This is a genomic window from Nocardiopsis sp. NPDC055824 (genome assembly GCF_053616335.1).
In genome coordinates, this window is the sequence record NZ_JBSHDN010000015.1 from 6,608 (window position 1) to 61,491 (window position 54,884).

Sequence of the window (54,884 nt, forward strand, 5' to 3'; positions counted from 1 at the left end):
CCGCCACACGGGCGGCCGGGGCCGTTCGGCGGAGCCGGCGCGCGCCTACCGCTCGGGCTCGAACCAGACCGCTCCCAGGGGCGGGAGGGTGATCGGCGCCGAGTGCGGCTGGCCGTGCCACGGGGTCGGCTCGGCGTCGACGTGCGCCGGGGCGGCGTGCCCGGAGCCGCCGAACCTCGTCTCGTCGGTGTTGAGGACCGCGTTCCAGCGGCCACCGGACGGCAGGCCGATCCGCCGGTCCCCACGGGGCACGGGCGAGAAGTTGACCGCGCAGGCCAGCACCGAGCCGTCGTCCCCGTGGCGCAGGTACGAGAGCGTGTTGCCCTCGTGGTCGCCGCCGTCCAGCCACCGGAACCCCGCGGGGTCGGTGTCCCGGGACCACAGCGCCGCCCTGGGCCGGTAGAGGTCGTTCAGGGTCTTGACCAGGCGCTGGACGCCCGCGTGGTGCTCGAACTGGAGGAGCCACCACGGCACGCCCTCCTCGTGCGACCACTCGTCCCCCTGGGCGATCTCCCCGCCCATGAACAGGAGCTGCTTGCCGGGGTGCGACCACATGAAGGCGAGGAGCGCCCTCAGGGTCGCCGAGCGCTGCCACTCGTCGCCGGGCGGCTTGTTGAACAGCGAACGCTTGCCGTGCACCACCTCGTCGTGGGACAGGGGCAGCACGTAGTTCTCGCTGTACGCGTAGACCATCGCGAACGTGACGTCGCCGTGGTGGTACTTGCGGTGGACCGGTTCCTTCTTGACGTACTCCAGGGTGTCGTGCATCCACCCCATGTTCCACTTGAACCCGAAGCCGAGCCCTCCGCGGTCCACCGGGGTCGTCACGCCCGTGTACGCCGTGGACTCCTCGGCGATCATCGCGACGTGCGGGTTGCGCCGGTACACCGTGGTGTTGAGCTCCTTGAGGAACCCGATCGCCTCCAGGTTCTCCCGCCCGCCGAACACGTTGGGCTCCCAGGCGCCGGAGTCGCGGGAGTAGTCCAGGTAGATCATCGAGGCCACCGCGTCCACGCGGAGGCCGTCGACGTGGAACTCCTCCAGCCAGTACAGGGCGTTGGCGACGAGGAAGTTGCGCACCTCGGTCCGCCCGTAGTTGAAGATCAGCGTGCCCCAGTCGGGGTGCTCGCCCCGCCGCGGGTCCGGGTGCTCGTACAGCGCGGTCCCGTCGAACCGGGCGAGAGCCCAGTCGTCCTTGGGGAAGTGCGCGGGCACCCAGTCCAGGAGCACGCCCACCCCGGCCCGGTGCAGGGAGTCCACCAGGTACCGGAACTCGTCCGGCGACCCGAAGCGCGGAGTGGGCGCGTAGTACGACGTCACCTGGTAGCCCCAGGAGCCGTCGAACGGGTGCGCCGTGACCGGTAGGAACTCCACGTGCGTGAACCCCAGGTCGGTCACGTACGCGACCAGCTGCTCGGCCAGCTCGACGTAGCCCAGGCCCGGGCGCCAGGAGCCCAGGTGCACCTCGTACACGCTCATCGGGGCCCGGTGCTGCTCCACCCCCTTGCGCTCGGCCGTCCACGCCTGGTCCCCCCAGGAGTACGACGACGTGGTGACCACCGACGCGGTGGCCGGCGGCACCTGCGTGCGGCGCGCCATCGGGTCGGCCTTGTCCCGCCAGTGCCCGTCCGAGCCGAGGACCTGGAACTTGTACAGGGCTCCGTCGCCCACCCCGGGCAGGAACAGCTCCCACACACCGGAGGAGCCCAGGCTGCGCATCGGGGATCCGACGCCGTCCCAGTGGTTGAAGTCGCCGATCACGCGGACGCCGCGCGCGTCCGGCGCCCACACGGCGAACTCCGTGCCGGGCACCTCGCCGATGGGGGTGTCCTCGACCCGGGTGTGCGCGCCGAGGGCGTTCCACAGCTCCTCGTGGCGGCCCTCGCCGATCAGGTGCAGGTCGAGCTCGCCCAGGGTCGGGGCGAACCGGTACGGGTCGGCGGCCACGTGCTCGGCGGCCCCCTCGGCGTAGCGGGCCGCGATCCGGTAGTCGGGCGGGGACCCGAGCCCCTTCCCGGACACCTCGCCGGAGAAGACCCCGCGGTGCAGGTGTTCGAGGCGCACCCGGGAGCCGTCCCGGAGCACGGCGTGCACGTCCAGCGCGCCGGGTCGCAGGGCCCGCAGCACGGTCCCGCGGCCCTCGGCGTGCGGGCCGAGCAGGGAGTGCGGGTCGTGGTGGCGGCCCTCGACCAGCCGGTCCAGGGCCGACAGGAGTGCGGGGTCCGGCACGGCGGCCCTCCGCCGGGCGGCGGGAGCCCCGGTCCCGGACCCGCGGGCCGCCTTCGCGGGGACCCTCCCCGTGCCCTTCCCGGCGGCCTTCGTCCCCCGGTTCCCCGGTGCGGGCTTCCCGCCGGAGGGCTCCGGCCCCGCGGAGGAGGGGGCCCCGGCCGCGGGGACGCGCGCGGCGGCCTTCGCCGCCCCCGCGGTCCTCCCCGTCCCGGACGCGGCCTTTCCGGTCTTCCCTGTGGTGGTCCTCGCCGCCGCGGTCCCCTTCGGGGCGGCGGTCCCCGCGGTCTTCGCGGAGGTCCCCGTCTTCGCGGCGGCGGGTGTGCTGTCGGCCGAGGTCATACGGCTCCGTAGTGCTCGTTGCGGTCGGTCGTCACGGGTCGTGGTCGTGTGTGCGGGCGGTCCCCCCCCCGAACGGGAGGGGCCGCCCCGGGCTATCCGGGCACGGGCGGCGCCGCGGCCGCGGCGGCGATGGACTCCAGCGGCACCCGCAGCCAGTTCGGCCGGTTCCGGGCCTCGTACAGGACCTCGTACACGGCCTTGTCGAACTCGAACGCCCGCAGCACCGCCAGGTGCTTGTCCGGGTCAGGTCCGCCCCCGTCCGCGTAGCCGCGGCAGAAGGCCTCCCGGTTGTTCCGGGCCCAGGCGCGGGCGGCCCACTCCAGTTCGGGGTCGTCCGGGTGCCCCACCAGCAGGAACCCGGCCGCGTAGTCGAAGGAGCGGAGCATCCCCGCCACGTCCCTCAGGGGGCTGGACAGGCGCCGGCGGTCCCGGACCGGCATGGTGGGCTCGCCCTCGAAGTCGAGGAGCACCCACCCCTCCCCGGTGCGGACGACCTGGCCGAGGTGGTAGTCGCCGTGGATGCGCTGGATCGGCAGGGGCTCGTCCACCTCGGCGAAGTCGGCGTAGGCCGCCATCACACGGGGAGCGTGCTCGGCCAGCTCCGGTACCTCGGCGCCGGCCGTCGCCAGCCGCTCCACCATGGCCTGCGCCAGCTCCCCGGCCCCCGCCGGGGAGAGCACGTCCGTGGGCAGGGCCCCCGCGAGCGACCGGTGGACCCGGGCGGTGGTGCGTCCCAGCCGCGCCGCCTCCCCCGCGAAGGCGCTCTCGCGGTCGATCCCCGCCCCCTCCAGCAGGGCGCGCGCGCCGGCGGTGGCGAGCACCCACCCGTCCGCGGCCTGCGGGATGAACGTCTGCAGCATGGCCAGGGTCGTGGGCGTCGCGTACCCGGGCAGGTCGGCCTCGATCCACCCGCACGGCCGGGCCGCGTACGGGGACCCGGACAGCGCCATGTTGAGCTCCAGGTCCGGGTTGGGGCCCGGCCAGAGTCTGCGGAAGGTCTTCAGGACGTAGTCCTGTCCGAAGACCAGCGACGTGTTGGACTGCTCCCCCGTGAGCATCCGCCCGGGCGAACCGGTGCGGATCCGCTCCCCGGGCAGGGTCCGGAAACGGACCTGCCCGGAGAGGCCGGGGGCCGCGGGCAGCGCGAACCGCTCCAGGAGGAGACCGGTCAGCTGTGCGTCGTGGGCCGCGTCGTAGACCGCCTTCGGCCTCCCGCAGGCGGCCCGGCACACGCCGATGGCGGCACGGGCCAGGTCCGGCGGCAGGGAGCCCGGCGGACGCGAGCCCAGGAGCACCTGGTAGCGGGAGCTGCGCCCGCGCTGGCCGGTCCGCACGACGAGGACGTCGAGGCCGGGGCCGTCCGGTCCCGTGGTCACCAGGGTGTGTCTGCTCTCGATCCGGATCTGCTGGATGGGGATCCCCTTGCCGGAGAACCAGCGCTGCCGGGGCAGCCAGGCTGCCAGGAGCTCTTCGAGTTGGGACATGTCAGAGAGGACCGTTTCCCTTCCCGCCACCGCCCCGGTCCGTCGGCTCCGGTACCGGGCCGGGGGCGGCCGGTTCGGCGGCGGGCCGGGCGGGGGTCCCGGGCGCGCCGTCGCGGAGCGCGGGCACGGTACCGGCCGGGGCGCTGGACGTCGTGGTGGCTGTGGCGCGGCGCTCCGCGCCGGGCGGGTCCGCCGGGCGTCCGGCGGCGTCGAAGGCGGTGCGCACGCTGACCCCGGCGGCCGGAAGGCCGTAGGAGGGCAGCCCGTCCCGTTCACCGTCCGTTCCCGCCGGCTCGTGGTCCGCGGGGAGCTGGAACCAGTAGAAGCCGTGGCCGGGCAGGGTGAGCAGGTACGGCAGTTCCCCGATCTCGGGGAAGCGCACGCCCCCCACGCACTCCACCGGGCTGACCCCGGCGTAGCGGGACAGGTCCAGCTCGACGGGCTGCGGGAACCTCGACAGGTTGTTCACACAGAGCATGCGGTCGTCGCCGTGCTCGCGGATGAACGCCAGGACGCCGGGGTTGGTGGCGTTCAGCTCGGTGAACTCCCCGGTGCCGAACACGGGGTGGCGCTTGCGGATCTGGATCATCCGGCGGGTCCAGTGGAGCAGCGAGCCGGGGTTGTCGCGCTGGGCCTCCACGTTGAGCGCCTGGTAGCCGTAGACCGGGTCCATGATCAGCGGCAGGTACAGGCGGGCCGGGTCGCCCTTGGAGAACCCGGCGTTGCGGTCCGAGCTCCACTGCATGGGCGTGCGCACGGCGTCGCGGTCGCCCAGCCAGATGTTGTCGCCCATGCCGATCTCGTCGCCGTAGTAGAGGACGGGCGAGCCCGGCAGGGACAGCAGCAGCGCGGTGAACAGCTCGATCTGGTTGCGGTCGTTGTCCAGGAGGGGCGCGAGCCGCCGCCGGATCCCCACGTTGGCGCGCATGCGGGGTTCCCTGGCGTATTCGGCGTACATGTAGTCGCGTTCCTCGTCGGTGACCATCTCCAGGGTCAGCTCGTCGTGGTTGCGCAGGAAGATCGCCCACTGGCAGTTCCGCGGGATGGGCGGGGTCTGGGCGAGGATCTCCGAGATCGGGAACCGCTGCTCCTGCCTGACCGCCATGAACATGCGCGGCATCAGCGGGAAGTGGAAGTTCATGTGGCACTCGTCGCCGCCGGACCCGAAGTCGCCGAAGTAGTCGACGACCTCGGAGGGCCACTGGTTGGCCTCGCTCAGCAGCACGCGGTCGGGGTAGAGCCGGTCCACCTCGGCGCGCACGCGCTTGAGGAACTCGTGCGTCTCCTTGAGGTTCTCGCAGTTGGTGCCCTCGCGCTCGTACAGGTAGGGCACGGCGTCCAGGCGGAACCCGTCGATGCCCAGGTCCAGCCAGTAGCGCAGAACCTCCAGGATGGCCTCCTGGACGGCGGGGTTCTCGAAGTTGAGGTCCGGCTGGTGGGAGAAGAAGCGGTGCCAGTAGTACTGGCCCCGCACCTCGTCGTAGGACCAGTTGGAGGTCTCGGTGTCGACGAAGATGACGCGGGCCCCGTCGTAGCGGTCGTCGGTGTCCGACCACACGTAGAAGTCCCCGTACGGACCGTCGGGGTCCTCCCGGGAGGCCTTGAACCACGGGTGCTGGTCGCTGGTGTGGTTCATGACGAGGTCGGTGATGACGCGGATGCCGCGGCGGTGCGCCTCGTCGAGGAGCTCCACGAAGTCGGCGGTGCGGCCGAACTCGGGGAGGATCTTGAAGTAGTCCGAGATGTCGTATCCGCCGTCGCGCAGAGGGGACTCGTACATCGGCAGGAGCCAGAGGCAGTCGATGCCGAGCCATTGGAGGTAGTCCAGTTTCTGCACCAGCCCCGCGAGGTCGCCGGTGCCGTCGCCGTTGGAGTCGAAGAACCCCCGGGCGAGTACCTCGTAGAAGACGGCGTGCTTGTACCAGTAGGGGTCACCGGTGCCGCCGGAGGACATGAGCGGGCCGGTGGCGGCCCCGGTGGCCGGGGCGAGCGGACCGTGTTCGGCGTGTACGCGTCCGCCGGGGCCGTGCTCGTCTTTGCTCATCTGCTGCTCCCCACCAAGAATGTTCGACATCGGGTCAACGGGCGTTCCGGGCACGGGCGGGGGCCGGCGGGGGTGGCCCGCCGGCCCCGGTCCGTGGTCCGGGGCCGCTATCTGCCGTTGACGGTGAACACGTGCGCCGGCCCGGTCGCGGGGTCGAGGCGGACGTAGTTGTCCGCGCCCCAGGTGTAGGAACGACCGGTCAGTTCGTCGGTCACCTCGAGCTCCTCCTCCCACGTGTGGCCGATGGACGGCAGATCCAGGTGCACGGTCGCCTCGTGGGCGTGGTGCGGGTCGAGGTTGACGACGGCGATGACGGCGTCGTCGGGGTCGTCGGGCCCCGCTCCGGGCCGGTGCTTGGAGAAACAGATCAGCTCGGGCCGGTCGACGTGGTGGAAGCGCAGGTTGCGCAGCTCCCGCAGGGCCGGATGCGAGCGGCGCAGCTCGTTGAGCCGCGTGATGAGCCCGCTGATGGACTCCCCGGCGGCCTCGGCCGCGGCCCAGTCGCGGGGCCGGTACTGGAACTTCTCCGAGTCCAGGTACTCCTCGCTGCCCGGGGCCGCCGGGGTGTTCTCGCACAGCTCGAAGCCGGAGTAGACGCCCCAGGAGGGGGAGAGCAGCGCCGCCAGCACCGCGCGGACCTCGAAGGCGGGCCGTCCGCCGTGCTGGAGGTAGGCGTTGAGGATGTCCGGGGTGCAGGGGAAGAGGTTGGGGCGCAGGTAGTGGGCGGTCTCCCCGGTGAGCTCGGTGAGGTAGTCGGTGATCTCTTCCTTGCCGTTGCGCCAGGTGAAGTAGGTGTAGGACTGGTGGAACCCGACCTTGGCCAGGGTGCGCATCATGGCGGGGCGGGTGAAGGCCTCGGCGAGGAAGAGCACGTCGGGGTGCTCCCGGGCCACGTCGGCGAGCAGCCGCTCCCAGAAGGCGACCGGTTTGGTGTGGGGGTTGTCGACCCGGAAGATCCGGACCCCGTGGTCGATCCAGTGCTGGACGACGCGCCGGATCTCCGTGTACAGGCCCTCGAAGTCGTTGTCGAAGTCGAGGGGGTAGATGTCCTGGTACTTCTTGGGCGGGTTCTCCGCGTAGGCGATGGAGCCGTCGGCCCGGGTGGTGAACCACTCGGGGTGCTCGGTGACCCACGGGTGGTCGGGGGAGCACTGGAGGGCCAGGTCGAGGGCGATCTCCAGGCCGTGCTCGGCGGCCTCGCCGACGAACGCGTCGAAGTCGGCGAGCGTGCCCAGGTCCGGGTGGACGGCGTCGTGGCCCCCCGCGGCGGACCCGACCGCCCACACCGAGCCGGGCTCGCCGGGGCCGGCGGACAGGGCGTTGTTGGCGCCCTTGCGGTGGCTCGTGCCGATCGGGTGGACGGGGGGCAGGTAGACGACGTCGAAGCCCATGCCGGCGATGGCGGGCAGGCGTTTGGCGGCGGAGGCGAAGGTCCCCGAGCGCTCCTGCCCGGGGGCCGTGTCGACCTGGGCTCCCTCGGACCTGGGGAAGAACTCGTACCAGGAGCCGAAGAGCGCCCGCTCGCGGTGGACGACGACCCCGGTGCGCCCGGACCTGGTGACCAGCTCGCGGATCGGGTGGCGTTCCATCCCGTCCAGGACCTCGGGGGTGATCGCCGCGGCGAAGCGGTCCAGCGGATCCGCCGAGGCGTCCCTCAGGACCTCGGCCGCCCTGGTGAGGGCGGGGTTGCGGGGCACGCGCCGGCCGGCGCGTGCGAGCAGCCGGGCCCCCTCCTCCAGTACGGGCCCGGTGTCCTGGCCCAGGGGGAGTTTGACCCGGGCGACGCGGTGCCAGGTGGTGAAGGGATCGGTCCACGCCTCGACCGAGAAGGACCACGTCCCCTCGGAGGGGAGGCTGATCTCGGCCTCGTAGCGGTCGGTGCCGGGCGCGTGCTCGCGCATGGGCACGAGGCGTTCGCGGCGGCCCCGGGGGGAGTACACGACGACCCCTGCGGCGAGGGAGTCGTGGCCCTCCCGGATGACCGTCGCCCCCACGGTGAAGCGTTCCCGGGGAACTGCTTTCACCGGACCGAGGTCGTTGTCTGGAGAGATGTCGAGGATGGGCAGGCGTCCGATCACTGGCTACACCGTAATTGTCGTGGTTCGGGCGTTTCTGGGCACGAGCGGTTTATGGCAGGTAAAAATAACCTGTTGTTAATCCGACGCAAGGCGGAGTTAACGAAGATCCGGAACGGAAACTGTCCGGATTACGGCTTCGGTTCCCTCTGCTGTCTATCGTCTGCCCTCTTGTGGTGTTTGGCGGAGTGTCGGGGCCGGATAATTTGTGTGTTCCTCATCACACTGGCCGGAAGGCTTGGGGCCTGTTATTTGTCGGGTTTCACCTGGGTAAACCGTACATATCAGTCATAAGAAACCGGGGGATTCAGGTGCCTCTGTGGTTGTTTTCTGATGGTCTGTGGTGAAAGGACGGAAAATTCGTCGGTCGTGTTGGGTGGCGGGCCGTCCTGGGTAGGGATCACCGAATGCACCCGGGGTTCGCCGGGCTGTATTCCGGACATCCGGGTGTGTCGGAATGATCGCCCAGGGCCCTTTTGTCGCGAATTCGGGCATGCTCGCCTCGGGCGCCGTCCGCCGAGGTTGTTTCGCCCGGATGACGAGTGGACCGCGCACCCGTTTCGCGGCCTCCCGCGGGTGCGTCGGGGCCGGGCGCTTTGCCGCGGATTGGGCAAGCTTTTCGATGACACGCCCGATTCGGCCTCCCGGGCTTTGCGGTACCCCTGCGAGCGTGGAGGTCGCAGTGCCCTGTCTCCGCGCGCGCGACGCGGACGGGGCGTCACACGGCCGAGGGGGGCGACGTGACGGAGCCGAACCAGGACGGTCCTCCGCAGGGGGAGCGGGGCCAGGACGGGGGCCGGGCCCCGCGGCACGCGCGGGAGGCGGGAAGCCCCGGCCGCCGGGGCCGGGGGGCCGGCGGGCCCGGCGCGGCCGCCGGAGGCGCCTTCGGGGCGCCGCGCTGGAGGAGGTGGGCCGACCGGGCCGTCCTCCCCCTGGTGGACCGGCTCCGGGAGCGCGTGACCGCACTCGGCGACGCGGTGGAGCACGGGAGGGGCGCCGGTGACGGCGACCGCTCGGACGGAGGCCGCAAGGACGCCGTCCTGCGCCTCACGGGCACGGGAGCGGTCGCCGGTCTCCTGACCGCCGCGCTGGTCATGCCGTGGGTGGGCGGGTTGGGGCTGATCGGAAGGGACACGGCCGCCGCCTTCATGGCCCTCCCCAGCGACCTGGAGATCTCCCCGCTGGCGGAGCGCGTGCTCCTCACCGACGTCGACCACAACCCGATCGCGGAGGTCGCCGACCGCGAGCGCGAGGTGGTGCCCCTGGACGCGGTCAGCCCGTGGGTGCCCGCCGCTCTCATGGCGATCGAGGACGACCGGTTCTACGAACACTCCGGACTGGACCTGCGCGGCGTGATCAGGGCCGCCATGCGCACCGCGCAGGGGGACACCCAGGGCGGGTCCACCATCACCCAGCAGTACGTCAAGAACCTGCTCATCGAGCAGGCCTCCACCGAGGAGGAGGTGGAGCGCGCCAGTGAGCAGACCCTGGGCCGCAAGCTGCTGGAGCTGCGCCACGCCATCGACATCGAGGACCGCCTCACTAAGGACGAGATCATGGAGGGCTACCTCAACCTCGCCTACTTCGGGGCGGGGGCGTACGGCATCGAGGTGGCGGCCCAGCGGTACTTCTCCGTCTCCGCCGCCGACCTGGACCCGGCGCAGGCCGCCACCATCGTCGGGCTCGTGCGCAGCCCCTCGTTCTACGACCCGCTCAACAACCGCGAGGCCGCGCGCGAGCGCCGCGACCTGGTGCTGGAGCGGATGGGGGCGACCGGGCACCTGGACGCGGCGCAGGTCGAGGAGCACGCGAGCCGGGGGCTCGCACTGGACCCGACCCCGCGCGGAGGCAGCTGCTACCACTCGGAGCAGCCGTTCTTCTGCGACTTCGTCATGCGCTGGCTGCGCGGCTCCGACATCCTCGGGGAGCTCCAGGGGGAGCGCGACGAGGCGCTCACCAAGGGCGGCATCACCGTGCGGACCACGCTCGACGGGGAGACGCAGCGGGCCGCGGAGGAGGCCATCGAGCGGTACGTCCCGGCGGAGGAGTCCACCAAGTTCTCCGCCCAGGCCGTCGTCGAGCCCGGCACCGGCCGGATCCGGGGCATGGCGCAGAACCTGCGCTACGGGTTCGACGACGAGGCGCTCGGCACGACCTCCATCAACCTGGCGGTGGACAGCGAGGCCGGCGGTTCGCTCGGCTACCAGGCGGGGTCGACGTTCAAGACGTTCACCCTGGCCGCCGCCCTGCACTCCGGACTGGGCTACGGCACCAGCTTCTCCTCGCCCGAGAGCGTCTCGGTCGGAGGGCTCGAGAACTGCGACGGCGGCGTGATGTCCGGGTGGAGCGTGAGCAACGCCGGGGAGAGCGACGGCGGCCGGCACAACATGATCAGCGCGACCAAGGGGTCCGTGAACACCTACTTCGCGCAGCTCCAGAAGCGCGTCGGCCTCTGCGAGACCTCGGAGATGGCCGAGCGGGTCGGCATCCACCGCGCCGACGGCCAACCGCTGGGGGTCTGGAGCTCCTTCACCCTGGGGGACCAGGAGGTGTCCCCGCTGACCGTCGCCAACGCGTACGCCACGTTCGCCGCCCGCGGCACCTACTGCGAGCCCGTCCCGGTGGTCTCCGTGCGGATCGGCCGCGAGGGCGCCGAGGGCACCCGGGAGGTCGAGGCGCGCACCGACTGCGAGGAGGGCAGGGTCGAGCGCGACGTCGCGGACGGGGTCAACCACCTGCTCCAGCAGACGTTCAAGGGCGGCACCGCCAACGGCCTCGGCCTCGACCGCCCCGCCGCGGGCAAGACCGGCACCACCGACAACGCCGCCTACGCCTGGTTCGCCGGCTACACCCCGAACCTCGCGTCGGCCGTGGTCGTCGGCGACATGCGCGGAGGCGAGGAGAACCCGCTCCAGGGCGTGACGATCGGCGGGCGCTACTACGGCATCGTCTACGGCGGCACGCTGCCGGGCCCCATCTGGCAGGCCACCATGCGCGGGGCCACGGCCGACCTGCCGGCCGAGGGCTTCGCCCCCTCGCCGAAGGCTTTCGGCAACCCGTCGGCGACGCCTCCCAAGGGCGGGGACGACGAGGGCGACGCCTGACCGCGCCCGCCGGCGGGCGCGGTCGGACGGGGCGGGAACGGGGGCCGTGGGGAGGGAACACCCCGCGGCCCCCGTTGTTGACGCATAATGGAGGGAAACCGACAGGGGAGCGCGTGAGCGCTGAGAGTGCGGCACCCGGCCGCAGACCCTTACACACCTGATCTGGGTCATGCCAGCGAAGGAAGTCGTAGGAACCCGTCTCCGGCGGCGTGCTCCCGCGCACCCGGGACGGACCCGGCGCGCGGCACGTCCTCCGGCGTCGCTCTTGGCCACATGGGCCCTCGTCCACCCCGACGAAGGGACACCACCTGATGAGCACCGAGACCGGGCGTACCGGATTCTGGCGCGACGTCCTCGGACGGCTGCGCGGCTGGCGCACCGTCGACATCGTCGTTGCGGCCGTGATCGGCGTCGCCGTCGGCGTCGTCTTCTGGCTCTGGAACATCGTCTGGTCGGTCACGACCCCGCTCTTCGTGGGCTTTCCCCCCGCGCAGGCGGCGGTCTACGGAATGTGGCTGATCTCCGGCGTCCTCGGCGGACTGGTCGTCCGCAAGCCCGGCGCGGCACTGCTCACCTCGATCGCGGCCTCCCTGGTGTCGGCGGTGCTGGGGACGCAGTGGGGGGTCATGGTGATCATCGACGGGACGCTCCAGGGCCTCCTCCCCGAGCTGGTCTTCCTCGCCTTCGGCTACCGGCGCTGGGGCATGGGCGCGGCCGTGCTCGCGGCGGCCGCCGCCGGCCTCTCCCCGGCCGTCCGCGACAACCTCGTCTACAACGTGACCTGGCCCCTGCACTTCCAGCTCGTCTACGGCGTCATCGTCGTGATCAGCTCGGCGGTCATCGCGGGCGTCGGCGCCCGCCTCCTCACCACCGCGCTCGCCAGGTCGGGCGCGCTGGCCCCCTTCCCGTCGGCCAGGGGCTGACCCGTGGCCGACCACGACCGCCGCGGCCCCTCGGGGGCGACCGCGGAGCACCCCGCGGCACCGTCCCCCCTCCGGCCCCCCGGAGGGGGCGGCGCACGCGTCGAGCTGTCCGGCTGGGGGTGGCGCCACGCGGGCCGCGAGTCGTACGCCCTGCGCGGGGTGGACCTCACGGTCGAGCCCGGTGAGCGCGTGCTGCTGCTCGGCGCCTCCGGGGCGGGCAAGTCCACCCTGCTGCACTCCCTCGCCGGACTCACCGGCCCCGACGGCGCCCTCAACGGCGACCAGGAGGGGACGCTGCTGGTCGACGGCCTCCCCGCCGACCGGGGCCGCGGAGGCGTCGGCCTGGTCGGCCAGGACCCGGAGACGCAGCTGGTGATGGCCCGCGCGGGCGACGACGTCGCCTTCGGACCGGAGAACCTGGGGGTGGACCCCGCCCTGATCTGGCCGAGGGTGGACGACGCGCTCGACGCGGTCGGCTTCCCGTACGGGCGGCGCCACCCCACCGGCGCGCTGTCGGGCGGTGAGAAGCAGCGCCTGGTCATCGCCGGCGCGCTCGCCATGCGCCCGCGCCTGCTCCTCCTGGACGAGCCCACCGCCAACCTCGACCCAGCCGGGGCCGCACTGGTGCGCGGTGTCCTGGAACGCCTGCTCGCCGAGACCGAGGCGACCCTGCTCCTGGTCGAGCACCGGGTCGCCGACGTGGTCGGGCTGGTGGACAGGGTCGTGGTCGTCGAGCCGGGCGGCGGGGTGGTCGCCGACGGCGATCCGGCGGCCGTGTTCGCCGCGCACGGGAGCTCCCTCGCGGAGCAGGGAGTGTGGGTCCCCGGTGACGAGCCCTCCCCCGGCCCGGCCCCCGCGCCGGGCGGCGGCCCCCGCGTCGAGGCGGTGGGCGTCGCCGCGCGCACCCCCTTCCAGCTGGGGGCGGGCGCCCCGCCCCGGAGGACCGTGCTGGAGGGGGTGGACCTCTCCGTCGCGGCCGGTACGGCGACCGCCCTGACCGGCCCCAACGGTGCGGGCAAGTCCACGCTGCTGACCCTGCTGGCGGGGCTCTCCCGACCCCACAGGGGCGCGGTCCTGCCGCGCGGCCCCCTGGCGGAGGCCGACCGGCGGCCGCTGGCGCGATGGCCCGCCCGGCTCCTGTCCCGCCACGTGGGCACCGTGTTCCAGCACGCGGAGGACCAGTTCGTCACCGGCACCGTGCGGGACGAGCTGCGGTTCGCCCCGCGGCGGGCCGGGGCGGACGGGGCCGGGACCGAGCGGCGGGTGGACGAGCTGCTGGAGCGGCTGCGCCTGACCGGCCTGGCCGACGCCCACCCCTACACGCTCTCGGGCGGCGAGAAGCGGCGGCTGTCGGTGGCCACGGCGCTCAGCTCCGGCCCCTCGCACGCGCCCGGAGTCCTCGTCCTGGACGAGCCGACCTTCGGCCAGGACACCCGGACGTGGACGGAGCTGGTCGAGCTGCTGGGCGGGCTGAGGGCCGAGGGGTGCGCCGTCGTCGTGGCGACCCACGACGAACTTCTCCTGCGGCACTTCGCGGACGTGCGGGTGCGTGTGGCGGGGGGCCGCGCGGTCCCGGGCACGGCGGGAAAGGCGGAGCTGTGAGCGTCTCGGAGGACCGGGGCCGCAGGGGCGGCGTCCCCGCCCCGGACGCGCCGGGCGCCGGGGGAGCGCGCCACTGGCTCGCCCGGCTCAACCCGGCGGCCAAGCTGCTGGCCGCGCTGCTGCTGGGGCTCGGACTGGTCCCCGCCGTGGACGCGGTCACCGGCGGGGTGGTGCTGGCCGGCGTTCTGCTGGTCCTGCCCTTCAGCGGGATCGACCGGCGCACCCTGCTCGTCCTCGGCGGCCCCTTCCTGCTCATGGGGCTCTCCAGCGGGCTGGTCAACTACCTGTACGGCGAGCACGGCGCGGAGGGGGCGCTGGGCGCCGCGGTGCGCCTGCTCGCCATCGCCCTCCCCGGCCTCCTCGCGGCCGTCAGCAGCGATCCGACGGAGATGGCCGACGGGCTCGTGCAGAGGTTGAGGGTGCCCGAGCGCCCCGCCATGGGCGTGCTGGCGGCGCTGCGGCTCATCCCCCTGCTGGCCGACCAGTGGCGGACCGTGACCCTGGCGAGGCGGGCCCGCGGACTGGAGGCCGGGCGCAACCCGGTGCGGATGGTCACGCTGTTCTTCGGCAGGCTGTTCGCGCTGCTGGTGCGGTCGATCCGGACGGGGACCCTGCTGGCGACGGCGATGGACGCCAGGGCGTTCGGCACCGGGCCCCGCACATGGGCCAGGGAGAGCCGCTGGCGGGTCGGGGACACGCTCCTGCTCGCGGGTGCGGCCCTGCTGCTGGCGGGGGCGTACGCGCTGTCCGCGCGGCTCGGCACCCTGGTGCTGCTGTTCTCCTGACCCGGGTGATTAGGTGGCCCGGACAGTGACGTCGAAGTGGAAGAGGTGGAGTTCGTGGGCGAGTTCGTGCGCGTGGAGACCGATCCGGACCACCCGGCGGTGGCCGTCATCCGGTTGGACCGGCCGAAGGTCAACGCGCTCAACGCCGTGCTGACGGCGGAGATCGCCGAGGCCGCCACGAGGGTCTCCGCGGACCCCGCCGTGCGCGCGGTGGTGCTCTACGGCGGCGAGCGCGTGTTCGTGGCGGGCGCCGACATCAAGGAGATGGCGGACCGCACCCACGCGGAGATGCTGGAGTACGGGCGCAACCTCCAGAACGCCCTCACCCTGGTGTCCCGCATCCCCAAGCCCGTCGTGGCCGCCGTCACCGGGTACGCCCTCGGCGGCGGGCTGGAGCTGGCGCTGGCCGCCGACTTCCGGGTGGTGGGGGAGGGGGCCCGGCTGGGCGTGCCCGAGATCCAGCTCGGCGTCATCCCCGGGGCGGGCGGCACCCAGCGCCTGCCGCGCCTGATCGGCCCCGCCCGGGCCAAGGAGATGATCTTCAGCGGCAGGCACGTGCGGGCGGAGGAGGCCGGGCGCATCGGGCTGGCCGACGAGGTCGTCCCGGACGGGGACGTCTACCGGGCGGCCGTGGCCCTGGTGGCCCGGTACGCGGAGGGGCCCGCCGTGGCGCTGGCCGCGGCCAAGGAGGCCGTCGACCGGGGCCTGGAGACGGACCTGGACTCGGGGCTGGAGATCGAGCGCCTGCACTTCGCCGGGCTGTTCGCGACCGAGGACCAGAAGAACGGGATGCGGAGCTTCGTCGAGCAGGGGCCGGGCAAGGCGGTGTTCAACGGGCGCTGACGCGGGCCTCCGCGCAGTTCGGGGCGGGGGTCCCGGCCGCTCGGGCCGGTGCGCCCGCCCCTCCCTTCCCCAAAGCTTTGTTGTTTTTTGGCATGGTTTTAGTCATTTGTCAGGTTAAGTAGCGATACAGGACCTGCTCCGGTCGTCCGGATCCGGCCAGTCGAGACGAGCGGGGCGGAACCGCCCACGCCAGTTTTCCGTCATACTCGGTGGTGGTCGTCCGAGGGCGGACGGGCCGCCGGCCCCCCATGACCCTCCGGCGGTCCCGAACAGACCACACAGGTCCGAGACGGGCCACACAAGCCAATGTTGACCCATCCCCCGGCCGATAAGCTGGACGTGGTGGTATGCGGTCTTTTGAGGGGATGAGTTCTCGATGGCAATGTCGGCAGGTTTCCCCACGGGTGAGGAGCTGCCGGAGCGCATCGGCCACTACGTGATCCGCCGCCGTATCGGGCAGGGCGGAATGGGCGTGGTGTACCAGGCCGAGGATCCCCGGACCGACCAGTTCGTCGCGCTGAAGGTCCTCAAGCCGGAGGTCGCGGGCGACCACATCGCACGGGCCCGGCTGGCCCGCGAGGTCGAGACCATGCGGCGGGTGCAGAGCCCCAACGTGGCAGAGGTCATCGACGCCGACACCCAGGCCGAGCTCCCGTGGGTGGTCACCGAGTACATCCCCGGGCCCACGCTGGACGCGACCGTCACCGACCACGGCCCGCTCCGGGGCCGCGCGCTCACGCGCTTCATCACCGGGCTCGCCCGGGCGATCCAGGACATCCACGCGGTGGAGGTGATCCACCGCGACCTCAAGCCGGGCAACGTGATCATCTCCAACGGCGAGCCGATCGTCATCGACTTCGGCATCGCGCACGCCGTGGACGGCGCCAAGCTGACGCAGACCGGCACGTTCGTCGGCACCCCCAGCTACCTGTCCCCGGAGGTCATCGAGGGCACCGACCTCGGCCCGGCCACGGACATCCACGCCTGGGGCGGCACCGTCGCCTTCGCCTCCACGGGACGCCCGCCCTACGGCGCGGGCTCCTTCGAGGTCATCTTCTTCCGCATCCTCAACGGCGAGATCGACATGGACGGGATGCACGAGGCGCTGCGCCCGCTGGTCAACCGCGCCGTCTCCCGCGACATGCGCAACCGCCCCACGGCCGCGGAGCTGGTCGCCGAGGCGGGCCGCCTCAACCTGGACCTGCCCTGGACCGAGGACCAGGAGGTCCGGTCCACCGGGCTCACCGGCGGCCACACCGTCCACAACCCCTCCACGGGCGTGGGACCGGAGGACTCCGGCACGGGCGGCGGACGGGGAGCGGGCGGGGCCGCGGCCGCGGGCGCGGCCGGCGCCGTGCTCGGCGGAGCCGCCGGATACCTGGCGGGACGCGGAGCCGGCGACGAGGGCTGGGGGCCCGCGCACACCGCCGGCGGCGCGAACCCCGCCTCCAGCGCGTGGTCCGGTCCCGGCGGGTCCCCCCGCTCCACCCACGCCGCCGAGGCGGGCGGGTGGCGCTCCGACGAGGAGGCCACGGACGACCTCTCCGGCGCGCGGGGCGCCCAGCGGTCCTGGGACGCAGACGAGGACCCGACGGACGACCTGTCGGGCGCGCAGCGGGGCTGGAGCGACCCGGAGTCGACCGACGACCTGGGCGGGCTCCGGGGGACCGACCGGATCACCCCGGGCGGCCGAGAAGACCTCGACGACCCGCAGGGCACCATGCGGATCAGCCCCGTGGGGGACGACCCGGACGACCCGGGGAGCACCCGGCGCATCCGTCCCGGCGAGCCCCCGCGGGACGACCCGCAGGGGACGATGATGATGGACCCCGTGGAGCCCGGCCGGGGGCGCCCCCAGACGGCCGATCCGGAGGACGGGTACCAGGCGCCGCACACGCAGTTCTTCAACACGCCCCTGCACAAGGGCGATTTCGCGGACATCCTCACGCCGGTCGAGGAGGGGCGCAACAGCCGCAACACGCAGGAGTTCGGCGAGGACGACTACGAGGAGCGCGGCGGCTGGCTCAGCCGCTTCAAGCGGGGCAGCAACGACCGGGTGGGGGACTACTTCCGCGGTGACGAGGAGGGCGTCGACGCCGACGGCGACGGTTACATCGACGAGGAGTACGAGGCCGAGGCGTGGCGGATGCACCCGCTGGTGCTCATCCCCGTCATGGTCGCCCTCGCCGGCGTGTCCCTGTGGTTCCCCTGGTTCGGCGCACTCCTGGGCGTCGTGATCATCGCGGGCCTGGGCGCGCTGGACGTGGTCAAGGCGGAGCACGCGCGCCGCCTCCAGACCCGGGGGCCGCGCAACTCCGACAGCATGGTGGTGGCGCTCAGCTTCCCCTGGGCGTTCGGGCGCATGGCGGTCCGCACCGCCGGGTTCGGCCTGATCTACCTGCTGGCCGGGATCCTGGTCGGCATGGTCTACGCGACGATCGTGGACGCGACCCCGGGCCAGGGCGCCAACTACACCGGCGCCTTCGCCATCTTCGTGATGGTCCTGCTCAGCTACATCATGCCGAGCGGCCGCGAGGCGCGGCACCAGGCGGTGTGGCTGGTGGAGCGGGCGCGGTTCCGGAGCCTGTACCTCTACATCGGCGTGATCGTCGGCATCGTCCTGCTGACCATGCTGATCCTGTCGATCGGGTTGTCCTCCACCCCCGACTGGGCGCCGTTCGGCGGGCCGTCCGACTGGTTCGACGGCGGATCGTCGTGACGAGCGGCCCCCTCCCGGCACGGGAGGGGGCCCTCGCGGTTCTCCGGTGGTTCCACCGGTGGTGCGACCGGTTCCGGACCGCCGTGCGCGACCTAGGGTGGTGGGCAGGCCGGCACCCCGGCCGCGCGGGCCGGCCCCGGCCGGGCCGCGCTCGGCGGGGCCGCCGAATCCGGTGGCAGGGTGTTGGTTAGGGTTTCCTAAGTCACACTTGGGGTCGAGGGTTGGCCTTCAAGCTACTAGCCAGTAACATCTGGTGTACGGGCACATCGCGGGACCGTCCTTGACGTGAAAGGCGGACCCGCCGTCGAATGACCGAACGGCATTCGGCATTGTTGGCAGAACGGGGCGCACCGGCGTCCGCCCGCCACACGGCGGATCAGAGTGCAGGGAGGTCGGCCACCGGCCATGAATATTGTCGTTTTGGTCAAGCAGGTCCCGGACACGGCGACCGAACGGAAGCTCAACCCCGACGACAGGACGCTCGACCGCGCAGCGTCCGACGGCGTCATCAACGAGCTCGACGAGTACGCGATCGAGGAGGCCCTGCTCCTCAAGGAGAAGCACGGCGGCGAGGTCACCGTCCTGACGATGGGACCGGACCAGGCCACCGACTCCATCCGCAAGGCCCTCTCGATGGGCGCGGACAAGGCCGTCTTCGTCAACGACGACGCGCTCCACGGATCGGACGCCCTCCAGAGCGCCTACGCGCTCGCGCAGGCCCTGGGCACCGTCGAGTTCGACCTGGTCGTCCTCGGCTCCGAGTCCACCGACGCGCGCACCGGCGTCATGGGCGCCGCGCTCGCCGAGTACCTCGGCCTGCCGCAGCTCACGCTCGCCGGCAAGGTCGACATCGACGGCGGCGCCATCAGGATCCAGCGCCAGACCGACTACGGCTACGACGTGGTCGAGGCTCAGCTCCCGGCGGTCGTCTCCGTCGTCGAGAAGATCAACGAGCCCCGCTACCCGTCCTTCAAGCTCATCATGCAGGCGAAGAAGAAGCCGGTCGACAAGAAGTCCGCGGCCGACGCGGGCATCGACACCGGCCGGGTCGGCCTGGCCAACGCCACCACCGAGACCGTCGACTTCGCCGCGGCGCCGCCGCGCGCCGCGGGCACGATCGTCAAGGACGAGGGTGACGGCGGTGTGAAGATCGCCGACTTCCTCGCCCAGAAGAAGTTCGTGTAGGCCAGGCGAGAGACTCAGGAAGGTTCAAGGATTATGGCTGAGGTCCTCGTCCTCGTCGACCACGTCGACGGACAGGTCAAGAAGGTCACGACCGAGCTGCTGACCGCGGCCCGCCGCATCGGCGAGCCCGCGGCCGTGTGGATCGGTGACGGCGCGGAGTCGGGCAAGGCCGCGCTGGCCGAGTTCGGCGCCGAGAAGGTCTACGTCGCCCCGGCCGAGCTCAACGACTACGTCGTCGCTCCCAAGGCCGAGCTGCTCGCGAAGCTGGCCCAGGACAAGGGCGCCGCCGCGATCCTCGTCTCGGCGACCGCCGAGAACAAGGAGATCGCCGGGCGCACCGCCGTCAAGCTCGGCTCCGGTGTGCTCACCGACGTCGTCGACGTCGACGCCGACGTGGTCACCGAGCACAGCATCTTCGGCGGCGGCACCGTCACCCACGCCCGTGTGCGGACCGGCGTGCCGGTCGTCGCCGTGCGCCCGAACTCCGTCCCGGCCGAGGCCGCCGCCGGAGCGGCCGTCGAGGAGGCCGTCTCGGTGGACGTCTCCGACGCCGCCAAGGCCGCCAAGGTCGTGGAGCGCGTGGTCCAGGAGCAGGGCGAGCGCCCGGAGCTCACCGAGGCCGCGATCGTGGTCTCCGGCGGCCGCGGCGTCGGCTCCGACGACTTCTCCGTCGTCGAGGGCCTGGCGGACTCGCTGGGCGCCGCCGTCGGCGCCTCCCGTGCCGCCGTCGACTCCGGCTGGTACCCGAACCAGTTCCAGGTCGGCCAGACCGGTAAGACGGTCAGCCCGAACCTGTACCTGGCCCTGGGCATCTCCGGCGCGATCCAGCACCGTGCGGGCATGCAGACCGCGAAGAACATCGTCGCGGTCAACAAGGACCCCGAGGCGCCGATCTTCGAGCTCGTCGACTTCGGTGTCGTGGGCGACCTGCACTCGGTCGCTCCGCAGCTCACCGAGGAGATCAACAAGCGCAAGTAGGCGCACGCGCCGAACACGCCCAACGCCCGGCCGGGGTCACCCGGCCGGGCGTTCTCGCTGTGTCCGCAGAACCACCGGAAACCCTGTTACGGCCAGGCCGGTACTCCGTCCGGAGCCGCTGCGGGCCGCCGGGTTTTCCGCCGGGGAGGCCCGGGTAGGCGGGGCCCACGGAGCCGACCGGGGCGGGCGCCCCGGGGCGGCGGGACCTGGGAGGGGCGATGGCGGAACACGGGGGCGCGGTCCGGGTGCGCGCGGGCCGACGCGTCGTGGAGGTGCGCAAGCCGGACAAACCGCTGTTCGGCGAGGGCGGGCCGACCAAGGAGGACCTGGCCCGGTACCACGAGCGGATCGCACCGCTGATGCTGCCGCAGCTGAAGGGCCGCCCGATCGCCCTGGACCGGTACCCCGACGGGGTCGGTGCCGGCGGGTTCTTCGTGAAGCACCCCTCCACACCGGAGTGGGTGCGGACCGTGGAGACCAGCGGCGGCACGATGATGGAGTGCCGGGACGCGGCGACCCTGGTGTGGTGCGCCGACCAGGCGGCGATCACCCTGCACGCCTGGCAGTCGCGGGAACCGGACCTCGGCCTCCCCGACCGGATGGTGCTCGACCTCGACCCGGCGGGGGACGGGGAGGAGGCCTTCGCGGAGTGCAGGGCCGCCGCCAGGGACGTGCGCGAGGCGCTGGACGAGGTGGGGCTGGCCGCGTACGTGATGACGACCGGTTCGCGCGGTCTGCACGTGCGGTCGCCGCTGCGGCCCGAGGCCGACGACCAGGAGGTGCGGCGGCTGGCGGAGGGCGTCGCCGACCGCGTGGCGGCGCGGAGACCGGACGAGCTGACCACCGAGGTGCGAAAGGAGGCCCGGAAGGGGAGGCTGTTCGTGGACTTCCTGCGCAACGGCCGCGAGCAGCTCGCGGTCGCCCCGTACTCGGTGCGGGCCAGGCCCGGCGCCCCGGTGGCGGCCCCGGTGACCTGGGAGGAGCTGGACGGCCTGGAGTCGTCGCGGGCGTTCGGCACGGACCTGGAGCGCGAGGCGTGCCCGTTCGCGGGCATGGGGCGCCACGCCCGGTCGCCGCGCAGGGCACTGGAGCGGTTGGAGCGGCTCGGCTGACCCCTCAGGACCCGGGGGCGCCCTCCGGCCACACGCAGGGCGAGGAGGCCCCGATGGACAGGCTGCCCTGGGCGCTCGACTGGACGGACATCCGGAAGGAGTCCTCCTCGTTCTCGACGAAGACCGCCAGGTCTTCGGGGCGTCCGTCGTCTGTCACCTGGTAGCCGTTGGCCGTCCAGTACTCGTGCAGGAGTTCGACGCTGGCCTCGTTGTCCTCAGCGGGAAGGCCGCGCAGCCAGTAGGTGCGGCCGACCGACGCGCGTCCGCTCTCACCTCCGTCGACCGTGTCATCACAGGGGTTGGCGATGTCGCCTCCCAGGGCTTCGAGCTCCGGGGCTTCGGGGAACACCGCCACAGCCGCGGCGATGTGCTCCTCCACCCTGGTGTAGGCCTCGTCGTGGGTCATTGCTGCTTCCTCCTCCGAGGTATCCGAGTCCACACCGGAACCGCAGGCGGTCAGAGCCACCACGACGGCGATGCCGCTGCATGCGCGTCCGAGAGCGTTGATATCCACTGTTCCCCTACTTCTGTCCGGCGATGACCTCACCCATGTACCGCAGGGACCTGGTGTCGGGATCGAAATATTCCGAGTGTGCGTCGTTGAGCGGCCACTGGCCCCCGTCGGTGCCCGGGTTCGATCTGAACTCCGTCGCTCCGAAGCCCGGATCCGTCGGGTCCATTCCGTGGGTGAAGCCGGTGAGGTGCGTGATGTTGTCGTTCTCGGCTGTGGAGACGTGGACGTTCTCAGGGGGGAGTCCCAGGTCGCTCACGTGGTCGGCATTGGCGCCGGGGCTGCCCACCAGCACGATGTTGTCCGCGTTGAGTCCTTCGTCGCCCTGTGCGGTGTGACCCACCACGGTGGAACCGTAGCTGTGGCCGATCACTGTGTTGTTCGACGGGGACGGATTCACGTGGGTCGCCCGCAAACCGTCCTGGAAACTGCTCAGCTCGTCGACCGCGTCCTCGGCCCGGCCCGCGCCGGCGGCTTCGACGGCGTTGGGGGCGTCGTATCCGATCCAGCTGATGACGGAGTGGTTGCTCTCCTCGTCCGCGATGGTGGCCGACTGCACGAGGGCGTCGGCCCGGTCCATCTGGGAGTCGACGCTCTGCCAGGTGGTCGTCGTGCCCGGGACGAGGGTGGCCACGTTGTCGGCGGTGTCGGGGTTGCCGTTCGCCACGATCGCGCGTCCCCCGCCCTCGGCGTCGAGGGCGAGCAGGTACCTGTCCGCGCTCTCGTCGTTGAGGCTGTCGCGCAGGGTGGTCAGAGTGGAGAGCTCTCCTTCGAGGTCCGTCAGGTCGGTCTGGGCGTTGTAGGCGCCCATGCCGCCGTCGGAGTCCGTCAGGGAGTCGAAGGCCTCGTCGCGTTCCTCCTGCGCGTTCGCGATCTCCTCCTCCAACCGCTCGATCTCGTCGTCCAGGTGTTCCCGGTTGAGCTCGTCGCGCACGGTTGAGGGGATGCCGTCGAGTTCGCGGAGCAGGTCGGGGTGGTCCCGCACGGCCTGCGCCTGCTCCTCCTCCGTCATGGAGGTCCACCACAGGTTGACGATGGACGGGTGCTCGTCGCCGGTCAGCTCGTCCGGGACCATGCCGGGAACGGCGTCGCCCAGGTACAGCAGCTGACTGCCGGACAGGAGGGCGGACTCGACCAGGCGCTCCAGGGTCTCCTGGCCGGGTCCGTCGCGCAGGTCCTTCTCCGCCTGTTCGGCCCGGTCCATCAGGGTTTCCCAGTGCCCGGCGTGCTCGGTGAGCAGCTCCTCGCGCAGCTCCTCCATGCGCGCGGCGGGCCTTCCGGTCGCCTCCTGGCCCGCGCTGCCGAGAATGGAGTCGTTGCCCGCATCCCTGATCGCGGACTTCTCCTCCTCCCACCGGGTCTCCAGCTTGGCCCGCTCGACCCGGTAGGCCTCGATGTCCAGGCCCCACTGGCGCAGGACGGCCGCCCCGTAGGTGAGGGCGGCGGCGGCCTCCTGCCAGGCGGCCAGCTCCTCCGACGAGCCGGAGACGATGTTCCAGGCGATGAGGTCGGTGAACTCACCGGCGGACGACTGGAACTGGCTGTGGGCGCCCTCGGACTGGCCGGTCATCTTCCGGCACACGGCGTCGAGGTCGTCGGCGCCCGACTCGATGGCGCCGACGTCGGCGTCGATGTCGGCGGGCAGGCCGAGGGACATGGAGGCGACGTCGCTCACAGGTGTCTCCGGGGGGTGGGTGGCGGGCGCGGGGTCAGAAGTTGATCTGGATGTCGAGGGCCTCCAGGCCCTCCTGGTACTCCTCGGCGCTCTCATGGTCCGAGTCGGTGATCGCCAGGTCGGCGCCCTGGACGTTCTGGGCCAGGTTGATGCCGTTCTGCGCGACCCGCCGGATGTGCTCCATGGCGTCCAGTTCGTAGTCGGCCAGACCGGACGAGACGTGTTCGGAGACCGCCGCGGCCAGCCCTTCGACGGCGGCCTCGAAATCGGTTCCGAGGAAGACCATGGCCTCGGCCAGCGCTTCGGCCTCCTCGGCCTCGGACATGGCCTCGACGGGGTTGACTCCGGTACCGCTGGACACGGGGACTCCCAGGGAGTGGGGAAGGGGGCAGGAGAAGCCTACAGACAGTGCCGGAACGGTGTCAGATCAGGACATGCGGGTCGCATGGCGGTCCGTGCGGCCCTGAACTGGGGATTCGGCCGGAGGCGGCGAACCGGCGCGAGGTTCTGGCCGTTTGTGGACACGTGGGGCGCGTGCGGTCGGAGGGGACCGGTGCAGCTGGTGCGACAGGTGTGGTGGCGGGGATTCCGGGAACGATGCCATCACCTCGGCCCGGTCCGGCCGCGGCACCGCTTCCGACAGAACCGCGGGGGAGACCCACATGGAGGGCTACGAGGCCCAGATCGGCCTCGTGCTGGTCCTGGTCGTCGTGAACGCCGTCTTCGCCGGCAGCGAGATCGCGCTGATCACGCTGCGGGAGGGGCAGCTCAGGAGGCTGGAGGCGAGCGGTCCCGGGGGCCGGGCGGTCGCGAGGCTGGCCCGCGACCCCAACCGGTTCCTGGCCACCATCCAGATCGGCATCACCCTGGCCGGGTTCCTCGCCTCGGCCACGGCCGCGGTGTCACTGGCCCGCCCGCTGGTCGAACCCCTCGGCTTCCTCGGTTCCTACGCCTCCCCGGTCTCCGTCGTCCTGGTGACCGTCGTGCTGACCTTCGTCACCCTGGTCCTGGGCGAGCTCGCGCCCAAGCGCATCGCGATGCAGCGCGCCGAGCCCTGGGCGCTCCTCGTCGCCAGGCCGATCAACGCCCTCGCCGTCCTCTCGCGGCCCGCAGTGTGGCTGCTCGGCGTCTCCACCGACCTGGTGGTGCGCCTGGGCGGGGCGGACCCCGGGACCGGCAAGGAGGAGGTCTCCGAGGAGGAGCTGCGGGAGATGATCTCGGCCCAGGGCGACATGACCCCCGAACAGCGGACGATCCTCTCCGGCGCGTTCGAGATCACCGGCCGCACGCTGCGCCAGGTCCTGGTGCCCCGGCGCGACGTGGACACCGTCCCCGCGTCCCTGCCCGCCGACGAGGCCGCCCTGTTCCTCGCCGAGCGCGGGCACTCGCGGGCGCCCGTGGTCACCGAGGGGGACGTGGACGACGTCGTCGGGATCGTGCACTGGTCGGACCTGCTGCGGGGCGAGGGGGACGCGGGCGCCCTCGCCCGCGAGCCGCTGCTGCTGCCGGTCTCCCTGTCCGTGTCGCAGGCGCTCCACCGGATGACCGGCGAACGGCAGCAGATGGCGGTGGTGATCGGTGAGAACGGGGCGGTCGACGGCATCGTCAGCCTGGAGGACCTGCTCGAGGAGGTCGTCGGCGAGATCTACGACGAGACCGACGCGGACGCGCGCGTTCCCACCAGGGTCGACGGCGGAGCCCTCCGCGTGCCCGGCGCCTACCCCGTCCACGAGCTGGACGACCTCGGCGTCGTCCTCACCTCGCCCCCGGAGGGCAGCTACGTCACCGTCGCCGGGATGGTCCTGGTCGTGCTCGGCCACATCCCGGAGGGCCCGGGGGAGAGCGTCGACCTGGGCGGGTGGACGGCCACGGTCACCGAGGCCGACGGCCGGGTCGTCGGCGAGCTGCTGCTCGTCCCCGACGCCTGACCGCCGGCCCGCGCCGCCCGGGGAGCGGCGCGGCCGTACGGGCCCCGAACGCCACCGGCTCCCTGAACACTTCGCCAAGGAGCGGCACGCCCCTTTGCCCGAGGGGCGTTTCCGGGGCACGGTGGCGGAGAGTGACGCCGACACCAGGGGGAGCCCGATGCACGCCGACCAGACACCCACCCCCTACACGGGACTGGACCGGATGACCATCGGCGGCGAGTGGCGCCACGGTTCCTCCGGCGAGGTCCACCACGACGTGGACCCCTACGACGACACGGTCCTCGCGGAGGTCCGCCTGGCCGACGCCGGTGACGTCGACCTCGCCTACCGGGCGGCGGAGCGGGCCTGGCCGGTCTGGGCCGCGACGCCCGCCTACGAGCGGGCCGAGGTGTTCCGCCGTGCGCTCCGCATCCTCGACGCGCGCCGTGCCGAGGTGGCCGAGTGGCTCGTCCGCGAGGCCGGGGCCGTCCGCGACCGCGCCGAGTTCGAGATCGACCTGGTCCGCAGCGGCATGGCCGAGGCCGCCTCCTACCCCACCCGGGTCGAGGGCCGCATCCTGCCCGGGATCACCCCGGGGAAGGAGAACCGCGTCTACCGCGAGCCCCTGGGCGTCGTCACCGTGATCAGCCCCTGGAACTTCCCGTTCCAGCTCTCCCACCGCTCCGTCGCGCCGGCCGTCGCCCTCGGCAACACCGTCGTCCTCAAGCCGGCCGAGAACACGCCCGTCACCGGGGGCCTCCTCCTCGCCCGTGTCTACGAGGAGGCGGGGCTTCCCCCCGGCGTCCTCAACGTGGTCCTCGGCAAGGGCGGGCAGATCGGCGACGCGCTCGCCACGCACGAGTCCTCGCGGATGGTCTCCTTCACCGGCTCGACCGACGTGGGCCGCCACATCTCCCGGCTGATCCCGCTCAAGAGGCGCACGCTCGAACTCGGCGGCAACAGCCCCCTCGTCGTGCTGGACGACGCGGACCTGGACCTGGCGGCCGACGCCGCCGTGTTCGGCTCCTACTACCACCAGGGCCAGATCTGCATGGCCACGAACCGGATCATCGCCACCACCGGAGTCCACGACGAGCTGGTCGACCGGATCGTCGCGCGCGTACGCGCACTGCGGGTCGGGGACCCGGGCGACCCCGCGACCCAGATCGGCCCCGTCATCGACGACGACCAGGCCGAGGGCATCCGCGACCTGGTCGACCGGTCGGTCGAGGTCGGCGCGCAGCTGCTGCTGTCCGGCGAGCCGGGCGGACCGGCGGGAAGGGTCCTGCCGCCCTACCTGCTGCTCGCGGGCAACCACGCCCCGTGCGCCGCCGAGGAGGTGTTCGGACCGGTGGCCACGGTCATCCGGGCGACGGAGGAGGAGGACGCGCTCCGCATCGCCAACGACACCGAGTACGGGCTCTCCAGCGCCGTCCACACCCGTGACGCCGAGAAGGGGGTGCGATTCGCCCGACGGCTGCGGGCGGGGATGACGCACGTCAACGACTCCACGCTCAACGACGAGGCCAACACGGCGTTCGGCGGGGAGGAGCACTCCGGCCACGGGAGGTTCGGCGGCGAGTGGGCGGTCGAGGCGTTCACGACCGACCACTGGGTCAGCGTCCAGCACGTCCCCCGCACCCTGCCGTTCGGCTTCGGCGGGCGCTGAGGGGGCGGAAGGCCCGCGTCACCGCTTGCGCAGCACCAGCAGCAGGTTCCAGGTGACGACCTCGCGCAGGAAGGGCACGTGCACGACCGGCTTCGTCCACGTCGGCAGGTAGCGGGGCCGGACGTCCACAGCGTCCACGTCGGGGCGCCCGCGCGCCCAGCGCAGCATCTCCCCGGCGTACGCGGCGTACATGCTGCGGCCGAAGTCGTTCTTGGGCCGGCGCCCGTTGCGCCGGGCGAACCGCTCCGCGGCGTACGGACCCCCCAGGTAGTGCCACGGGGAGGTCTCGTGCCCGCCCCAGGGGGACAGCCACAGCGTGTACGACAGGTAGACCAGCCCGCCGGGCCTGGTCACCCGCACCATCTCGTCGGCCATCCGCACGCGGTCGGGCACGTGCTCCAGGACGTTGGAGGAGAAGCACACATCCACCGAGCCCGTGCGCAGCGGCAGGTCCAGGGCGCTGCCCCGGACGCCGTACGCGTCGGCCTCGCGGCCGTGCAGGGTCATCTCGCGGGCGTCGGAGTCCACGCAGAGGCAGCGTGCCCCGGCGGAGCGGAGCTCGTCGGCGAAGTAGCCGGGGCCGCCCCCCACGTCCACGACGAGGCGGCCGTCCAGGGGCGTGTAGGAGCGCAGCTGGGCGACGGTGTCGCGGGCCAGCGTGCCGTAGAAGAACGCCGGATCGGACTGCTCCCTGCGGAACGCGGAGAACAGGGCGACCGAGCGCCCCAGGGTGGCGCGGAAGGGCGTGGTCCCGTCGTCGCGGGCTGCGGCGGGGGTCACGCGGTCCCCCCTCCGGCCGGTGCGGCCCCGTCCAGCACCACGAAGTGGCGCAGGTGCCGCCAGTGGTCGCCTCCCCAGTACTCGTCCGAGGCCGCGATCCGGCCGCCGGGCACCAGCTCGGCGATCCGCCCGGTGCGCAGGGTGTGCATACGCATCGGCGCCGGGTAGCGCAGTACCACCCTCTGCGCCAGCGCGACCAGGGGCCACGGCACGTACCGGAACACCATCCCCTTGAAGGTGCGGCGCTCCGTCTCGGGCACGCCGAGCACCATCACGCCGCCGGGGCGCAGCACGCGGGCGAACTCGCGCACGTACCCCTCGGCCAGCGCGGTCGGCAGGTGCTGGAGGACGAGGTCGGTGTACACCAGGTCGAACGAGTCGTCGCCGAACAGGGACAGGTCGGCCCGCTCGTTCAGCGTGAACGCGATCCGTCCCCCCGAACGGTCCAGGCGGCGGGCCTCCTCCAGCATCGGCGCGGAGATGTCCACCCCCACGACCTCGTCGAAGTGCGCGGCCAGCGCGTTGGACAGCCGTCCGGCGCCGCAGCCGAAGTCCAGGACCCGGCCGCCCCCGGGGCGGATGCCCAGCTCGTCCATGCGGGCGACCGCCGGGTCGACGTCGGCCCGGCCCGAGGCGAGGAACTCGTCGTCGTCCCACCCGCCGTCGCGCTTGTCCGGGTCCACGCACACCGCCCACAGCGGTTCGGCGGAACCCAGCCGGGTCCAGTCACGGCGGACCTGTTCGAGCCCCACCGGCATCACCTCCACGGTGCTCACGACCCCGCCGGAACATGGTTCTGCATCATGTTCCTGTTCTGGGCTGCCAGGCCTTGGAGACCTGCGCCCGAGGTCAAGGAAGAAAGTGGAACGTGTTGTATTCTGGCACCCATTTTCCGGGTTGGCCAACCTACGGCGGGAGAGAACCGATGCCGCCTGTTCCCCCCACGGCGAGTGGACACGACGGCGCGGAGGCACAGGCGCCCGGCGGGACGGCCGGGGTACGCCGCCCGGCCGGGGGCCCCGGCGGGGAGGGACCCGGCCGGGGCGGACCGGTCCGCGACGCCCTCGCCGTCCTGGGCCTCCTCGCGCGCGACCGGCTGGTCCTGGCGGGGCTGCTGGTCGTCGCGGCGGCGGTCGGCCTCAAGCTGTACGTGCTCACGCAGTCCTACTTCGTGGAGGACGACTACCTCTTCTTCGCCTCCGCGTACGCGAGCGACCTGGGCCCGGACTACCTCCTCACCCTCCACAAGGGGCACCTGATGCCGGGAGCCCTGTTCCTCGTGTACCTCCAGACCACGTTCTGGCCGTACGAGTGGTGGGTCAGCGCTGGCAGCATGCTCGCGTTCCAGGCCGCCGCGCTGCTGGGGTTCTTCCGCCTGCTGTGGGAGCTGTTCGGCCGCCGCCCGGCCCTCCTCGTCCCCCTGACCGTGTACGCGCTGGCCCCGTTGACCGTCCCCGTCCTCGGGTGGTGGTCGGCTGCGCTCAACGCCGTGCCCTTCCAGCTCGCGCTGGTGCTCGCCGCGCTGTGGACCGTGCGCCACCTGCGCACCGGCGACGCCCGGTTCGCCTGGTGGGCGTCGGGCGCGGTCGTGTTCGGCATGCTCTTCACGGTCAAGGCGATGTTCCTGCCCCCCGTGCTGTTCGCGGTGGCCGCGGCCTTCCTGTACCCGGGCGACCCGCTCGTCGCGGTCCGCAGGGCCTGGGTGGTGCACCGCCCCCTGTGGACGGCGATGGGCGCCCTCTTCGCCGCGTACGCGGTGTTCTACCTGGCGCGGATGCGCGCGGGCGAGGGCGGCGAGGGCGCGGGCGTCCCCGAGAGCGAACCCGCCCTGGCCATGCTGCGCGGGCTCCTCACCGAGGTCTTCCCGGTCGGCGCCCTGGGCGGCCCGCCGGAGTGGGGGCCGGTCACCCCCACGGGTGGGCTCGTCGACCCGTCGGGGCCCGTGGTGCTGGGGGCCTGGGCGGTGTTCGCGGTGATCGTGCTGTCGAGCCTGTGGCTGCGGCGCCGGGCGTGGCGTGCCTGGGCGCTCCTGCTCGGCTACCTGGTCGTCGTCGACATCGTCCCGACCGTCATCGCGCGCGGCAGGTTCCAGGAGGTGGCCGCCGCCGACCCCCGCTACGTGGCCGACGCGGCCCCGGTGTTCGCGCTCTGCCTGGCGCTGGCCTTCCTGCCGACGCGTGAGGAGCGGGCGCGGGCGCTGACGGGCGGCGCGGGGGAGCGCGCCGGCTCCGCGGCCGACGCCTACCGCGTGCGTCCCCGGCGGGCCGCCCGGACCGCCGCCGTGCTGGCGACGCTGGCGTACACGGCGTCGGCGGTGTGGTCCACGCACGCCTACGCGGGAACGCTCGGCGGCGACCGCCTCCAGTGGTACCTGGACACGGTCCGGGCCTCCCTGCGGGAGGTCCCGGAGGAGGGCGGCCTGTACGCGCGCCCCGTCCCGGAGGACGTCGTGCTGGAGTGGAACGGCCAGCGCCGCCTGAGCTCCTGGGTGCTGCCGCCGCTGGCCGAGCCCGACGTCGCGGAGCGGATGGTGGAGCCGGAGGAGTCCGGCGCGGCGTACGTGTTCAACGACGCGGGCTACCTGGTCCCGGCGCGGCCGTCCGACAGCAGCTACGTCTTCGGACCCGGGGGAGGGGACCGCTGCCTGGAGCCCTGGGAGGGGCTCATGTCGTGGCCGGTGCGGGTCCACGGCGGCCTCGCCCAGGTCGTCACCCTCGGCTACACGGCGGAGGAGGACGTGCCGGTGGTGGTCGCCCTGGGCGACGACTGGATCGAGGTGGAGCTGCCCGCCGCGGAGGAGAACGGGACACGGTACGTCCCGGCGGGGGCGCCCGGCGAGCAGCTGTCGGTGTTCGTGCCGGAGGACCCCGACGACCGCGGCGGGCTGTGCCTGAGCTGGGTGTCCGTGGGCGGCATGGCCCCCGCGGTCGAGGGCAACCCCTGGGCGCCCGAGGAGGACGACCGCACGGGCGGCGGCGCGGAGGCGGACTAGCCGCTCTTCTCCGCGTCCTTCCGGGACCAGCGCCGGCTCGGCTCCTCCACCCAGCGGAAGGTCGCCGCCGCCAGGAGGACCGTCCCCGCCGTGACCGGCACCATGTCCAGCCAGAACGACCCGGTGAAGATCTCCTGCCCGGTGAAGTCGCGCCACAGGTACAGGACGACGAACTGCCACAGGAACACGCCGTAGGAGATCCGGGCGAGGAACTGGCACACCCGGTGCCGCAGCAGCGAGTCCAGCCAGCGGCCGTCCCGCCAGGCCGCGGCACTGCGGAGGGACGCGGGCGGGGAGGTGGGGCGGGGGGCCAGGGCGGCCGGGGCCACGACGAAGAACGCGAAGCCCGTGCCGGCCAGGGACGCCGCGGCGGAGGTCCAGATGTCGCCCGAGCCGATGAACCGCCCGCCGGTGGCCTCGGTGGCGGTCAGGGCGAGGAAGCCGCCCGCCACCAGCCAGCACACCCCGGGCGACGCGGCCACGGTGCGGCAGAAGCGGCGCACCGGGCCGTCGGCGCCGGGCTCGCGCCACGCCCACTCCGACAGCACGGCCAGCGCCATCCCCGCGGCGAACAGGCCGAGCGCGCGCGGGAGCCAGGCGTGCATGTACTCGCGGGGCTCGGGATGGAACTGCGGCACCAGCGCGGCCAGGGCGAGCACCCCCATGGCGGCGAGCCCGGCGAGGAGCCGTCGGCCGCGGGCGTCCACGGTCCTCCCGCCCCTCGCCCACAGGGTCAGGAGCAGGGCGAACACCGGCAGCAGCAGGTAGAAGGACACCTCGACCGACAGACTCCACATCTGGCCGAGGCCGTAGGGGCCGGTCCCCACCCACGGCGGGTCGGTGTCGAAGGGGAAGGCCAGGGTCAGGACCTGGAGCCAGTAGGAGGGCGAGCCGAGCTCCTCCCGGGAGTAGAGGAGCAGCGCGGCCACCGCCACGACCCAGTAGGCGGGGAACACGCGCACGACCCGGCGCCACAGGTAGGGGCGGGCCCGGGGGCCCCGCGTCCCGTCCAGGGCGGCGCGCGCCCAGGGCCGGTACAGCAGCACGCCGGAGAGCGTGAAGAACAGGGGCACGGCGAGGTCGAACGCGGACACCAGCCCGCCCAGGACGCCCGGGGCGAGGGAGTCGCCGGTCTCCGTGGCGACGTGGAAGACCAGGACCATCAGGGCGGCCGCGGCGCGGATGCCGTCGAGGGTCTCGTGGCGTCCGTCGACCTGGGGCAGGACCAGCGCCGGATCGGGGTCCCGCGGCGGGGGCCGCGTGCCGGTGGAGGGGGAGCCGGGGAGGGTGCCGTCGGAGGTGCTGCCGGTGGGTGCGCCGGTGGGGTCCTCGGGCGCGGAGGGAGTGGGCGCCATGGGCCTTCCAGAACGGGGGAGCGTTGAAACGCGCTTCACTAGAACGTGTTATAAAAATTCAGACACGCCCTGGTGACGTCGTTCACTACTGGGCAGTACTCTACCCGGAACTGGACCTAGTTCCACTAGACGCAGTTTCAGATCTGGACTCTCATCCGCCCAGGAGGGCACATGCGCCGTACCGTTGCGGTCGTTCTCATCGCGTTTGGAGTCTTCTTTCTCGCCGCCGCACCCATGATGCGCACGTGGATGTCGAGCTCCCTGATGAAGACTCCCCTGGACTACTACAGCGAGACAGTCAACGTCGCCGAAGGTGCCACCTACTTCAACATCGAGGACGTGGAACTCGTCGAGGACGCCACCCTCGAGGCCCACGCGACGATCCGCGCGGACGTGGCCTCCAGCACCGACGAGATCGTGGTGTGGGACCAGTTCACCTGGCTGAAGGACGCCGAGACCGACTTCGGCATCAGCTCCACGAGCCGCCGCGCCGGACACGACCGCGTCACCGGCGAGGCCGTCGACTGCTGCGACTCCATGGTCAACGAGGAGTCCGTCGTCCAGAGCGGGCAGGCCTGGAAGTTCCCGTTCTTCACCGAGCAGCGGGACTACGACTTCTACGAGACCACCGTCCAGGAGGTCGTCCCCATGGAGTTCCAGGGGGTCGAGGCGGTCGAGGGCGTCGAGGCCTACCGGTTCGTCCAGACCGTCGAGCCGACCGTCATCGACGAGCGCACCCTCCCGCGCTCGGTCGCCGGCCTGGAGGGCGACGGGGACGTCACCGGGGACGAGGTCTTCTCCATCACCCGCACCTACTGGATCGAGCCCACCACCGGATCGCCCCTCAAGGTCAGCGAGGACCAGAACCGCGTCGTGGTCGTGGACGGCGAGGAGGTCCTGACCCTGCTGGACGCCGAGCTCGTCTTCGACGACGAGTCGGTCCGCAACGCCGTCGCCAACTCCGAGCAGGGCCGCACCGTGCTGCCGCTGCTGCACACCACCCTCCCGATCGCCTTCCTCGTCGTCGGCGTGGGCTTCGTGGGCATCGCCGTCGTCCTGTACGTCTCAGGCCGCCGCAGTGACCACCACAACTGACCCCCGCCCCCCACTCCGCCCCCGGCCCTCACCGGCGTGCCCGAGAGGGTGCGCCGGTGCGCCCGTCCCGGAGCCGGGGCGCCCGTGACGCGGAGCGCGGAGCGGACCGGGCACGCGGGCGACGGCACACCCGGAGGCCCCGATGTCCAGGGGAGCCCGCGCGACCTCCTGGGCACGGCCCGCGCGCTGGTCCGTGCCTGCCGGCCCCGGCAGTGGATCAAGAACCTCCTGGTCCTGGCGGCCCCCGGAGCGGCCGGGGCCCTGGGGAGCCCCGACGCGCTGCTGACCTGCGCCGCGGTGTTCGCGCTGTTCTGCGCGGCCGCCAGCGGCACCTACCTGCTCAACGACGTCCACGACGCCGACCGCGACCGCGCGCACGCGCGCAAGCGCCACCGGCCCGTCGCCTCTGGCGCGCTCCCTGTCCCCGTCGCCGTCACGGCCGGAGCCGTCCTGGGCGCAGCGGCCCCGCTGGCCTCCCTGGCCCTCGGCGATCCGCTCCTGACGGGCCTGGTCACCGGATACGTCCTGCTCACCCTGGCCTACACCCGCCGACTCAAGGACGTGGTGGTGTGCGACCTGGTCGTGGTCGCCGCCTGCCACGTGCTGCGCGCCGCCGCGGGCGGAGCCGCGGTCGGCGTGCCGCTGACCTCCTGGTTCGTCATCGTGGTGTCGCTGGCCGCACTGCTCGTCGTGGTCGGCAAGCGCGAGGCCGAGCTGCGGGCGTTCCGCGACGCGGGCGCGTCGGCCGCCGCACCGGTGCGGGAGACCCTGCGCGGGTACACGGTCACCTACCTGGCCCAGACCCGCACCATGGCGTCGGCGGCGATGATCGTCACCTACTGCCTGTGGGCCCTGGACCGGGGCGACGCGTCGCAGCCCGTGTTCCACGCGGTGAGTATCGTTCCGTTCATCATGTTCGTCCTGCGCTACAACCTGCTCGTGGACCGGGGGGCCGGGGAGGAACCCGAGGAGATCGCCCTGCGCGACCGCCCCCTCCAGGTGACCCTCGTGTCGCTCGCCGCCCTCGTCGGACTGGGGATCCACCTGTGAGTCCACCGCCGCCGGACCGTGCGCCCGCCCACGGCGGGACGCGCCCCGCCCTCCTCACAGGCTGGGGCCGCACCGCCCCCACCGCCGCGCGCGTGGCGCGGCCGCGCACCGCCGAACAGGTCGCCGAGGCGCTCTCGCGGGCCGGAGCGCGCGGAGCCCTCGCCCGCGGACTGGGCCGCTCCTACGGCGACGCCGCGCAGGCCGCCGGCGGGCTGGTCCTGGACTGCACCGCGCTGACCGGCCCGATCCGGCTCGACACCGCGCGCGGCGAGGCCACCGCCCCGGCGGGGACCACCCTCGGCGGGCTCGTCGCCCACCTCCTCCGGCACGGGTACTTCGTCCCCGTGGCCCCGGGGACCGGCCAGGTCACCCTGGGCGGGGCGGTCGCCGCCGACGTCCACGGCAAGAACCACCACGCCGACTCCTCGATCGGCGCCCACGTGCGCGCGCTGACCCTGGTGACCCCCGACGGGAGTGCGCGCGCGCTGGGGCCGGAGGGCGACGGGTCCGAGCTGTTCTGGGCGACCGTCGGCGGCATGGGGCTGACCGGTGTGGTCACCGAGGTCACGCTGGCCGTGTTCCCGGTCGAGACGGCGTACATGAGGGTGGACACCGACCGGACCGCCGGACTCGACGCCACCCTGGAGCTGATGTCGCGCCCGGCATCCGACCGCCGCTACTCGGTCTGCTGGGTCGACCTGCTGGCCGCGGGCGGCGCGATGGGCCGGGGCGTGTTCACCCGGGCCGACCACGCGCGGATCGGCGACCTCCCCTCCACGCTCCGGCGCGAGCCGCTGAGGCACCGGCCGGGCACGGTCCTGGCGGCGCCGCCCTGGGCGCCGCCGGGGCTGCTCAACCGGTGGACGGTGGGGGCCTTCAACGCCGCCTACCTCCGCGCCGCGCCCCGGCGCAGGCGCGGCGAGGCGCAGCCGCTCGCCGGGTTCTTCCACCCGCTCGACGCGGTGCGGGGATGGAACCGCATGTACGGTCCGCGCGGGCTGGTGCAGTACCAGTTCGTCGTCCCGTTCGGGGCGGAGGGCACCCTCGCCGCCGTCATGGAACGGCTCTCCCGGGCGGGCGCCCCGTCTTTCCTGGCGGTCCTCAAGCGCATGGGGGAGCCCACCCCGGGTCCGCTGTCCTTCCCCCGGCCGGGATGGACCCTCGCCGTGGACCTGCCCGCCGACCTGCCCGGCCTCGGCCGCCTGCTCGACGCCCTCGACGAGAGGCTGCTGGAGGCCGGAGGCCGCCTGTACCTGGCCAAGGACAGCAGGGCGCGCGCCGAGACCGTGCACGCGATGTACCCGGAGCTGCCCGCCTGGCGGAGGGTGCGGGACCGGGCCGACCCCGGGGGCGTGCTCGTCTCCGACCTCGCCCGCCGCCTGCGGCTCGTCTGACCGCCGGGCCCGGCGCCGACGCGGGGCCGTGCGGACACCGGACGCCCCCCGCACACCACGACACCCCACACGACCGGAGGGAACCCATGCGCGACTCGGTGGGACGGGTACGCACCGTGCTGCTGCTCGGCGGACGCAGCGAGATCGGCCTCGCCATCGTCGAGCGGCTGGTCCGCGACGGCGCCCGGGAGGTGGTGCTGGCCGCGCGCGGCGGGGCGGAGCCCCCGCCGGGCGCGCTCACGGAGCTCGGCGCCTCCGTGTACTCGGTGGAGTTCGACGCCGGCGACCCCGACACCCACACGGGCACGGTCGCGGAGGCCGTCGGCCTGGTCGGCGACCTGGACGTGGTCGTGGACGCGTTCGGCGTGCTGGGGGACCAGGCGGCGTACGAGGCGGACCCGGCCTCCGCGGCCCGGGCCGCCGCCGTGAACTACACGGGGCACGTCTCCGCGGGGCTGGCCGTCGCGGCCCGCCTGCGCGAGCAGGGGCACGGCGCCCTGGTGGTCCTGTCCTCCGTCGCCGGGGTGCGGGTCCGCAGGTTCAACTACGTGTACGGGTCGGCCAAGGCCGGTCTGGACGGCTTCGCCCAGGGGCTCGCCGACTCCCTGCACGGGTCCGGCGCGCGGGTGCTGGTGGTGCGGCCGGGATACGTGCCCACCCGTATGTCCGCCCACGTGGACCCCGCGCCGTTCCCGGCCACGCCGGGCCAGGTGGCGGAGGCGGTGGCCTCCGGACTGCGCTCGGGGGCGACCACCGTGTGGGCGCCGCGCGTGCTCCGGCCGCTCTTCGCGGGGATGCGGCTGATGCCCCGCGCGCTGTGGCGGCGCCTGCGGCGCTGAGCCGGGGGGAGGCGCGCTCCCGGCGGGGAAGGCCGGGAGCGCACCCGGGTCAGGGGCCGGAGGGGGCCGGCGGGTCGGACCGGGCGTCCCCCGGTTCCGACCGGAGCCCGTCGGCGGTCAGCCGGTAGAACGCCAGGGGGACCAGGCAGCACAGCATGACCGCGGCGGGCACCAGGGTGCTGCCGACCAGCATGCCGCGCAGCGCCTCGTCGCTCTGGCGCACGGCCTCGCCCGCGCCCGACTCCACGTAGCCGCTCAGCGCCAGGGACAGCGACAGGAGGCCCGTCCCGACCGCCTGCGCCATCGCCTCCCCCGAGGTCCACACGCCCGACAGCACACCGCTCTGGCGCCGCCCCGAGCCGTGCGTGTCCGCCATGCAGTCGGCCAGCATCGACCACGGCAGCAGGGTCGTGCCGGACAGGCCCACGCCCACCAGCACGGAGGAGAGGACCGCGCCGGGGAGGCCCCAGACCGGGATGAGCAGCAGTCCGAGGCCGCCCAGGGAGAACACCGCCGCCGCGAGCCCCGCGGCACGGCGCTTGTCCACGCGCACGGACAGCCGCTTCCACAGCGGCGCCGACGCGATCAGCGGCACCAGGACGCACACCATCAGGACGCTCGTGTAGCGCGGCTCGCCCATGACGTTGGCCGTCACGTACGGAACCCCGGCGACCATGGTGCCGCCCGCCGCCGCCATCAGCAGGTTGGCGGGGAAGAGCACGCGGAAGTGCCGGTGCGCGAACGCCGCGCGCAGCTGGGCCGGGAGGCCCTCGGTGCGGTGCGGGAAGACCGTCCGCGGCGCCCTCCGGGTGCCGATCACGGCGCCGAGCATCGACACCAGCACCACGGCCCCCATGACCAGGCCCATGAGCCGGTACCCGGCCACCTCGTCGCCGGGGGCCGACTGGAGGACCGGCGCCAGCGCTCCGCCGAGCATCAGCGCGAGCCCCACGAACGCGGTCCGCCACGTGTTGAACGTGGACCGCTCGTGGTAGTCGGAGGTGATCTCCCCGGGCAGGGCGGCGTGCGGGACCTGGAACACGGAGGACGCCAGGGCCGCGGCCACGAACACGACCGCCACGTACAGGGCGGCGGCGTTCCCCTCCAGGGGAGGGCCGGCGAACATGGCGCCGAACAGCACGGGCAGGGTCAGCGCGCCCGCCAGCATCCAGGGGCGGCGCGGCCCCCAGGAGGAGCGGGTCCTGTCCGACCGGATACCGATGTACGGGCTGACCAGGAGGTCGACCAGTTTGGGCAGGAGGACCACCAGCCCCGCCAGGGCGGGGCCCACCGCGAGCGTGTCGGTCAGGTAGATGAGCAGCAGCAGCCCCGGGACCGTGTTGAAGATGCCTGTGGCCACGGCGCCGCTGCCGTACCAGGCGTGCACCGAGCGGGGCAGCGCCCCGGTCCCCCCGGCGGGCGCGGCGCCGGGGGCGGGGCCGACGGCCGTGGTCACGCGCGTCCTTCCGCGGAGGCGGGCGCCGGGCCCTGCCCGGAGGCGGTCCCGCCGCCGGCCGCCCCGCCGTCCCCGCCGTACAGCTCGGCGTGGCCGACCGGGTCCACGTCGTGCGCCACCGGGCACCCGGCCGGGAACGTGCCGATGCGGTCGACGTCGTACCCCTCGGGGTAGCTGCGGATGTTGGGGTTCATGTCCGCCCACAGCGGCTCCTCGCGCGGCCTCATGCGGCGCACGACCTTGGCGCGGAGCTTCAGCGCCAGGTCGGCCGACCTGCGCCAGGCCCGGCTCGGCGGCTCGTACCGGAAGGCCTCGATGAGCGAGTCGTCCAGGATCGCCATCGAGAACCTGCGCGCCAGGCCGGCCACGCGCGGCGGGTAGAACGTCACCATCAGGTCGAGGGTGGAGTCGGAGACGGCGCGCCCGGCGTCGGTGTAGGCGAAGTGTTCGCGCTCGTAGGAGTCGAGGAGGTCCCGGAACTCCTCGTAGGTCCCGGGGATGTCCTTGATCCCCATGTACTTGCCGAGCCTGCGGTAGTAGTGCGTGATCGCGGAGACCTCGTGGTCCGACAGCCTGCGCCAGCCGTAGCCGTAGTCGTTGAGCCAGCGCACGGGCATCACGACGAAGGTGCTGAGCACGTACCGGTAGTCGTCGTTGCCGATGTCGTAGGAGCGGTGCATCTGGTTCATCCGGCGCAGGGAGTCGCGTCCCTTCCCGGGGCCGAACCCGTGCCGCATCATGTTGCCGAGGATGAGCGCGGTGTCGTCGTAGCGCTTCTGGGTGCTGCCGGTGAACTCGTTCGTCCTGCCGAGCAGCCCGCCGATGCTGGGGACGGCGTAGGTGCGGTACAGGGCGATCCCCAGGGCGCGTCCCATGTCCCACGGGAACTCGTGGGAGTTGAGGATCTGCATGATGCGCACGCAGTCGGCCTCGGCGTCCAGGCGGTGGATCTCGTCGCGGAAGTCGAAACGTTTCAAGGGAGGTTCCTTCGGGAGGGGGCGGGGGGCGGGGCGGCGGCCTGGGGCGCGAGGGGGCGCGCGGACGGGCGGGTGCACTCCCGGACGGCTACTGCCCGGGGGTTCCCGCGGCCCCGGCGGGGCCGGGGGCCTCCGGTCCGTCGACGGCTCCGGGGGCGGAGCCCGCCGGGGCGACCGCCTGGCCGGGCGCCGGGACCCGTGCCCCGGTGGGGGCCACCTCCCGGGTGAGCATGCCGTGCGGGACCGGGCACCCCTGGGGGAAGGTGCCGATCCGGGAGGGCTCGTAGCCTTCCGGGTAGCTGCGGACGTTCGCGCTCTCCCGGGCCCAGCGCGGCTTCTCGCGCGGCGGCATCAGCCGCACCACGCGTGCCCGCAGTTTCAGCGCGCCCGAGCCGAGCCGGCGCCACGCGGCCGACGGCTCCGGGTAGCCGAAGGCCTTGATCAGCCGGTCGTCCAGGAGGGCCTTGGTGAAGGGGCGCACCAGGGGGCGCTGCCAGGCGGGGTAGAAGTCCGCCATCAGGCCGAGCGTGGAGTCGGAGACAGCCCGGCCGCCCTCGGTGTAGGCGAAGTGCTCGCGCTCGTAGGAGTCGAGGAGGTCCCGGAACTCCTCGTAGGTCCCGGGGATGTCCTTGATCCCCATGTGTTTGCCGAGCTTGCGGTAGTAGTTGGTGCCGGCGGCGATCTCGTGGTCGGTCAGCCTGCGCCAGCCGTAGCCCCAGTCGTTGAGCCAGCGCACCGGCATCACGACGAAGGTGCTGAGCACGTACCGGTAGTCGTCGTTGCCGATGTCGTAGGAGCGGTGCATCTGGTTCATGCGCCGCAGCGCGTCCCGGCCGCGCCCCGGGCCGAACCCGTGCTCCATGATGTCGTTGAGGATGAGGGCGGTGTCGTCGTAGCGGTGCTGGGTGCGCTCCGTGAACTCGCGGGTGTGCGCGAGGAGCTCCCCGATGCTGGGGACGGCGTAGGTCCGGTACAGCGCCAGGCCCAGGGCCTGTTCGAAGTCCCACGGGAACTCGTGGGCGCCCAGGATGCGCACGATGCGCTCGCAGTCGGCCTCGGCGTCCAGGGCCTGGATCGTGTCTCGCCACTCGAACCGCTTCATGGAGTACTCCAGTCGCCTTCGTGCGGGCCCGCCCGAGACGGGTCCATGGTCTGCGGGTGCGCAGCGCACGACGGCGCTCCACGGGGCGCACTTTACCCGGGGAGCCCGTGTGTACACCGGGCCCGGTGCCCTCCGTGCCGGTCCGGATCCGAACCGTGTCCGGACCGTTCCCCGATCAGTGCCGTGCCGGCGTCCGCCGGTACGCGGAAGGGGCGGAGGGCGACCGCCCCCCGCCCCTTCCGCGTCCGCGCGCCTCAGGCCGCCATGCGCTCGGCGACCCGGTTGACCAGCGTCAGCAGGACCTGTTTGGACGACTCCCGCTCGCGGGCGTCGCACAGCACCACCGGGATCGCCGGGTCGAGGCTCAGCGCGTCGCGGACCTCGCCCGGCTCGTAGGCGTGGGAGTCGTCGAAGCAGTTCACCGCCACGATGAACGGCACGCCGCGGCGCTCGAAGAAGTCCACCGCGGCGAAGCACGTCTCCAGGCGGCGGGTGTCGGCGAGGACGACGGCCCCCAGCGCGCCCTCCGACAGCTCCTCCCACATGAACCAGAAGCGCTCCTGGCCCGGGGTGCCGAAGAGGTACAGCACCAGGGCGGAGCTGATCGTGATGCGGCCGAAGTCCAGCGCCACCGTGGTGGTCGTCTTCGATTCCACCCCGGACAGGTCGTCGACCCCGTAGCTGGCCTCGGTCATCACCTCCTCGGTGCTCAGCGGGGCGATCTCGCTGACGGACCCGACCAACGTGGTCTTTCCGGCGCCGAAACCTCCGGCGATCAGGATCTTCAGCGCGGAGGGAACGATCGTCTGCGTGTCGTCAGAGTCGCTGGATGCCATCGAGAACCGCCTGGAGTACGTCCCGGCTCACCGGGCTCTTAGCTGTGTAGGGGGCACGGGCCAACGCGAGGCCGCGGTTGAGGAGGTCGCTCAGCAGAACCTTGACCACGGCCACCGGGATGTCCAGGTGCGCGGACACCTCGGCGACCGACTGCGGCCGGCGGCACAGCTCCAGGATCCGGAGCTGCTCCGGTTCCAGGGCCATCTCGTCGACCTCGGCCCGCTTGGCCGCGATCACCACGCTGATCATGTCCAGCCGCACGGTGTCCGCGTGCTCGCGGCCCTGCGCGATCACGTACGGGCGGACGAGCGGACCGGCGTCCTGGTGGCCGGGCGCCCCGGGCCCCGCCGGGGTGGCCGCGGGGCCGGGGCTCCCGGGCGAACCCGCGCCGTACCCGCCGACCGCGTCGCGTCCCGGCAGGCCCTGCGGTATCCCGCCGTGCGGGATCTCGTTGTGCGCTTGCATGGCCGTCCCCTATCGCGTGGCTTCCCCGGAGGCGCCCTCGTGCCTGGGGGCGGCGTCCAGATACCGTCCCACCTGCTCGACCAGGACGTTCATCTCGTAGGCGATGAGCCCGACGTCGGCGCTCTCGTCGGCGAGCACCGCCAGGCACGCCCCGCGGCCCGCGCCGGTGACGAACAGGTAGGCGCTCTCCATCTCGACCACGGTCTGGAGGACCTCGCCGCCGCCGAAGTGGCGGCCGGTGCCGCGGGCCAGGCTCTGGAACGCGGAGGCCACCGCGGACAGGTGCTCGGCGTCCTCCTTGACCAGGTCGTGGGAGCGTCCGATCAGGAGGCCGTCCGCGGACAGCACGATCGCGTGCCGGGAGCCGACGGCGCGGTCGAGCAGCTCGTCGAGCAGCCAGTCGATGTCCTTCTTGGCAGCGCCGTTTCCGTTGTCGTGCGCGGCGCCTTCGGGAGTACTCGTCACGGTTAGGCGTCCTTGTCGGTGTCGTTGGTCTGCTGCTTGCCATCGCGCCGTCCGCGGTCCGTCCCCTTCTGGAACGCGGACATGTTCCGGCGCAGACGCGCCAGTCGCTCCCCGCTGTCGGGGGCCTCACCGGGGGAGGCGCCGGAGGCGGGCCCGGTCCGGATGTCGGTCCCGGGGTCGGTCGCCAGCTGCGGTGCCAGGTTCTCCTGGGGGCGCCGCTTGGGCAGCGGGGGCCGTCCTCCGCCGGCCTCGACGGCGGTCTCCGGGGCGTCGGCGGGGGCGGCGCCGGGGGCGGGGACCGCGCTGATGTTCTTCCTGCGGGTCGGGAGGGCCGGGCGGTCGTCGGCGGGCGGGGCGGTGAGGAGGGCGTCCCCGCCGTCGGGGCCCAGGAGGTCGTCGGGCATGCCGCCGTCCGCGGGGCCGCCGTCGTCCGGGCCGTCCCCGCGGTCCGTCGCGGCGTCCTCGCCCGTGGAGGAGACCGAGGTCAGGACCGGCTTGGCGCCCACGGGAGCGGACTCCAGCTCGCCGGGGACGCGGTCGATGATCTCCCGCACCTCCCAGATGTCCTCGCCGGAGGACTCGGAGGAGGGCAGCGGGGTGCGGTCTCCGGAGATCAGCTCGTGCGGGAGCAGGACGATCGCCTGCACGCCCCCGTACGGCGACGGGCGCAGGTGCACCTTGATGCCGTGGCGGTGGGCCAGGTGCGAGACGACGAAGAGGCCGAGGCGCATCTTCTCGTTCAGGCGCATCACGTCGAACTCGGGCGGGCTGGCCAGGAGCGCGTTCGCGGAGGCGAACTCGCTCTCGGTCATGCCGAGGCCCCGGTCCTCGATCTCGATCGTCACCCCGTTGGGCACGTCGTCGCTGCTCAGGCGCACCTGCGTGTGCGGCGGCGAGAACATGGCGGCGTTGTCGACCAGCTCCGCGACCAGGTGGATGACGTCGGCGACGGCCGGCCCGTTGAGGTGGACGCGGGCGATCCGGTCGCGCTTGACGCGCGTGTAGTCGCCGGACTCGGAGATGGCGCCGCGCAGCACGTCGATCAGCGGCATCGGCCGGTGCCATGTACGGCCCGGGGCCTCGCCGCCGAGGATGAGCAGGTTCTCCGCGTTGCGGCGCGACCGGGTGGCCAGGTGGTCGAGCTTGAACAGCTGGGCCAGCTGGTCCGGGTCCTCCTGCTCGCGCTCCATCTTGTCCAGCAGGCGGAGCTGGCGGTGGACCAGCGTCTGGCTGCGGTGCGCGATGTTGAGGAAGACGCGGTTGACGCCCTGGCGCAGCTCGGTCTGCTGCACCGCCTCGTCGATGGCGGCGCGCTGGGCGGCGTTGAACGCCCGGGCGACGTCGCCGATCTCGTCGTCGGTGGTGCGGAGGTCGGCCAAGGAGGTGTCGGTGTCCACGCGCTCGCCGTCGTGCAGGCGGCGCATGAGGTCGGGGAGCCGGTTCTCGACGAGGTCGTTGGAGTCGTCGCGCAGGCGCAGCAGGCGCTCGGTGAGGACGCGCGAGGAGCGGCGGGCCAGCAGGAAGGCGCCCAGGATGACGGCGGCGACGCCGAGGCTGCCCCCGACGGCCAGGAGGACGGCCTGGTTGGCGGACTCCCGGGTGAGGGAGGCCGCGTGCATGGCCTCGTCGGCGCCCAGCGCGGTGAGCTCGGCCAGGACGTGGTCGTAGTCGGCCCGCCACGCGTCCTGGTCCACGGGCATGGCGAGGTCCTCGACCTCGCCGGGCACCAGGGTGACCGGGTCGGTGACCGTCTCCGTCGAGATCCGGCGGTCGATGATCTCCTGCTGCATCTCCAGGAGCCGCGCGTACTCGGGGCCCTCCAGCACGGCCCGCAGACGCTCCTCCTGGCCCTCGCCCTCCAGGTAGTGGCCGTTGCCCTCGAGGAGGTTCCGGTAGGCGCCGACCAGCTCGGTGAACTCGCGCTGGTCGTCCGCGGTCAGCTCGTCGGAGGCGAAGGCGCGGGCGATCTGGGCGTCGGACCGCGCGAAGACGTCGACGGTCCGGAACATGTACACGGCCGTGAAGGAGGGGCTGGTCGAGTCGCCCGCCATCCCCCTGCGGGCCTGGCTGTCGAAGCTGTCGGCGCCGTGCAGGACGAGTTCGTTGTAGTAGTCGAGGACGTCCTGGCGCGAGGCGTCCCCGGAGTCGATCGCCTCGCGGAGCGCGCCGATCTCCTCGTACTGCTCGTGCAGCATGCGGATGTGGTGGCCGCCCTCGCCGGGGGCGAGGTCGGCGAAGCCGATCAGCTCCCCGATGACCACGCCCATGGTGCCGTCGGTGCGTTCGCGGGCCTCGGCGAGGTCGCCCGTCAGCTGCTCGTCCCCGGGGTTCTCGATGTAGGCGATCGACTGGGACCGCTCCTGCATCACGTCCACGAGGCCGACCGCGGCGGGGGTCACCAGGTCCTCGGTGGCCCGGGCGCGGATCAGCTGGACGACGGCGTCGCCGGTCAGGGCGATGGTGAGGATCAGCCAGAGCGCGAAGAGCGCGGTGGTGGGGATCATGACCATTGCGCGAATACGGGCGGTGATCGTCCGTCCGCGTCGCTTCGGTACTGCCTGCACGGTTCTCCTGTCGATCCGCGTCTTCGGTCTGGGGTTGCGGTGCGGGGCCCCGGGGGGCCGGGTTCCGCCGGGGCGGCACCTCGCGGCCCGCGTGCGCGCGGCCTCCTGCCCCGCGGGCGGCGTCCGTCGGGGCCCTGGACGCGGGACGTACCGCAGGGTAACCACAAACGCGGCTTTTCGGCGTTGGGGATCGTATCTCGCACGTGAAGCGCCGAAATATCCGGGTTGGTGAAGGCAGTCTGCCATGAAGGCCGAGAATGTCCACCCTCCGGCCGGAGGTGCTCGTGTTGCCTGCTGTGAATAAATGGTGACAATGGGACAAACGTCACATATGGCGGAGAGTGCGCGGCCACCCTGCTTCGCGTGACGTTCCCGGGCCTCCCGGGCCGGAGCGGTGGAGGCGCCCCGGGAGCCGGGCGGAACGGCGGACGAAGTCGGAGGTTCGGTCCCCGCCCGACGACAGAGCGTACTAGCGTTGCGTCCCCGGGGCGGGAACGGCCGCGCGGACGGGGGAGCGGGGCGCCGGGACACCGCGCCCGCCGGAGCACGGGGGGAAGCACCATGGGTCGACCGTTCGGCGGGGGACAGGCCGCCGTCGAGGTGGCGCTCGCCGTCGTGCCGCTGCTGGTGGTCGCCGGCGCCGCGCTGTACCTGCGCGGGCAGCACCGGCGCTACGGGCGGCCGCACGGGCTGCCGGGCCGCCTCACGACGGCCGCCCTGGTCACGGGGGTCGCCCTCGCGGCCTACGCGGTCTGGCCCCTGCCCGCGTCCGCCGACGGCCTGTGCACCGGGAACGGCTCCGCGGGCAGCGGCCCGCCGCACACGGCGTGGGACGCCGCCCTCGCCCTCGGACTCTTCACGGCGGTCGGCCTCCTGGCCCGCCACCGCTTCCGCCGGGGAGCGGTGGAGACCCTCGTGATCGGGGCGGCGCTCGCCGCCTCCGTCGCCGCGGTGCGCGCGACCGGCGTGCTCGGCCTGTACCCGTGCGCCTATGCGCCCGCCTCGGCCCTGCTGGTCGCCCTGGGCGTCGTGGGGACCCTGGCCGGATGGACGGCCGCCCGCCGGCTCCTGCCCCTGTGGCCAGGCGGCCCCGCCCGGGGATGGCCCGCCGCGGTGCCCGACCGCGTCGACCCCGCACTCGACCGGCGCATGACGGGGGCCCTGATCGACCTCGGCCTGTGGTGGTTCGGGGCGTCGGCCGTGACCGCACTGCTGCACGCCTACGGCGTCGTGCTTCCCCTCGCAGGGGGGCGGACCGGGGAGGTCGCGCTCCTGGGCCTGGCCCTCGTGTGCGCCGTCCTCCTGCCCCAGCTGCGGAGCGACCGCGCCACGCCGGGCCCGGCCGCCGTCGGGCTGGCCCTCGGGGAACGGGGGAGCCCCCGCCCCGCGTCCCGGTGGCGGGTCCTCCTGCGCACCCTCCTGCTCCAGGCCCCGGTCGCCGTGCTCGTCGCCCTGGGCCTGCCCTGGGCCGCTCTCGCCGTGGCCGCGCTGCACGCGTGCACCGCCCTGGTCCGGCCCGACCGGGCGGGCCTGGCCGACCTGGTGTGCGGGGTGCGCGTGCGCACCCGTTCCAGCCTCGACGGCGGGCTGCCCTCACGGCTGGTCCGCTACTCCGAGCCCCGGGCGCAGGCCCAGGCCCAGGCCGGAGCCTCCGCCGGCCCCGCCCGGCCCCCGCGGGAGCCGGTCTAGCGCCAGGCGAGGTAGCCCAGGAGGAGGCCGGTGAGCATCAGGATCGCGCCCAGCCCGCCGAACAGCCCCCGCACCCAGTGGCTCAGCCACGGCGCGGACACGATGCGCGCCCTGGCGGGCTCGTCCGGGTCGTAGGCCACCGTCACGATCTCCCCGGCGCGGGAGGCCGTCCACCCGGTGTTCTCGTGCTCGGCGTGCACCTCCTGCCCGTCCTCGGTACGGAACTGCACGATCATGCGCGAGGCGGTCGAGGTCTCGTTGTAGCCGATCACCCGGCCCTTGGCGCGCATGCCGTGGCGGACGAGCCGCAGTTCGAGGCGCGTGTCCCGGGCGACGATCCAGAGGATCACGGCCCCGGCCAGGAAGGGGAGCAGGGGGTACAGGTCGGCCACGGGGGCGTCCTCTCAGGCGTGCTCCGGTGCGGACGACGATGCGCCGACCAGGCCGTCGGTCATGTGGGCCAGGGTCGCGTGGATCTCCTCGACCGGCCTTTCCGGTTGGAGGGTACGCCAGTCCAGGGCCACGGTGACCACCATGCCGAACAGGGCGGATCCCGCGAGCCCCGTGTCCACCCCCTGTCGAAGGGCCCCCTCCGCGGCCAGCCGTTCCAGCTGGCCGGAGATGACCCCGATCGCCTCGGTGCGGATCTGGCGGACGGTGGCGTACCAGGCCTGGTTGGTCCGCCAGGCCTCGGCCATCAGGAGCCGGGCGAGCGCCTCGTGCTCGCCGATGAACACCACCCCCGCGCGCAGGACCGCGGTGAGCGCCTCGGCGGGCGGGGCGGAGGGGGGCGCCGCGTCCTTCAGCGTGTCGGCGAGCCGGGACACCCCCCACTCCATCAGCGCCGTGTACAGCTCGCTCTTCCCGCCGAAGTTGTAGTAGACGGTGCCCTTGGCGACCCCCGCGCGCTCGGCGATCTCGTCCACGGTCGTGGCGCCGTAGCCCTGTTCGGATATCAGGCCCACGGCCGCCTCGAACAGGCGGTGCCGGGTCGCCTCTCGGCGACCGCTCCTCGGCCGTTCGGTGCTCGTGCTCATCCGGTCCATTCTGCCGCTGCCGGCGCCGGTCGCGCCACGGCGGGCCGTCACAGCTTCAGCGCGGGGTAGAGGGAGGACATCGTCCACACCCGCTTGCGCTCCACTGCCAGCCACGTGAGGAGCAGCGGTACCACCAGCCACAGGCCCATCACCCCGAAGGCGCTCCACACGAGGTCCGGGTCCCCGCCCCCGAGCAGGACGCGCATCGCCGTCACGCCCCAGTGCAGCGGCAGGTAGGGGCCGACGGCCTGGAAGAACGCCGGGCTGGTCTCGATCGGGTACGTGCCGCCCGCCGACGTCAGCTGGAGCACCAGGAGGGCGAGGGCGACGACCCTTCCCGCGGCCCCGAACCGCACGTTGAGGTACTGCACGACGGCGGTGAACGCGACCGAGGTCAGCACCAGGAACGCGACGAGCAGGGGCCAGTTCCGGGCCTCCAGCCCCAGGAACAGGTGCAGCGCGCCCAGGGTGACCGCCACCTGGCCCACGCCGAGCAGCAGCGGGACGACCCGGCCCGCCAGGGCGACCCGCCACGACGGGGCCGAGGACGCCAGGGCCCGCGAGGACAGCGCGGGCAGCACCATGAACACCACCATCGCCCCCACCCACAGGGACAGCGGGACGAAGAACGGGGCGAACCCCGTCCCGTAGTTCGGGGCCTCGTTGGAGATCTCGCTGTCCAGCCGGATCGGCTCGCTCATCACGGCGGACGCGTCGGACCGGCCCCGGTCGGAGTAGGTGGGGATCTCCCCTGCGCCCTCGTCGAGCCCCTCGGCGAGTTCTCCGGACCCCGACGCCAGCTGGCCCAGCCCCTCGTGGAGGTCGCCCGCGCCGCCGCTGAGCAGGCCCAGGCCGGAATCCAGCTCCGAGGCGCCCTCGGAGGCGTCCGCCAGCCCGTCCCGCAGGGCCGCGGAGCCCTCGGCGAGTTCGGCCAGCCCCTCGTCGAGCTCGTCGACCTTGTCTCGGGCCTCCTCCGCCCGGTCCACCATGTCGGGAAGGTCCTCGGAGAGCGCGGCCGCGCGCTCGCTGAGGGCGGCGGCCTCCTCGGCGGCCGACCCGATGTCGTCCCTGTTCCCGTCGACGTACCCGGCGACGGACAGGGCGGTGTCCATGGCCCCCTGGAGGTCGCGCAGCAGCGTGTACAGATCCGGGTTCTCGGTCTCCAGGCCGGGGTTCTCCCGGAGGAAGGCGGCCAGCCGGGCGTCGACCTCGGAGAGCCCGGCGGTGTCGATCTCCTCGGGCAGCTCCTCCAGGGCCGTGGACAGGGCGCCGGTGACCTCGGCGGCGGTGTCGGCGCGCTCCTGGATCGCGGGGATGTCCTCCTCCAGCTGGGGAAGCCATTCGTCGGCCAGCTCGTCCAGCTTCTCCACCTGGGTGGAGACCTCCTCGGACGCGGTGCCGGCGCCCGCGGCCAGGGACCGGGAGCCCGTGTACAGCTCGTCCAGGCCGCTGCTCAGCGATCCGGCCCCGGTGTGGGCGTCGTCCACGCCCGTCGACAGCTCACCGGCCCCCTCCTCGGCGCTGTCCGCGCCGCCGGACAGCTCGTCGGCGCCCTCGGCCGCCTCCTCGGTCCTGCCGTGGATCTCGTTGAACCCCACGAAGATCTCGTCCAGGTAGTCGCTGATCGCCGACGCCGCGGCGGCGTCGCGGACCTCCTTGAACGCGCTCCCCGCCAACTGGCGCACGATGAAGCTGTTGGAGTCGTTGTAGTGCGCCTCCAGCATGGCCTGGACCGGCGCCTCCCGGTCCCGGGAGGGCGAGGACAGGTCCTCGCTGAAGTGCGAGGGGATGGTGAGGGAGACGTAGTAGTCCCCGTCGGCGACCCCGCGCGCGGCCTCCTCCGCGCCGACCGGGCGCCAGTCGAGGTCCCCGCGCTCCAGGAGCGTGTCGGTGAGCTCGCCGCCGGCGTCCATCTCCCGGCCGTCCACCTCCACGGGCCGGTCCTCGTTGACGAGCGCCACCGGCAGGTGCTGCATCCTGCCGAACGGGTCCCAGAAGGACCACAGGTACATGCCGGAGTAGAGCAGCGGGATGAGCACGAGCGCCGCCAGCGCGGCCGCGGGCAGCGGGGAGCGCAGGAAGGAGCGCACGGTGAGCAGCCCGAGCCGGGGCACGGCGAAGGGCCGCATGCGCGGTCTGCCCCTCTTATGCCTGTTCACTGCCGTCACCGTCCTTCCCGCGGTCGAGGAGGTCGTCGATGCGCGCCCGGGCGGGGCCGGTGTCCGCGCCGCCCTCGTGCTCCGCCGGGTCGTCCGGCCCGTGCGCGGGGTCCTGCCGGATCGGGACGGGGCCCTGGGTGTCCGGTCCGGCGACCCGGTCCAGCGCGTCGGCGTCGGCGCAGGTGGCGATCACCGTGGGCCCTTCCCCGGCGAGGCGTTCGAGGGTGCGCCACATGGCGGCCTGGTGCTCGCCGTTCAGGCCGCCGTCCACGTCGTCCACGGCCAGGAGCCGGGGCTCGGCGAGGAGGGCCAGGGCGACGCCCAGGCGGCGCCGTTCGAGCATGGACAGGTCCTTGACCATGGTGCGGCGATCCAGCTCCCCGAGGTCGGCGGCCTCCATGGCCTCGTCGGCCAGCCCCCTCGCGGCGGGCCGCATCCGCAGGAGCAGGCCCTCCGAGAGGTGTTCGCGCACCCGGAGGCGGTCGTCGAGGGCGTTGACGTCCTCCATCAGTCCGAGCGAGCTGATCCGGCGGACCCGGCGGGCCCGGCGGGGCAGCTCGTGGCCGTCCACGTACACGGTTCCCTCCGACGGCCTCATCCTGCCGGTCAGGGTCAGGAGCAGCGCGCTGCGACCGCCGCCCGAGTCGGCCTGGAAGACCGTGAGCGTGCCGGGCCGGGCGACGAAGCCGACCCCGGTGTAGACGGGGCCCTCGCGTGTGGCGAGCGTGACGCCCTCGGCCTGGACGCGCGCTCCGGTGGCCCGACGCATATCTGCGCTCCCCACTTTTTAAACTGACCAGTCAGTGCAAAACCAGCGGCTCCACGCTACTGCGCCCGGGGTCCCTGTCCGAGCATCCGCCGCTGTGGGGTGTCGCACAGCGCGACGCGCCCGGCGGCCGCTTCGCACGGGGTCGGAGACGAGTTTGTGTGTAATTCCGTATGTACGTAAACTATGGAAAAATGAGGGGCGGTCCCGTGCCGCCCGGAGGAGGGATGCCATGCGGACGGCGGCCGGAGTGTGCTCGCTCCTGTTCCTGTGGAGCGGTGCGGCGCTGCTGGGGGTGGTCCTGGCCCGGGAGCTCCTCGACCTCTCCGGGTGGTGGAACGTGGCCGCCCTGGCGGCTTTCGGAGTGCTCGCGGCGCTGAACCTGCTGTTCGGCCGCCTGGCGCGCGGGGGGCCGCCCCCGCGCGCGGTCGAGGTGGCGCCGCCGGTCGCCGGGGCCTGGACCGCCCTGAACAGCCCGGCGGACCGCGTCCCCAGCCACGGCACCCGCGCCTACGGCCAGGAGTACGCGATCGACGTCCTGAAGGACTCCGAGGAGCGCCCGGCCTTCGGCTGGTGGCCCCCGGTCCGGGGGAACCGGGACTTCCCGGCCTTCGGGGAACCCCTGCTGGCCGTGGCGGACGCCGTGGTCGTCCGCGCCTGCGACCGCCGTCGCGACCACCTGAGCCGCAACTCCTACCCGGCGCTCGCCTACCTGTTCGCCGAGGGGACGGTGCGCAGCCTCGGCGGGGCGGGACCCGTGATCGGCAACCACGTGGTGCTCGACCTGGGGGGCGGCGTCTTCGCCCTCTACGCCCACGTGCAGCGCGGTTCGCTCAGGGTGCGCGAGGGCGACCGCGTCCGGGCGGGCCGGACGCTCGCCCTGTGCGGCAACTCCGGCAACACCACCGAGCCGCACCTGCACTTCCAGCTGATGGACCGGGCCGACCCGAACCGCGCCCGGGGCGTTCCCTTCACCTGGCGGGGGGTCGGCGTCCCCGCGAACGGCGAGCGTTTCGAGGCCCCCGGGCCGCCCCGGGACTGAGCCGGGGCCGTGCCGTCCCGGCGCGCGCCCGCACCCCGGTGCGCGTACGGTTGGACGGGTGGACCGATCGGAACCGCGAGAACGGGGGAACACGGTGTCGGAGATCGCCGAACGGGTCGCGCGGGTGCTGGACGACCCCGAGAACTGGCCAGACGACCCCAAGGAGGCCGTCGCGCGCCAACGCGTGCTGGCGGACCGCGTGCGCGTCGAGCCGCTGGACGTGGACGCGGTGCGGCTGGTGGCCGGGCTGGACGTCAGCTACGCCACGGACAACTCCGCGCTGTCGGCGGCGGCCGTGATCCTGGACGTGCAGACCCTGGAGGTCGTGGAGTCCGTCGCGATCTCCTCCGAGCCCACGTTCCCCTACATCTCCGGGCTGTTCGGCTTCCGCGAGCTGCCGCCCGTCCTGGAGGCCCTGGGCGCGCTGCGGACGACCCCCGACGTGTACCTGTGCGACGGGTTCGGGATGGCGCATCCGCGCCGCTTCGGGATCGCCTCCCACCTGGGGGTCCTGCTGGACCTGCCGGTGGTCGGGTCGGCCAAGTCCGTGCTGTACGGCAAGCACTCCGTGCCGGGGAACGAGCGCGGGTCGTGGACGCCCATGGTGGCGGGACGCTCCGAGGTGGTCCCCGACTCGCCCGCGCTGGCCCGGGAGGGCGCGGAGGTGATCGGGCGCGTCCTGCGCACCCGCGCCGGCGTCAAGCCCGTCTACGTGTCCGTGGGGCACCGCGTGGACCTGGAGGGCTCGGCCGAGCTGGTGCTGCGCCTGTCGCCGAAGTACCGCGTCCCCGAGCCGGTCAGGCACGCCGACCGGCTGTGCGGCGAGCACCGCAAGGCGGTCCTCGCCGCCAAGGGGTAGGCCGCGCCGGGGGCGCCCCCGCGAGGGGACGCGGACGGAGGCTCGCGCGGGCCGTCGGAACGGCGGTGCGGACCGCCCCGCCCGTGGGGCGTGCGTCCGCGCGCCCCCGGGCGTCCGGGCTACCAGCTGGTGGGAACCGGGCGCCCCTCGTTGTACCCGGCGGCGCTCTGCACGCCCACCACGGCCCGCTCGCGGAACTCCGCCAGCGACGTGGCCCCCGCGTACGTCATCGAGCTGCGCACGCCCGCGATGATCTGGTCGATCAGGTCCTCCACGCTGGGCCGCTCCGGGTCCAGGTACATGCGGCCCGTGGAGATCCCCTCCTCGAACAGGGCCTTGCGCGCCCGCTCGAACGGGGAGTCGTCGGCGGTGCGCAGGCGGACCGCGCGGGCCGACGCCATGCCGAAGCTCTCCTTGTACTGCCTGCCCTCGGCGTCGCGCATCACGTCGCCCGGGGACTCGTAGGTCCCGGCGAACCAGGAGCCCACCATCACGTTGGACGCGCCCGCGGCCAGGGCGAGGGCCACGTCGCGCGGGTGGCGCACGCCGCCGTCCGCCCACACGTGCTTGCCCAGGTCGGCCGCGGCCTCGGCGCACTCCAGGACGGCGGAGAACTGGGGCCGGCCGACGGCCGTCATCATGCGGGTGGTGCACATCGCGCCCGGGCCCACGCCGACCTTGACGATGTCGGCGCCCGCCTCGATGAGGTCGCGGGTGCCCCGGGCGGTGACGATGTTGCCGGCCACGATCGGCACCTTCGGCGCGAGGGCGCGGACCGTGGCGATGGCGGAGAGCATCTTCTCCTGGTGGCCGTGCGCGGTGTCGATGACCAGGGTGTCGGCGCCGGCCGCCAGCAGGTCGGCGGCCTTGCCCGCCACGTCCCCGTTGATGCCGACGGCGGCGGCCACGCGCAGGCGGCCCCCCGCGTCCACGGCGGGCGTGTACAGGGTGGAGCGCAGCGCGCCCGTTCGCGTGAGCACGCCGACCAGGGCGCCCTCCCCGTCCACGACCGGCGCGAGCCGGTGGCGGAAGTCGTGCAGCCTCCCGAAGGCCTCCTGCGGCTCGGTGTCCGCGGGGATGGTCAGCAGCTCCGCGGACATCACGTCGCGCAGCTGCGCGAAGCGGTCCACGCCCGCGCAGTCGGCCTCGGTCACCACGCCGACGGGGCGGCGGGCCCCGTCGATCACGATCACGGCGTTGTGCGCCCGCTTGGGCAGCAGGTTGAGGGCCTCGCCGACGGTGCTGGTCGGGTTGAGGGTGATGGCGGTGTCGTGCACCAGGTGCCGCTGCTTGGTCCAGGAGACGACGTCGGACACCACCTCGATGGGAATGTCCTGCGGGATGACCGCGATGCCGCCGCGCCGGGCGACGGTCTCGGCCATGCGGCGCCCGGCGACCGCCGTCATGTTCGCCACGACCAGGGGGATGGTGGTGCCGGTGCCGTCCGGGGACGACAGGTCCACGCTGAGCCGGGAGCCCACCGCGCTCCGGTTCGGGACCATGAACACGTCGCTGTAGGTCAGGTCCTGCTGCGGGACCTGGTCGTTGAGAAAACGCAATGCCTCTACCTCGGTCGAGACCGAAGGGGGTGGACCATCCGCTGCTCCCGCACACGGCCGCCTGTTGATCCCCCTCTTACCAGTCAAGTATGCCGTCACCGATTAGGTCGGACGACCCTCGATCTGGCATGATGACTCGATTCCCGCCGATACAGCCCTCTCCCCTGCCCTGGTCAGCGCTTCGTTGAACGGTGGAGCGGCCGGGGCTCCGGGGGGAGTGTGCCCTCCTGGAGAGCCCGCATGCCGCGTTTCACGTTCGCGCAAGTCAAGGAAGAGACCTACAAGGCGAAGGACGCCTGGTGGACGGTCTTCCTGGTCGATCCCCTCGCAGGGCGTCTCGTGGTCTGGACCGCGAACCGCACCGGCATCACCCCCAACCAGCTGACGCTGGGCGCCGGCGTCCTCGGTCTGCTCTCCGCCCTCTGCTTCGTCGCCCCGGCCTTCGTCGAGGGGACCGGTTGGGGCTGGCTGGTGCTGGGCGGGCTGCTGTTCCACCTCAGCTTCGTGCTGGACTGCATGGACGGCAAGATCGCCCGCCTCAAGGGCAACGGCTCGGTCTTCGGCAGCTGGGTCGACTTCGTGTTCGACCGCATCCGGTTCTTCGGCTGCGTCATGGCGCTCCTCGTCACCCAGTGGGCGGTCACCGGGAACGCCGCCTACCTGATCGTCGCGCCGGTCGTGGTCTTCTTCGACCTGCTGCGCTACCTCAACGGCTCCCAGGTCGCCAAGACCCGCCGGGCCATGCACCAGACCATCGCGGAGCTCTCGGGCGAGACGCGGCCGGGACAGCCCGCGGCGGGCCTGGGCGACGGGGACCCGGAGGACGACGAGATGGCGGACGCCCCCGCGCGCCCGGACGCCCCGGCCCCGACCGGCTTCTACCCGCGTGTGCGCGACTTCCTGCTCCGGAACAGGGTGCGGCCCCACCTGTTCAGCGGCATCGAGTTCGAGATGTTCCTGTGCGTGGTGGCCCCGATGACCGTCGTGGTCGCCCTGTTCACGCCGCTGAACAGCCTGATCATCCCGACCGCGGTGTTCTCCGTCCTGGCGCTCGCCCTCTTCGAGGTCGTCCTGGTCCTGCGGCTGTGGAAGGACACGCGCAGGTTCGAGGCCCGCCGCCGCCAGCTGCTCGCCTCCGGCGCCGTCGCGGCGGCCCCCGCGGAGACGGCCTCCGGCGGGAGCTGAACCCGGCCGGTTCCGAGGACGAAGAAGGGGCGG

The 54,884-nt window shown here is 73.1% G+C and carries 42 protein-coding genes and 1 riboswitch; of the genes, 20 read left to right on the top strand and 22 right to left on the bottom strand.

Annotated elements, in window-relative coordinates:
* Positions 1–45: 45 nt before the first annotated feature.
* From glgB to ACWGL3_RS06050, 4 genes are all read right to left on the bottom strand, one after another.
* Positions 46–2,568 (bottom strand): 1,4-alpha-glucan branching protein GlgB, encoded by a 2,523-nt coding sequence (gene glgB, locus ACWGL3_RS06035; RefSeq protein WP_452460952.1) that lies wholly within the window; start codon positions 2,566–2,568, stop codon positions 46–48.
* Between the two features lie 92 nt (positions 2,569–2,660).
* Entirely contained in the window at positions 2,661–4,052 is a 1,392-nt protein-coding gene (locus ACWGL3_RS06040) for a maltokinase N-terminal cap-like domain-containing protein (RefSeq protein ID WP_452460953.1), read from the bottom strand.
* A 1-nt stretch (position 4,053) separates the two neighbouring features.
* Positions 4,054–6,096, bottom strand: a complete 2,043-nt coding sequence (treS, locus tag ACWGL3_RS06045) for a maltose alpha-D-glucosyltransferase (protein ID WP_267946429.1) — start codon at positions 6,094–6,096, stop codon at positions 4,054–4,056.
* A 107-nt stretch (positions 6,097–6,203) separates the two neighbouring features.
* On the bottom strand, positions 6,204–8,174 hold the full coding sequence (locus ACWGL3_RS06050; protein WP_267946428.1) for an alpha-1,4-glucan--maltose-1-phosphate maltosyltransferase: 1,971 nt from the start codon (positions 8,172–8,174) through the stop codon (positions 6,204–6,206).
* Between the two features lie 974 nt (positions 8,175–9,148).
* On the opposite strand from ACWGL3_RS06050, the gene ACWGL3_RS06055 reads away from it, so the two are divergent.
* The 9 genes from ACWGL3_RS06055 (at position 9,149) to ligD (ending at position 21,422) form a co-directional block, all read left to right on the top strand.
* Complete coding sequence (locus ACWGL3_RS06055) at positions 9,149–11,275, top strand: transglycosylase domain-containing protein (protein WP_452460965.1); 2,127 nt, start codon at positions 9,149–9,151, stop codon at positions 11,273–11,275.
* Positions 11,276–11,368: 93 nt separating this feature from the next.
* Positions 11,369–11,476: riboswitch (TPP riboswitch) on the top strand.
* A gap of 110 nt (positions 11,477–11,586) precedes the next feature.
* Positions 11,587–12,198: an ECF transporter S component gene (locus ACWGL3_RS06060; protein WP_267946427.1), complete on the top strand. Its 612-nt coding sequence runs from the start codon at positions 11,587–11,589 to the stop codon at positions 12,196–12,198.
* A 105-nt stretch (positions 12,199–12,303) separates the two neighbouring features.
* A complete protein-coding gene (locus ACWGL3_RS06065; protein WP_452460966.1) occupies positions 12,304–13,800 on the top strand; it encodes an ABC transporter ATP-binding protein in 1,497 nt (498 codons plus the stop codon).
* Positions 13,797–14,585: an energy-coupling factor transporter transmembrane component T family protein gene (locus ACWGL3_RS06070; RefSeq protein WP_452460954.1), complete on the top strand. Its 789-nt coding sequence runs from the start codon at positions 13,797–13,799 to the stop codon at positions 14,583–14,585. Before ACWGL3_RS06065 ends, ACWGL3_RS06070 begins: the two co-directional genes overlap by 4 nt.
* A 54-nt stretch (positions 14,586–14,639) precedes the next feature.
* The gene (locus ACWGL3_RS06075) at positions 14,640–15,428 is read left to right on the top strand and encodes an enoyl-CoA hydratase/isomerase family protein (RefSeq protein WP_378553077.1); all 789 of its coding nucleotides are present in this window, start codon (positions 14,640–14,642) and stop codon (positions 15,426–15,428) included.
* Positions 15,429–15,804: 376 nt separating this feature from the next.
* Positions 15,805–18,147: a protein kinase domain-containing protein gene (locus ACWGL3_RS06080; RefSeq protein ID WP_452460955.1), complete on the top strand. Its 2,343-nt coding sequence runs from the start codon at positions 15,805–15,807 to the stop codon at positions 18,145–18,147.
* A 405-nt stretch (positions 18,148–18,552) separates the two neighbouring features.
* Positions 18,553–19,332: an electron transfer flavoprotein subunit beta/FixA family protein gene (locus ACWGL3_RS06085; protein WP_267946423.1), complete on the top strand. Its 780-nt coding sequence runs from the start codon at positions 18,553–18,555 to the stop codon at positions 19,330–19,332.
* Between the two features lie 33 nt (positions 19,333–19,365).
* Positions 19,366–20,310 (top strand): electron transfer flavoprotein subunit alpha/FixB family protein, encoded by a 945-nt coding sequence (locus ACWGL3_RS06090; protein ID WP_267946422.1) that lies wholly within the window; start codon positions 19,366–19,368, stop codon positions 20,308–20,310.
* A gap of 218 nt (positions 20,311–20,528) precedes the next feature.
* Positions 20,529–21,422: a non-homologous end-joining DNA ligase gene (ligD, locus tag ACWGL3_RS06095; RefSeq protein ID WP_267946421.1), complete on the top strand. Its 894-nt coding sequence runs from the start codon at positions 20,529–20,531 to the stop codon at positions 21,420–21,422.
* Between the two features lie 4 nt (positions 21,423–21,426).
* On the opposite strand, the gene ACWGL3_RS06100 is transcribed toward ligD, so the two are convergent.
* The 3 genes from ACWGL3_RS06100 to ACWGL3_RS06110 form a co-directional block, all read right to left on the bottom strand.
* Complete coding sequence (locus ACWGL3_RS06100) at positions 21,427–21,828, bottom strand: hypothetical protein (protein WP_378552976.1); 402 nt, start codon at positions 21,826–21,828, stop codon at positions 21,427–21,429.
* Between the two features lie 115 nt (positions 21,829–21,943).
* Complete coding sequence (locus ACWGL3_RS06105) at positions 21,944–23,608, bottom strand: alpha/beta hydrolase (RefSeq protein ID WP_452460956.1); 1,665 nt, start codon at positions 23,606–23,608, stop codon at positions 21,944–21,946.
* 34 nt (positions 23,609–23,642) lie between these two features.
* Positions 23,643–23,969 (bottom strand): hypothetical protein, encoded by a 327-nt coding sequence (locus tag ACWGL3_RS06110; protein ID WP_267946418.1) that lies wholly within the window; start codon positions 23,967–23,969, stop codon positions 23,643–23,645.
* Positions 23,970–24,270: 301 nt separating this feature from the next.
* Here ACWGL3_RS06110 and ACWGL3_RS06115 point away from each other — a divergent pair, with 301 nt between their 5' ends.
* Both ACWGL3_RS06115 and ACWGL3_RS06120 read left to right on the top strand, forming a co-directional pair.
* Positions 24,271–25,536, top strand: coding sequence for a hemolysin family protein (locus ACWGL3_RS06115; protein ID WP_452460957.1), 1,266 nt, complete (start codon positions 24,271–24,273; stop codon positions 25,534–25,536).
* A 157-nt stretch (positions 25,537–25,693) separates the two neighbouring features.
* On the top strand, positions 25,694–27,184 hold the full coding sequence (locus ACWGL3_RS06120; protein ID WP_452460958.1) for an aldehyde dehydrogenase family protein: 1,491 nt from the start codon (positions 25,694–25,696) through the stop codon (positions 27,182–27,184).
* Between the two features lie 18 nt (positions 27,185–27,202).
* Here ACWGL3_RS06120 and ACWGL3_RS06125 read toward each other — a convergent pair whose 3' ends face one another.
* Both ACWGL3_RS06125 and ACWGL3_RS06130 read right to left on the bottom strand, forming a co-directional pair.
* The gene (locus ACWGL3_RS06125; protein ID WP_267946415.1) at positions 27,203–27,964 is read right to left on the bottom strand and encodes a class I SAM-dependent methyltransferase; all 762 of its coding nucleotides are present in this window, start codon (positions 27,962–27,964) and stop codon (positions 27,203–27,205) included.
* Positions 27,961–28,740: a class I SAM-dependent methyltransferase gene (locus ACWGL3_RS06130; protein WP_346660218.1), complete on the bottom strand. Its 780-nt coding sequence runs from the start codon at positions 28,738–28,740 to the stop codon at positions 27,961–27,963. Before ACWGL3_RS06130 ends, ACWGL3_RS06125 begins: the two co-directional genes overlap by 4 nt.
* Before the next feature lie 149 nt (positions 28,741–28,889).
* On the opposite strand from ACWGL3_RS06130, the gene ACWGL3_RS06135 reads away from it, so the two are divergent.
* Entirely contained in the window at positions 28,890–30,956 is a 2,067-nt protein-coding gene (locus ACWGL3_RS06135; RefSeq protein WP_267946414.1) for a hypothetical protein, read from the top strand.
* Here the strand turns inward: ACWGL3_RS06135 and ACWGL3_RS06140 are convergent.
* Positions 30,953–32,311, bottom strand: a complete 1,359-nt coding sequence (locus tag ACWGL3_RS06140; RefSeq protein ID WP_452460959.1) for an acyltransferase family protein — start codon at positions 32,309–32,311, stop codon at positions 30,953–30,955. The genes ACWGL3_RS06135 and ACWGL3_RS06140 overlap by 4 nt on opposite strands.
* A 171-nt stretch (positions 32,312–32,482) precedes the next feature.
* On the opposite strand from ACWGL3_RS06140, the gene ACWGL3_RS06145 reads away from it, so the two are divergent.
* From ACWGL3_RS06145 to ACWGL3_RS06160, 4 genes are all read left to right on the top strand, one after another.
* Positions 32,483–33,406 (top strand): DUF3068 domain-containing protein, encoded by a 924-nt coding sequence (locus ACWGL3_RS06145; protein ID WP_267946412.1) that lies wholly within the window; start codon positions 32,483–32,485, stop codon positions 33,404–33,406.
* 168 nt (positions 33,407–33,574) lie between these two features.
* Positions 33,575–34,456 (top strand): decaprenyl-phosphate phosphoribosyltransferase, encoded by an 882-nt coding sequence (locus tag ACWGL3_RS06150; protein WP_267950503.1) that lies wholly within the window; start codon positions 33,575–33,577, stop codon positions 34,454–34,456.
* Positions 34,453–35,850 carry an FAD-binding oxidoreductase gene (locus tag ACWGL3_RS06155; RefSeq protein WP_267946411.1) on the top strand — a complete coding sequence of 466 codons (1,398 nt, stop codon included), beginning with the start codon at positions 34,453–34,455 and terminating at the stop codon, positions 35,848–35,850. Before ACWGL3_RS06150 ends, ACWGL3_RS06155 begins: the two co-directional genes overlap by 4 nt.
* Before the next feature lie 86 nt (positions 35,851–35,936).
* Positions 35,937–36,689 carry an SDR family NAD(P)-dependent oxidoreductase gene (locus tag ACWGL3_RS06160; protein WP_452460960.1) on the top strand — a complete coding sequence of 251 codons (753 nt, stop codon included), beginning with the start codon at positions 35,937–35,939 and terminating at the stop codon, positions 36,687–36,689.
* Positions 36,690–36,738: 49 nt separating this feature from the next.
* Here the strand turns inward: ACWGL3_RS06160 and ACWGL3_RS06165 are convergent, their stop codons facing one another.
* The 7 genes from ACWGL3_RS06165 to ACWGL3_RS06195 form a co-directional block, all read right to left on the bottom strand.
* Positions 36,739–38,145, bottom strand: a complete 1,407-nt coding sequence (locus ACWGL3_RS06165; protein ID WP_267946409.1) for an MFS transporter — start codon at positions 38,143–38,145, stop codon at positions 36,739–36,741.
* Positions 38,142–39,122: an oxygenase MpaB family protein gene (locus ACWGL3_RS06170; RefSeq protein WP_267946408.1), complete on the bottom strand. Its 981-nt coding sequence runs from the start codon at positions 39,120–39,122 to the stop codon at positions 38,142–38,144. Before ACWGL3_RS06170 ends, ACWGL3_RS06165 begins: the two co-directional genes overlap by 4 nt.
* 88 nt (positions 39,123–39,210) lie before the next feature.
* Positions 39,211–40,224, bottom strand: a complete 1,014-nt coding sequence (locus tag ACWGL3_RS06175; RefSeq protein ID WP_355012569.1) for an oxygenase MpaB family protein — start codon at positions 40,222–40,224, stop codon at positions 39,211–39,213.
* A 254-nt stretch (positions 40,225–40,478) separates the two neighbouring features.
* Positions 40,479–41,060, bottom strand: a complete 582-nt coding sequence (locus tag ACWGL3_RS06180) for a GTP-binding protein (RefSeq protein ID WP_267946405.1) — start codon at positions 41,058–41,060, stop codon at positions 40,479–40,481.
* Entirely contained in the window at positions 41,041–41,526 is a 486-nt protein-coding gene (locus tag ACWGL3_RS06185) for a DUF742 domain-containing protein (RefSeq protein WP_267946404.1), read from the bottom strand. Before ACWGL3_RS06185 ends, ACWGL3_RS06180 begins: the two co-directional genes overlap by 20 nt.
* Before the next feature lie 9 nt (positions 41,527–41,535).
* The gene (locus ACWGL3_RS06190; RefSeq protein ID WP_267946403.1) at positions 41,536–41,991 is read right to left on the bottom strand and encodes a roadblock/LC7 domain-containing protein; all 456 of its coding nucleotides are present in this window, start codon (positions 41,989–41,991) and stop codon (positions 41,536–41,538) included.
* A gap of 2 nt (positions 41,992–41,993) precedes the next feature.
* Entirely contained in the window at positions 41,994–44,495 is a 2,502-nt protein-coding gene (locus ACWGL3_RS06195; RefSeq protein ID WP_452460961.1) for a nitrate- and nitrite sensing domain-containing protein, read from the bottom strand.
* 621 nt (positions 44,496–45,116) lie between these two features.
* Here ACWGL3_RS06195 and ACWGL3_RS06200 point away from each other — a divergent pair.
* A complete protein-coding gene (locus tag ACWGL3_RS06200; protein WP_452460962.1) occupies positions 45,117–46,244 on the top strand; it encodes an antibiotic resistance protein VanZ in 1,128 nt (375 codons plus the stop codon).
* On the opposite strand, the gene ACWGL3_RS06205 is transcribed toward ACWGL3_RS06200, so the two are convergent.
* Genes ACWGL3_RS06205 through ACWGL3_RS06220 form a run of 4 tightly spaced genes read right to left on the bottom strand, consistent with a single transcriptional unit; the run spans position 46,241 to position 50,209 of the window.
* Positions 46,241–46,636: a DUF3592 domain-containing protein gene (locus ACWGL3_RS06205; RefSeq protein ID WP_267946400.1), complete on the bottom strand. Its 396-nt coding sequence runs from the start codon at positions 46,634–46,636 to the stop codon at positions 46,241–46,243. The two genes, ACWGL3_RS06200 and ACWGL3_RS06205, sit on opposite strands and share 4 nt — an antisense overlap.
* 12 nt (positions 46,637–46,648) lie before the next feature.
* The gene (locus ACWGL3_RS06210) at positions 46,649–47,281 is read right to left on the bottom strand and encodes a TetR/AcrR family transcriptional regulator (protein WP_378552991.1); all 633 of its coding nucleotides are present in this window, start codon (positions 47,279–47,281) and stop codon (positions 46,649–46,651) included.
* 47 nt (positions 47,282–47,328) lie between these two features.
* Entirely contained in the window at positions 47,329–49,410 is a 2,082-nt protein-coding gene (locus ACWGL3_RS06215) for a YhgE/Pip family protein (protein WP_452460963.1), read from the bottom strand.
* A 16-nt stretch (positions 49,411–49,426) separates the two neighbouring features.
* Positions 49,427–50,209 (bottom strand): ATP-binding cassette domain-containing protein, encoded by a 783-nt coding sequence (locus ACWGL3_RS06220; protein WP_267946397.1) that lies wholly within the window; start codon positions 50,207–50,209, stop codon positions 49,427–49,429.
* A gap of 229 nt (positions 50,210–50,438) precedes the next feature.
* Here ACWGL3_RS06220 and ACWGL3_RS06225 point away from each other — a divergent pair, with 229 nt between their 5' ends.
* Both ACWGL3_RS06225 and ACWGL3_RS06230 read left to right on the top strand, forming a co-directional pair.
* Entirely contained in the window at positions 50,439–51,248 is an 810-nt protein-coding gene (locus tag ACWGL3_RS06225; protein ID WP_452460964.1) for a M23 family metallopeptidase, read from the top strand.
* A 94-nt stretch (positions 51,249–51,342) separates the two neighbouring features.
* Positions 51,343–52,107 (top strand): endonuclease V, encoded by a 765-nt coding sequence (locus ACWGL3_RS06230; protein ID WP_267950502.1) that lies wholly within the window; start codon positions 51,343–51,345, stop codon positions 52,105–52,107.
* 119 nt (positions 52,108–52,226) lie between these two features.
* Here ACWGL3_RS06230 and ACWGL3_RS06235 read toward each other — a convergent pair whose 3' ends face one another.
* Entirely contained in the window at positions 52,227–53,666 is a 1,440-nt protein-coding gene (locus ACWGL3_RS06235) for a GuaB1 family IMP dehydrogenase-related protein (RefSeq protein WP_267946395.1), read from the bottom strand.
* A 240-nt stretch (positions 53,667–53,906) separates the two neighbouring features.
* On the opposite strand from ACWGL3_RS06235, the gene ACWGL3_RS06240 reads away from it, so the two are divergent.
* Positions 53,907–54,851, top strand: coding sequence for a CDP-alcohol phosphatidyltransferase family protein (locus tag ACWGL3_RS06240; protein ID WP_267946394.1), 945 nt, complete (start codon positions 53,907–53,909; stop codon positions 54,849–54,851).
* Positions 54,852–54,884 lie beyond the last annotated feature (33 nt).

What these genes read in the sequence shown, in the direction of transcription:
- ACWGL3_RS06210 (WP_378552991.1), bottom strand. Translation starts at nt 47,281, where the DNA reads ATGAGCACGAGCACCGAACGGCCGAGGAGCGGTCGCCGAGAGGCGACC.
- ACWGL3_RS06100 (WP_378552976.1), bottom strand. Translation starts at nt 21,828, where the DNA reads ATGACCCACGACGAGGCCTACACCAGGGTGGAGGAGCACATCGCCGCG.
- ACWGL3_RS06145 (WP_267946412.1), top strand. Translation starts at nt 32,483, where the DNA reads ATGCGCCGTACCGTTGCGGTCGTTCTCATCGCGTTTGGAGTCTTCTTT.
- ligD (WP_267946421.1), top strand. Translation starts at nt 20,529, where the DNA reads ATGGCGGAACACGGGGGCGCGGTCCGGGTGCGCGCGGGCCGACGCGTC.
- ACWGL3_RS06080 (WP_452460955.1), top strand. Translation starts at nt 15,805, where the DNA reads ATGGCAATGTCGGCAGGTTTCCCCACGGGTGAGGAGCTGCCGGAGCGC.
- ACWGL3_RS06180 (WP_267946405.1), bottom strand. Translation starts at nt 41,060, where the DNA reads ATGGCATCCAGCGACTCTGACGACACGCAGACGATCGTTCCCTCCGCG.
- glgB (WP_452460952.1), bottom strand. Translation starts at nt 2,568, where the DNA reads ATGACCTCGGCCGACAGCACACCCGCCGCCGCGAAGACGGGGACCTCC.
- ACWGL3_RS06135 (WP_267946414.1), top strand. Translation starts at nt 28,890, where the DNA reads ATGCCGCCTGTTCCCCCCACGGCGAGTGGACACGACGGCGCGGAGGCA.
- ACWGL3_RS06040 (WP_452460953.1), bottom strand. Translation starts at nt 4,052, where the DNA reads ATGTCCCAACTCGAAGAGCTCCTGGCAGCCTGGCTGCCCCGGCAGCGC.
- ACWGL3_RS06120 (WP_452460958.1), top strand. Translation starts at nt 25,694, where the DNA reads ATGCACGCCGACCAGACACCCACCCCCTACACGGGACTGGACCGGATG.
- ACWGL3_RS06185 (WP_267946404.1), bottom strand. Translation starts at nt 41,526, where the DNA reads ATGCAAGCGCACAACGAGATCCCGCACGGCGGGATACCGCAGGGCCTG.
- ACWGL3_RS06175 (WP_355012569.1), bottom strand. Translation starts at nt 40,224, where the DNA reads ATGAAGCGGTTCGAGTGGCGAGACACGATCCAGGCCCTGGACGCCGAG.
- ACWGL3_RS06215 (WP_452460963.1), bottom strand. Translation starts at nt 49,410, where the DNA reads ATGCGGCCCTTCGCCGTGCCCCGGCTCGGGCTGCTCACCGTGCGCTCC.
- ACWGL3_RS06060 (WP_267946427.1), top strand. Translation starts at nt 11,587, where the DNA reads ATGAGCACCGAGACCGGGCGTACCGGATTCTGGCGCGACGTCCTCGGA.
- ACWGL3_RS06195 (WP_452460961.1), bottom strand. Translation starts at nt 44,495, where the DNA reads ATGATCCCCACCACCGCGCTCTTCGCGCTCTGGCTGATCCTCACCATC.
- treS (WP_267946429.1), bottom strand. Translation starts at nt 6,096, where the DNA reads ATGAGCAAAGACGAGCACGGCCCCGGCGGACGCGTACACGCCGAACAC.
- ACWGL3_RS06240 (WP_267946394.1), top strand. Translation starts at nt 53,907, where the DNA reads ATGCCGCGTTTCACGTTCGCGCAAGTCAAGGAAGAGACCTACAAGGCG.
- ACWGL3_RS06115 (WP_452460957.1), top strand. Translation starts at nt 24,271, where the DNA reads ATGGAGGGCTACGAGGCCCAGATCGGCCTCGTGCTGGTCCTGGTCGTC.
- ACWGL3_RS06090 (WP_267946422.1), top strand. Translation starts at nt 19,366, where the DNA reads ATGGCTGAGGTCCTCGTCCTCGTCGACCACGTCGACGGACAGGTCAAG.
- ACWGL3_RS06200 (WP_452460962.1), top strand. Translation starts at nt 45,117, where the DNA reads ATGGGTCGACCGTTCGGCGGGGGACAGGCCGCCGTCGAGGTGGCGCTC.
- ACWGL3_RS06160 (WP_452460960.1), top strand. Translation starts at nt 35,937, where the DNA reads ATGCGCGACTCGGTGGGACGGGTACGCACCGTGCTGCTGCTCGGCGGA.
- ACWGL3_RS06220 (WP_267946397.1), bottom strand. Translation starts at nt 50,209, where the DNA reads ATGCGTCGGGCCACCGGAGCGCGCGTCCAGGCCGAGGGCGTCACGCTC.
- ACWGL3_RS06140 (WP_452460959.1), bottom strand. Translation starts at nt 32,311, where the DNA reads ATGGCGCCCACTCCCTCCGCGCCCGAGGACCCCACCGGCGCACCCACC.
- ACWGL3_RS06225 (WP_452460964.1), top strand. Translation starts at nt 50,439, where the DNA reads ATGCGGACGGCGGCCGGAGTGTGCTCGCTCCTGTTCCTGTGGAGCGGT.
- ACWGL3_RS06085 (WP_267946423.1), top strand. Translation starts at nt 18,553, where the DNA reads ATGAATATTGTCGTTTTGGTCAAGCAGGTCCCGGACACGGCGACCGAA.